General features: G+C 40.0%; 54 protein-coding genes and 3 pseudogenes (1 of these 57 running past the window's edge). 34 read left to right on the plus strand and 23 right to left on the minus strand.

Annotated features, from left to right (window positions below):
* The 4 genes from thrS to rplT form a co-directional block, all read left to right on the plus strand.
* Positions 1-1,923: threonine--tRNA ligase (gene thrS, locus QT327_RS10765; RefSeq protein ID WP_289552876.1), on the plus strand; the 1,923-nt coding region annotated here is incomplete at its 5' end.
* A gap of 14 nt (positions 1,924-1,937) precedes the next feature.
* Positions 1,938-2,507 carry a translation initiation factor IF-3 gene (gene infC / locus QT327_RS10770; RefSeq protein WP_013666230.1) on the plus strand — a complete coding sequence of 190 codons (570 nt, stop codon included), beginning with the start codon at positions 1,938-1,940 and terminating at the stop codon, positions 2,505-2,507.
* An 83-nt stretch (positions 2,508-2,590) separates the two neighbouring features.
* Complete coding sequence (rpmI, locus tag QT327_RS10775; RefSeq protein WP_013666231.1) at positions 2,591-2,791, plus strand: 50S ribosomal protein L35; 201 nt, start codon at positions 2,591-2,593, stop codon at positions 2,789-2,791.
* A gap of 102 nt (positions 2,792-2,893) precedes the next feature.
* Entirely contained in the window at positions 2,894-3,238 is a 345-nt protein-coding gene (gene rplT / locus QT327_RS10780) for a 50S ribosomal protein L20 (RefSeq protein WP_130857328.1), read from the plus strand.
* A gap of 67 nt (positions 3,239-3,305) precedes the next feature.
* Here rplT and QT327_RS10785 read toward each other — a convergent pair whose 3' ends face one another.
* The 9 genes and pseudogenes from QT327_RS10785 to QT327_RS10820 all read right to left on the minus strand — a co-directional run bounded on the left by QT327_RS10785 (position 3,306) and on the right by QT327_RS10820 (position 10,968).
* On the minus strand, positions 3,306-3,656 hold the full coding sequence (locus tag QT327_RS10785; protein ID WP_289552878.1) for a hydroxymethylglutaryl-CoA lyase-like TIM-barrel protein: 351 nt from the start codon (positions 3,654-3,656) through the stop codon (positions 3,306-3,308).
* Positions 3,656-4,165, minus strand: coding sequence for a beta/alpha barrel domain-containing protein (locus QT327_RS10790; protein WP_289552879.1), 510 nt, complete (start codon positions 4,163-4,165; stop codon positions 3,656-3,658). The genes QT327_RS10785 and QT327_RS10790 overlap by 1 nt, the downstream gene beginning before the upstream one ends.
* Positions 4,166-4,242: 77 nt before the next feature.
* On the minus strand, positions 4,243-4,563 hold the full coding sequence (locus QT327_RS10795) for a 2Fe-2S iron-sulfur cluster-binding protein (RefSeq protein ID WP_130857330.1): 321 nt from the start codon (positions 4,561-4,563) through the stop codon (positions 4,243-4,245).
* 137 nt (positions 4,564-4,700) lie between these two features.
* Positions 4,701-5,705 (minus strand): NAD(P)/FAD-dependent oxidoreductase, encoded by a 1,005-nt coding sequence (locus QT327_RS10800; RefSeq protein ID WP_149105640.1) that lies wholly within the window; start codon positions 5,703-5,705, stop codon positions 4,701-4,703.
* Between the two features lie 18 nt (positions 5,706-5,723).
* A complete protein-coding gene (locus tag QT327_RS10805) occupies positions 5,724-6,140 on the minus strand; it encodes a MarR family winged helix-turn-helix transcriptional regulator (RefSeq protein WP_246860279.1) in 417 nt (138 codons plus the stop codon).
* Between the two features lie 174 nt (positions 6,141-6,314).
* Positions 6,315-9,349, minus strand: a pseudogene (gene secDF, locus QT327_RS10810) (protein translocase subunit SecDF).
* Positions 9,350-9,638: 289 nt separating this feature from the next.
* A complete protein-coding gene (locus QT327_RS10815) occupies positions 9,639-9,989 on the minus strand; it encodes a dihydrofolate reductase (RefSeq protein WP_502910547.1) in 351 nt (116 codons plus the stop codon).
* A complete protein-coding gene (locus tag QT327_RS28515; protein WP_502910530.1) occupies positions 9,908-10,135 on the minus strand; it encodes a dihydrofolate reductase in 228 nt (75 codons plus the stop codon). The genes QT327_RS10815 and QT327_RS28515 overlap by 82 nt, the downstream gene beginning before the upstream one ends.
* Before the next feature lie 11 nt (positions 10,136-10,146).
* On the minus strand, positions 10,147-10,968 hold the full coding sequence (locus tag QT327_RS10820) for a thymidylate synthase (protein ID WP_013666239.1): 822 nt from the start codon (positions 10,966-10,968) through the stop codon (positions 10,147-10,149).
* A gap of 377 nt (positions 10,969-11,345) precedes the next feature.
* Here QT327_RS10820 and QT327_RS10825 point away from each other — a divergent pair, with 377 nt between their 5' ends.
* The 10 genes and pseudogenes from QT327_RS10825 (at position 11,346) to QT327_RS10870 (ending at position 20,764) form a co-directional block, all read left to right on the plus strand.
* Entirely contained in the window at positions 11,346-12,950 is a 1,605-nt protein-coding gene (locus QT327_RS10825) for an immunoglobulin domain-containing protein (RefSeq protein WP_289552881.1), read from the plus strand.
* A gap of 149 nt (positions 12,951-13,099) precedes the next feature.
* A complete protein-coding gene (locus QT327_RS10830; RefSeq protein WP_157622243.1) occupies positions 13,100-13,771 on the plus strand; it encodes a hypothetical protein in 672 nt (223 codons plus the stop codon).
* Positions 13,772-13,800: 29 nt separating this feature from the next.
* Complete coding sequence (locus QT327_RS10835; RefSeq protein WP_289552883.1) at positions 13,801-14,745, plus strand: T9SS type B sorting domain-containing protein; 945 nt, start codon at positions 13,801-13,803, stop codon at positions 14,743-14,745.
* 185 nt (positions 14,746-14,930) lie between these two features.
* Entirely contained in the window at positions 14,931-15,755 is an 825-nt protein-coding gene (gene ispE, locus QT327_RS10840) for a 4-(cytidine 5'-diphospho)-2-C-methyl-D-erythritol kinase (RefSeq protein WP_289552884.1), read from the plus strand.
* Between the two features lie 138 nt (positions 15,756-15,893).
* Complete coding sequence (locus tag QT327_RS10845; RefSeq protein ID WP_130857338.1) at positions 15,894-17,030, plus strand: sugar phosphate isomerase/epimerase family protein; 1,137 nt, start codon at positions 15,894-15,896, stop codon at positions 17,028-17,030.
* Between the two features lie 57 nt (positions 17,031-17,087).
* The gene (locus QT327_RS10850) at positions 17,088-17,465 is read left to right on the plus strand and encodes a hypothetical protein (RefSeq protein ID WP_130857339.1); all 378 of its coding nucleotides are present in this window, start codon (positions 17,088-17,090) and stop codon (positions 17,463-17,465) included.
* 79 nt (positions 17,466-17,544) lie between these two features.
* Positions 17,545-18,204 carry a heme exporter protein CcmB gene (locus tag QT327_RS10855; RefSeq protein ID WP_289552885.1) on the plus strand — a complete coding sequence of 220 codons (660 nt, stop codon included), beginning with the start codon at positions 17,545-17,547 and terminating at the stop codon, positions 18,202-18,204.
* A gap of 17 nt (positions 18,205-18,221) precedes the next feature.
* Complete coding sequence (gene ccsA, locus QT327_RS10860; protein WP_502910548.1) at positions 18,222-18,890, plus strand: cytochrome c biogenesis protein CcsA; 669 nt, start codon at positions 18,222-18,224, stop codon at positions 18,888-18,890.
* Positions 18,891-19,057: 167 nt separating this feature from the next.
* Complete coding sequence (locus QT327_RS10865; protein ID WP_013666248.1) at positions 19,058-19,282, plus strand: CcmD family protein; 225 nt, start codon at positions 19,058-19,060, stop codon at positions 19,280-19,282.
* 49 nt (positions 19,283-19,331) lie between these two features.
* Positions 19,332-20,764 (plus strand): annotated as a pseudogene (locus tag QT327_RS10870) (Glu/Leu/Phe/Val family dehydrogenase).
* A gap of 94 nt (positions 20,765-20,858) precedes the next feature.
* Here QT327_RS10870 and lon read toward each other — a convergent pair.
* Positions 20,859-23,315, minus strand: a complete 2,457-nt coding sequence (gene lon / locus QT327_RS10875; RefSeq protein ID WP_013666250.1) for an endopeptidase La — start codon at positions 23,313-23,315, stop codon at positions 20,859-20,861.
* A gap of 374 nt (positions 23,316-23,689) precedes the next feature.
* On the opposite strand from lon, the gene QT327_RS10880 reads away from it, so the two are divergent.
* Positions 23,690-24,361 (plus strand): tetratricopeptide repeat protein, encoded by a 672-nt coding sequence (locus QT327_RS10880; protein ID WP_013666251.1) that lies wholly within the window; start codon positions 23,690-23,692, stop codon positions 24,359-24,361.
* Positions 24,362-24,423: 62 nt separating this feature from the next.
* On the opposite strand, the gene QT327_RS10885 is transcribed toward QT327_RS10880, so the two are convergent.
* On the minus strand, positions 24,424-24,966 hold the full coding sequence (locus QT327_RS10885; RefSeq protein ID WP_289552886.1) for a hypothetical protein: 543 nt from the start codon (positions 24,964-24,966) through the stop codon (positions 24,424-24,426).
* A 114-nt stretch (positions 24,967-25,080) separates the two neighbouring features.
* A complete protein-coding gene (gene gpmI / locus QT327_RS10890) occupies positions 25,081-26,601 on the minus strand; it encodes a 2,3-bisphosphoglycerate-independent phosphoglycerate mutase (protein WP_289552887.1) in 1,521 nt (506 codons plus the stop codon).
* A 220-nt stretch (positions 26,602-26,821) separates the two neighbouring features.
* Here gpmI and QT327_RS10895 point away from each other — a divergent pair, with 220 nt between their 5' ends.
* From QT327_RS10895 to QT327_RS10910, 4 genes and pseudogenes are all read left to right on the plus strand, one after another.
* A complete protein-coding gene (locus QT327_RS10895) occupies positions 26,822-27,226 on the plus strand; it encodes a DUF4783 domain-containing protein (protein ID WP_289552889.1) in 405 nt (134 codons plus the stop codon).
* Between the two features lie 98 nt (positions 27,227-27,324).
* Positions 27,325-28,185, plus strand: a complete 861-nt coding sequence (gene nadC / locus QT327_RS10900; protein ID WP_289552891.1) for a carboxylating nicotinate-nucleotide diphosphorylase — start codon at positions 27,325-27,327, stop codon at positions 28,183-28,185.
* Between the two features lie 51 nt (positions 28,186-28,236).
* Positions 28,237-28,883, plus strand: a pseudogene (gene plsY, locus QT327_RS10905) (glycerol-3-phosphate 1-O-acyltransferase PlsY).
* A gap of 52 nt (positions 28,884-28,935) precedes the next feature.
* Positions 28,936-29,742 carry a M48 family metallopeptidase gene (locus QT327_RS10910; protein ID WP_013666257.1) on the plus strand — a complete coding sequence of 269 codons (807 nt, stop codon included), beginning with the start codon at positions 28,936-28,938 and terminating at the stop codon, positions 29,740-29,742.
* A 61-nt stretch (positions 29,743-29,803) separates the two neighbouring features.
* Here QT327_RS10910 and QT327_RS10915 read toward each other — a convergent pair whose 3' ends face one another.
* The 4 genes from QT327_RS10915 to QT327_RS10930 form a co-directional block, all read right to left on the minus strand.
* Positions 29,804-31,087: an anthranilate synthase component I family protein gene (locus QT327_RS10915; protein WP_289552893.1), complete on the minus strand. Its 1,284-nt coding sequence runs from the start codon at positions 31,085-31,087 to the stop codon at positions 29,804-29,806.
* A 5-nt stretch (positions 31,088-31,092) separates the two neighbouring features.
* Entirely contained in the window at positions 31,093-32,367 is a 1,275-nt protein-coding gene (locus tag QT327_RS10920; protein ID WP_289554425.1) for an adenylosuccinate synthase, read from the minus strand.
* Between the two features lie 185 nt (positions 32,368-32,552).
* The gene (locus QT327_RS10925) at positions 32,553-33,053 is read right to left on the minus strand and encodes a Fur family transcriptional regulator (protein WP_013666260.1); all 501 of its coding nucleotides are present in this window, start codon (positions 33,051-33,053) and stop codon (positions 32,553-32,555) included.
* A gap of 186 nt (positions 33,054-33,239) precedes the next feature.
* On the minus strand, positions 33,240-35,453 hold the full coding sequence (locus QT327_RS10930) for a RelA/SpoT family protein (RefSeq protein WP_013666261.1): 2,214 nt from the start codon (positions 35,451-35,453) through the stop codon (positions 33,240-33,242).
* Between the two features lie 148 nt (positions 35,454-35,601).
* Here QT327_RS10930 and QT327_RS10935 point away from each other — a divergent pair, with 148 nt between their 5' ends.
* The 4 genes from QT327_RS10935 (at position 35,602) to QT327_RS10950 (ending at position 38,918) form a co-directional block, all read left to right on the plus strand.
* Positions 35,602-36,240: a DUF4294 domain-containing protein gene (locus QT327_RS10935; protein ID WP_013666262.1), complete on the plus strand. Its 639-nt coding sequence runs from the start codon at positions 35,602-35,604 to the stop codon at positions 36,238-36,240.
* On the plus strand, positions 36,240-36,725 hold the full coding sequence (locus tag QT327_RS10940) for a glutathione peroxidase (protein WP_289552894.1): 486 nt from the start codon (positions 36,240-36,242) through the stop codon (positions 36,723-36,725). The genes QT327_RS10935 and QT327_RS10940 overlap by 1 nt, the downstream gene beginning before the upstream one ends.
* 34 nt (positions 36,726-36,759) lie before the next feature.
* Positions 36,760-37,482, plus strand: a complete 723-nt coding sequence (gene bshB1, locus QT327_RS10945; protein ID WP_013666264.1) for a bacillithiol biosynthesis deacetylase BshB1 — start codon at positions 36,760-36,762, stop codon at positions 37,480-37,482.
* 77 nt (positions 37,483-37,559) lie between these two features.
* On the plus strand, positions 37,560-38,918 hold the full coding sequence (locus QT327_RS10950) for an acyl-CoA dehydrogenase family protein (protein ID WP_289552895.1): 1,359 nt from the start codon (positions 37,560-37,562) through the stop codon (positions 38,916-38,918).
* Between the two features lie 18 nt (positions 38,919-38,936).
* On the opposite strand, the gene QT327_RS10955 is transcribed toward QT327_RS10950, so the two are convergent.
* Positions 38,937-39,974: an acyl-CoA reductase gene (locus QT327_RS10955; protein ID WP_289552897.1), complete on the minus strand. Its 1,038-nt coding sequence runs from the start codon at positions 39,972-39,974 to the stop codon at positions 38,937-38,939.
* 137 nt (positions 39,975-40,111) lie between these two features.
* Here QT327_RS10955 and QT327_RS10960 point away from each other — a divergent pair, with 137 nt between their 5' ends.
* Positions 40,112-40,465 (plus strand): 4Fe-4S dicluster domain-containing protein, encoded by a 354-nt coding sequence (locus tag QT327_RS10960; RefSeq protein WP_013666267.1) that lies wholly within the window; start codon positions 40,112-40,114, stop codon positions 40,463-40,465.
* 59 nt (positions 40,466-40,524) lie between these two features.
* Here QT327_RS10960 and QT327_RS10965 read toward each other — a convergent pair whose 3' ends face one another.
* The gene (locus tag QT327_RS10965; RefSeq protein WP_013666268.1) at positions 40,525-41,016 is read right to left on the minus strand and encodes a universal stress protein; all 492 of its coding nucleotides are present in this window, start codon (positions 41,014-41,016) and stop codon (positions 40,525-40,527) included.
* A 127-nt stretch (positions 41,017-41,143) separates the two neighbouring features.
* On the opposite strand from QT327_RS10965, the gene QT327_RS10970 reads away from it, so the two are divergent.
* On the plus strand, positions 41,144-41,929 hold the full coding sequence (locus QT327_RS10970; RefSeq protein WP_289552898.1) for a C40 family peptidase: 786 nt from the start codon (positions 41,144-41,146) through the stop codon (positions 41,927-41,929).
* Between the two features lie 30 nt (positions 41,930-41,959).
* Here QT327_RS10970 and QT327_RS10975 read toward each other — a convergent pair whose 3' ends face one another.
* The 3 genes from QT327_RS10975 to QT327_RS10985 form a co-directional block, all read right to left on the minus strand.
* On the minus strand, positions 41,960-43,351 hold the full coding sequence (locus tag QT327_RS10975) for an arginine decarboxylase (RefSeq protein WP_013666270.1): 1,392 nt from the start codon (positions 43,349-43,351) through the stop codon (positions 41,960-41,962).
* A gap of 102 nt (positions 43,352-43,453) precedes the next feature.
* Positions 43,454-44,377 carry a citrulline utilization hydrolase CtlX gene (ctlX, locus tag QT327_RS10980; protein ID WP_289552899.1) on the minus strand — a complete coding sequence of 308 codons (924 nt, stop codon included), beginning with the start codon at positions 44,375-44,377 and terminating at the stop codon, positions 43,454-43,456.
* A gap of 11 nt (positions 44,378-44,388) precedes the next feature.
* Positions 44,389-45,819 carry an arginine deiminase family protein gene (locus tag QT327_RS10985; protein ID WP_289552900.1) on the minus strand — a complete coding sequence of 477 codons (1,431 nt, stop codon included), beginning with the start codon at positions 45,817-45,819 and terminating at the stop codon, positions 44,389-44,391.
* Positions 45,820-45,978: 159 nt separating this feature from the next.
* On the opposite strand from QT327_RS10985, the gene argS reads away from it, so the two are divergent.
* The 8 genes from argS to mnhG all read left to right on the plus strand — a co-directional run bounded on the left by argS (position 45,979) and on the right by mnhG (position 53,646).
* Complete coding sequence (argS, locus tag QT327_RS10990) at positions 45,979-47,748, plus strand: arginine--tRNA ligase (RefSeq protein ID WP_289552901.1); 1,770 nt, start codon at positions 45,979-45,981, stop codon at positions 47,746-47,748.
* Positions 47,749-47,819: 71 nt separating this feature from the next.
* Positions 47,820-50,114, plus strand: a complete 2,295-nt coding sequence (gene mbhE / locus QT327_RS10995) for a hydrogen gas-evolving membrane-bound hydrogenase subunit E (protein ID WP_289552902.1) — start codon at positions 47,820-47,822, stop codon at positions 50,112-50,114.
* Positions 50,111-50,518 carry an MnhB domain-containing protein gene (locus tag QT327_RS11000; RefSeq protein WP_013666275.1) on the plus strand — a complete coding sequence of 136 codons (408 nt, stop codon included), beginning with the start codon at positions 50,111-50,113 and terminating at the stop codon, positions 50,516-50,518. Before mbhE ends, QT327_RS11000 begins: the two co-directional genes overlap by 4 nt.
* Positions 50,519-50,522: 4 nt before the next feature.
* Positions 50,523-50,876, plus strand: coding sequence for an NADH-quinone oxidoreductase subunit K (locus QT327_RS11005; RefSeq protein WP_289552903.1), 354 nt, complete (start codon positions 50,523-50,525; stop codon positions 50,874-50,876).
* Positions 50,866-52,392, plus strand: a complete 1,527-nt coding sequence (locus tag QT327_RS11010; RefSeq protein WP_130857351.1) for a proton-conducting transporter transmembrane domain-containing protein — start codon at positions 50,866-50,868, stop codon at positions 52,390-52,392. Before QT327_RS11005 ends, QT327_RS11010 begins: the two co-directional genes overlap by 11 nt.
* A 47-nt stretch (positions 52,393-52,439) precedes the next feature.
* On the plus strand, positions 52,440-53,021 hold the full coding sequence (locus tag QT327_RS11015) for a Na+/H+ antiporter subunit E (RefSeq protein ID WP_289552904.1): 582 nt from the start codon (positions 52,440-52,442) through the stop codon (positions 53,019-53,021).
* On the plus strand, positions 53,018-53,287 hold the full coding sequence (locus QT327_RS11020; protein ID WP_130857353.1) for an MrpF/PhaF family protein: 270 nt from the start codon (positions 53,018-53,020) through the stop codon (positions 53,285-53,287). The genes QT327_RS11015 and QT327_RS11020 overlap by 4 nt, the downstream gene beginning before the upstream one ends.
* A complete protein-coding gene (mnhG, locus tag QT327_RS11025) occupies positions 53,287-53,646 on the plus strand; it encodes a monovalent cation/H(+) antiporter subunit G (RefSeq protein WP_013666280.1) in 360 nt (119 codons plus the stop codon). Before QT327_RS11020 ends, mnhG begins: the two co-directional genes overlap by 1 nt.
* Positions 53,647-53,651: 5 nt before the next feature.
* Here mnhG and QT327_RS11030 read toward each other — a convergent pair whose 3' ends face one another.
* Positions 53,652-54,494: an MBL fold metallo-hydrolase gene (locus QT327_RS11030; protein ID WP_289552905.1), complete on the minus strand. Its 843-nt coding sequence runs from the start codon at positions 54,492-54,494 to the stop codon at positions 53,652-53,654.
* A gap of 354 nt (positions 54,495-54,848) precedes the next feature.
* On the opposite strand from QT327_RS11030, the gene pckA reads away from it, so the two are divergent.
* The gene (gene pckA / locus QT327_RS11035; protein ID WP_130857356.1) at positions 54,849-56,459 is read left to right on the plus strand and encodes a phosphoenolpyruvate carboxykinase (ATP); all 1,611 of its coding nucleotides are present in this window, start codon (positions 54,849-54,851) and stop codon (positions 56,457-56,459) included.
* A gap of 88 nt (positions 56,460-56,547) precedes the next feature.
* Here pckA and QT327_RS11040 read toward each other — a convergent pair whose 3' ends face one another.
* Positions 56,548-57,671: the final stretch of a S9 family peptidase gene (locus QT327_RS11040; RefSeq protein ID WP_130857357.1), read on the minus strand. The gene runs 1,693 nt beyond the window's last position; 1,124 of the gene's 2,817 nt are visible here — the last part of the coding sequence; its start codon lies off the right edge, out of view; it ends in the stop codon at positions 56,548-56,550.

The raw sequence follows: 57,671 nt of genomic DNA on the forward strand, positions 1-57,671 counted from the left end.
ATTAAAATCACACTTCCTGATGGTTCCATTCGCGAGTACGAGAGGGGAATCACTTCTTTGCAAATTGCCCAATCAATTTCTGAGGGCTTAGCCCGTAACGTTTTAGCTGCCGAAGTTGACGGACAGGTATGGGATGCGACCAGACCTATTGAAAAAGATGCATCTGTAAGATTGCTGACTTGGAATGACAAAGACGGCAAATCGACATTTTGGCATTCTTCTGCCCACTTAATGGCAGAAGCGTTGGAGGCGCTATATCCCGGGACTAAATTTGGTATTGGACCAGCTATCGAAACCGGCTTTTATTACGATGTCGATTTTGGTGATCGGCCTTTTTCTTCGGACGATTTTAAAAAAATTGAGGATAAGATGTTGGAATTGGCACGTACGAAATCTGATTACGTGCGGCAGCAAGTATCCAAATCAGATGCGCTAGCGTATTTTACCGAAAAAGGCGATGAATATAAGTTGGATTTGATAAAGGATTTAGCGGACGGATCCATAACCTTTTATACCCAGGGCAATTTTACAGACCTCTGTAGAGGGCCACACATCCCAAATACAGGTTTTATAAAAGCCATCAAACTAACCAATGTGGCAGGAGCCTATTGGCGTGGTGATGAAAGCAGAAAACAGTTAACTAGGATTTACGGCGTTACTTTCCCTAAGGCAAGCGAATTAGCCGATTATCTTCATATGATTGAAGAAGCTAAGAAAAGGGACCACCGGAAATTGGGCAAAGAATTGGAATTGTTCGCGTTCTCAGAAAGAGTAGGCATGGGCTTACCTCTGTGGCTTCCCAAGGGAGCCGCATTGCGCCAGAAACTGGTTGACTTTCTGCAACGTGCACAAATGAAGGCAGGATATGAACCGGTTGTAACACCGCACATTGGTCATAAAAACCTGTATGTTACCTCTGGCCACTACGAAAAGTATGGAGCAGATTCTTTTCAGCCGATTCGTACACCGCAAGAAGGAGAGGAGTTTCTACTGAAACCCATGAACTGTCCGCACCATTGCGAGATTTACAAAACAAAACCCCGATCATACAAAGATCTTCCGGTACGTTTTGCTGAATTTGGTACCGTATATCGTTATGAGCAGAGCGGAGAATTACATGGGTTAACTCGTGTAAGAGGTTTTACGCAGGATGATGCGCACCTGTTTTGTCGTCCGGATCAAGTAAAAGACGAATTCAAAAAAGTTATTGATCTTGTCCTTTATGTATTCAAAGCTTTAGGCTTTGATGATTATACCGCACAGATATCACTAAGAGATCCTGAAAATAAGGGAAAATACATTGGCAGTGAAGAAAATTGGCTACTTGCTGAAGCGGCTATCGTAGAAGCTGCTGAAGAGAAAGGGCTTAAAACCGTGACCGAGTTAGGGGAAGCGGCCTTTTACGGCCCGAAATTGGATTTTATGGTCAAAGACGCATTGGGGCGTAAATGGCAACTTGGTACAATCCAGGTCGATTATAATTTGCCGGAACGGTTCGAGTTAGAATACACAGGCAGTGATAATCAGAAACATCGGCCGGTAATGATTCATCGCGCACCCTTTGGCTCGCTAGAACGTTTTGTCGCCGTTTTAATCGAGCATTGCGCCGGTGAGTTTCCGCTATGGCTTACCCCGGAACAGTTTATCATATTGCCTGTTTCTGAAAAATATGAAGAATATGCAAAAAAACTTTTGGAATCGTTAAATAATACCGATATTCGCGGGTTGATTGATTTGCGAGACGAAAAAGTAGGCAGAAAGATACGGGATGCGGAAGTCAAGAAAATACCTTACATGCTCATCGTAGGCGAAAAAGAGGTTGAAAATGGCACGATTTCTGTTCGAAAACATGGCGAAGGCGATCTTGGTAGCATGACTATAGAAGCCTTTAGTAAGCAATTAATTGAAGAAATAACAGTTTAAATTAAGGAAAAAATTTGTCATTAGGAAAACCAGGAATGAGGGGGCCGCGTCCTCCTTTTAAAAAGAAAGAACCCGACCATAGAATTAATCAGCACATTAGAGCTGCGGAAGTACGCTTAGTTGGCGAAAATGTGGAGCAAGGGGTTTACCCGATTAAACAGGCTTTAGCCATAGCAGACGAGTTGGAGCTTGATTTGGTGGAGATTTCCCCAAATGCAAATCCTCCTGTATGTAAGGTTGTCGATTATAGTAAATTTGTTTACGAACAAAAGAAGAAGCTGAAGGAAATTAAGGCCAATGCTAAACAGACGGTCATTAAAGAAATCCGTTTCGGCCCGAATACGAATGAGCACGATTTCGAGTTCAAACTTAAGCATGCCATTAAGTTCTTGGAAGCTGGAGAAAAGGTACGCGCTTACGTACATTTTAAAGGTAGAGCTATTGTATATAAGGACCGTGGTGAAATTCTTTTGCTGAAATTTGCACAGGCTTTGGAGGAAATTGGCAAAGTGGAATTACTGCCTAAACTAGAGGGAAAGCGGATGTTTATCACTGTTGCCCCAAAAAATCCGAAAACAAAATAACCCCAAGGGTAGAGAGTCGCCGGGCTTTGCGCCGGGAGACCTATTAACAAGAGACTAATAGATAGATAATAACAGATAAGATTATGCCAAAAGTGAAAACCAATTCCAGCGCTAAGAAACGTTTTAGCCTGACTGGAACCGGTAAGATTAAGAGAAAACATGCATACAAAAGCCATATCTTAACCAAGATGAGCACTAAACGTAAACGTAATTTAACACGTTCCGGTTTAGTATCAGATGCAGATTTAGGCAATGTAAAACGTATGCTTGGGATCGGTAAATAGTAATTATTTTAACAAAATTTTTAACCGGGTATTGGGTTGTAAGTCTATTGACTGAATACTTAAGAAAACATAGCGCCTTATACCAAACTAAATTTATTTATTATGCCACGTTCGGTTAACGCAGTAGCTTCGAGAAGAAGAAGAAAGAAGATCCTTAAATTAGCAAAAGGCTATTATGGATCACGTAGCAAGGTGTATACCATTGCTAAAAATACGGTAGAAAAAGGTTTGCAATATGCTTATCGCGACCGTAAAACCAAAAAAAGAGAATTTAGAGCATTATGGATTCAACGTATCAATGCAGGTGCTCGTCAACATGGGATTTCTTATTCTCAGTTGATAGGTAAGTTAAGTGCTAAGAATATCGGTTTAAATCGTAAGGTTTTAGCGGATTTAGCGTTAAACAATCCTGATGCTTTCAAAGCAGTAGTTGATGCAGTTAAATAAATATTAACTTATCACAATCTATTAGTTAAAAGGAGGTCTTGACCTCCTTTTTTATTGATTTATTATTTCAATTACTACGACCGTGAAAGATTTGACTGCTATAGTGTTGAGCTTTTAAAAGTGCTGTTTGATCAACCTGGCTGTTGATATTTCGCTCTTGTAAAAAGGATAACAATACCTCCGTTGCAATATTTCCTGTCAATTTGTCACTTGCCATCGGACATCCACCATAACCTCCTATAGCCGTATCAAAACGTTGGCATCCACTATTATAAGCAGCCTGTATTTTCGCTAACATAGTTTGTGGCGTGCTATGTAAGTGAACTCCCAGATCAATATGAGGAAAATGCTTATTTAGATTTTGATAAAGCATGTGAATACTTTCCGGAGTGGACACACCAATAGTATCGGCAAGCATCAAATGTTTGACTCCCTTTTTACTAATAACTCTGCATAAATAGTAACGATTTCGGGAGACCAAGGATCACCGTATGGATTGCCGAATGCCATTGATAAGTAAATCAATGGTTCTTTGCCAAACTCTTTACAGATCGTTATTATCTCTTCCACATTTGCGAGAGACTGTTGAATACTCGTGTTGGTGTTGCGTTGCTGAAAAGTTTCAGAAACAGAAAATGGAAAGCCAAGAAAGCTTATCTGAGAAAAGGCACTGGCTTCCTTGGCTCCTCTAACATTCGCAACAATGGCGAGTAATTTAGTGCTGCTATCTGAAAGGTTTAATTGTGATAAAACGGCCGCGGTGTCCTGTAGTTGAGGTATTGCTTTTGGAGAGACAAAGCTACCGAAATCCAGGCGGTCAAACCCTACTTTTAACAATAGATTTAAATAGGCGACTTTATGGAGTGTTGGGATAAATTCTTTAATTCCTTGCATCGCGTCCCGTGGACATTCGGTGATTTTGACCATAATTTAGCTCGTTTAGTTATACAAAAATACTAAACATATGTCGAGGTGAAGTTTTTGGGACTTATTTCAATGGATTCTTAGTCCAACGACCCCTTGATTTTTATGTGAAGGCCATCCAATTGCTCATTTAATCGAATTTGGCAGGCTAGTCTACTGTTTTCATCAGCATCAGGAAGTGTATCCAACATATTCAATTCATCATCAGATGCTTCATGAAGTTGTTCCATTCCGGACAATACTTCTACGTGGCAGGTAGCACACAATGCCATACCTCCACAGGTGGCTAGTATATTGTATTCTGAGGCCTTTAGCACTTCCATTAGGCTCAAATTAATATCCTCGGGAATTTCTATAGTTTCCACCGAACCAGTTCTATCTTCTACAGTTATATGAATCATTGTTAATTGTTTGTTTTAGTTGTTTGTTATTCCCTATTGGTTATTGGTTATTAGTTATTAGTTATTAGTTATTAGTTGTTGTTATTCGCTTTGTTTTTTTTGCTGTGGTACTATTTGAGTTAACCCATTAACCAAAACTAAAATGCGTGAATACCGTTGACCGTCGTATATTTAAAGCTCAACTTTTGATCAGGGTACACGTATTTGAAAGCACTTTGCGCCATTAAAGCAGCTTCATGATAACCGCATAGGATCAGTTTTAGTTTGCCCGGATACGTGTTAATATCGCCAATAGCATATATGCGTTCTATACTGGTAGAATAATCAGTCGTATTCACTTCTATGGCCGACCTATCGATTGCCAAGCCCCATTGAGCGATTGGTCCTAATTTTGGACTTAAACCAAAAAGTGGTATAAGTGCATCTGTTTCTAAAGAAATCTCTTCCTTTTGTTTGTTAATCATGGCAACTTTTGTTAAGTGGCCCCTTCCTTCTACCCGAATTAAATTGTGTGATAATAACAAGTTGATCTTACCACTGTTAGCAAGATTGAAAACCTTTTCCGCTGAATCGGGTGCACCTCTAAAACTTTCGCTCCGATGCACGAGCGTGACTTTTTCTGCAATTTCACTTAAAAATATAGTCCAATCCAAAGCTGAATCACCTCCGCCGGCAATAACAACCTTTCTATCTCTAAATTGCTCCGGATTTTTAATCATATAATAGATGCCTTTGCCTTCAAAGTCGGCCAAACCTTCTATTTCAGGTTTACGCGGTTCAAAAGAACCCAACCCTCCCGCAATTACTACCACTTGCGCATGGATGTTGGTCCCCTCATTGCCTTTGACCATATAGGAGCCATCGTGTTGTTTTTCAAGTGCTTCCACACGTTCTCCCAAAGTAAAACTTGGATGAAAAGGAGCGATTTGCTCCATCTGTTTATCGATAAGCTCTTGCGCATTGATGGCGGGATAACCGGGAATGTCGTAAATGGGTTTATGTGGATAAATTTCAGCCAGCTGTCCACCAACCTGAGGTAAGGCATCTATCAGGTGGCAACGCATTTTCAATAAACCTGCCTCAAAAACGGCAAACAAACCAACAGGTCCTGCACCTATTATACATATATCTGTAGTAATCATATCTGTTAATTTTAAGGGCTACTTGAGCTCTAAGTTATTATAAATGCTATTTAATATCCGCTCTAGCTGTCGAAAATCATCTTCGTTAAGGTTTTCCCATGCTTTAGTTCGTATTTCTTTAATTTGCGGCGATAATTCTTCCACTTTCGAAATCCCTTTATCTGTTAGATGCACGATAAAACTTCTTCTGTCATTTGGATGAACTTTACGTTCTGCCAATTCCTTCTTTGCTAAGAGATCAACGATGCGGGTCAAAGTGGGTTGATCTTTACCACAACGTTCTGCTAATTCTTTCTGTGTCAGATCTGCATATTCATAGAGATTTTTTAAAACCATCCATTGATCTAAAGTTATATCGAAGCCTTTATTGCTGAACGTTGCCTGTGCATATTGCTTTACCCGGCGCGCTGTACGATCGAGTAAAAATGAATACATGTTGTATGGTTCTTTTTGCATAACAATATTTAGTGTGACAAATATATTGTGTTAAATTAAAATTAAAAAGTAAAAAATCGAAAATGACGTAGGAGTGAGGGAGGTAGGGATGGTAGCAAAAAAAAAGGGAGGTGTTTAATAAAAACACCTCCCTTTTTTTATAATACAGCTGGCTTATGCTTTCGCTGGCTTTAAGTTTCCTCGCTCTGTCGAAGCGATTTCTTTTGTGTTTTTTTCTTCACCGTCTCCCTGCAAATCGGCAAAGACCGGAGATGCTATAAAGATAGACGAATAAGTTCCAAAAATAATACCAATCAAGATAGCAAAGGAGAAACCGCGAATTACTTCACCGCCGAACACAAATAGCACTGCCAAAACAAATATTACCGTTAAAGAAGTAATGATGGTGCGGCTAAGCGTTTTATTAATCGCCGTATTTACTACATGAGAGATCGGCTCGTTTTTAGCACGATGTTCACGTAAGTATTCACGGATACGGTCGAACACTACTACCGTGTCGTTGATAGAATAAGCGAGCACCGTTAGAACAGCAGCAATAAAGTGTTGATCCAAGTCCAACGAAAATGGAAGAATACCATCAAAGAGCGAAAAGATTCCCAAAGGATAATCGCATCATGAGCAAGCGAAATGGCGGCAGCTATACTGTATTGCCACTTGCGGAATCGAATAAGAATGTATAGCGCAATTACGATAATTGAGAAAATCACCGAATAAATAGCGGATACCTTAATGTCATTCGCTATTGTAGGACCGACCTTTTGCGAACTCACAATTTGGTAAGGGTTATTCTGCACTTTTGCAAGTCCTTCGTTCAACTTATCTAAAACCTGCTTATCGGCGGCATCATCTGTCTGGTCAATCAGGTAAGGTGTTGTTACGCGTAATTGATTATCACCACCGAATGTTTTTACCTCGCTTGTTACATTGAAGGTACCGTTTACATGATCACGAACTTCTTCTAAGTTTACCGCCTTCTCGTATTTAACGGTATAAGTCCGTCCACCGGAGAAATCAACACCTAAACTAAAGCCTTTAGTGAAAATTGAAATTAAGCTGATAATTGTTAAAGCAATTGAAATTGCATAGAATTTCTTGCGGTTCTTTATAAAGCCGAAGTTAACGTTTTTCAATGTGTGATCACTCCATGGATAAGAAACGGAAATTTTCATATCCTTCTTGATCATCCATTCGAAAATGATACGCGTAATGAAGATGGCTGTAAATAAAGAAGTGATAATACCGATCAATAAAGTGGTCGCAAAGCCTAAGATTGGACCGGTTCCAAAGATATATAGAATAAGACCGACTAGGAAAGTAGTTATCTGTGAGTCTAAGATAGAAGGCATTGCGTGTTTATAACCATCGGAAATTGCCTGTCTAACGCCCTTACCTAATGCGTACTCTTCACGGATACGCTCGTAGATAAGAACGTTCGCGTCTACGGCAGTTCCCATAGTCAATACGATACCTGCGATACCGGGAAGCGTTAGTACTGCCCCCAACGAGGCAAGGATTCCCATGATGAAAAATACGTTGAAGATTACGGCAATGTTAGCAACTAAGCCAGCGCGGTTGTAATAGAAAATCATAAAGATAAGTACTACTACTAAGCCGATAACAGACGAATTGATACCAGCATCAATTGCCGCTTGTCCTAAGGTAGGGCCAACAATAGCTTCTTCCACGATTTTAGCTGGGGCCGGTAAACGTCCTGCTTTCAAAACATTGGCTAAGTCCTGTGTGTCTTCGAAGGTGAAGTTTCCGGTAATGGAAGAAACACCATTAGGAATTTCATCCTGTACGGTAGGTGCCGAATAAACTGTATTGTCTAATACAATCGCGATTGCTTTTTTTGGATTTGCTGCGGCTGCTGCTGCACTGATTTTTCTCCACTCACGAGCGCCCTCGCTGTTCATCACCATTTCTACTTGCGGATTATTGGTGCGCTGGTCAACATCGGCGCGTGCATCTGCAATCACGTTTCCGGTAAGTACCGGACCGGCATTCAGCCCCGTTGGTTTCACTGCAAAAAGCTGAAACATCTTCGTTTCTTTAGAAACGGGTTTCACACTCCACAATAATTTTACATTACCTGGTATAATCGCTTTTATTTCAGCACTATTAAAATAAGAATTAACCAAAGCGGTGTCTTTCTGTAACACATAGCCAATTACAGGTCCTTGACCCAACATTTGTTGCCCTTGTGGGCCCTGGCCGATATTTGGACTCAATACAGCGAATAAAGGGTTTTGGTTTTTCGCTTGCTCTAAAGCTACTGTACTGCTGTCTTTTTTGGTCGAATCGCTTCCTGCTGCCTTATTGCCGCCTAATGAAGCCAAACGACCCCCTGTAGTATCCTTCGCACTTGTGTCAGCCGCAGTCACCGAAGAATTAGACTTAGTGTCTACTTTTAATGTTGACGCCAATGTTCGGTTAATGTTCTCTAATAATGGGAAAATTTCGGAGTTGTCATAAGTTTCCCAGAATTCCAATTTCGCAGATCCTTGTAAAAGTTTACGTACGCGATCTTCATCGCTTACACCGGGGAGCTCGATTAAAATTCTATTCGTGCCTTGCTGCCTTTGAATATTAGGAGAAGTAACCCCAAACTTATCAATACGTGTACGTAAAATATTAAAAGAACGGTCAATTGCGCTACCGGACTCTTTTTGCAAGAAAGCCAAGATATCGCCGTCACTTGAATTGGAGGTGATGTTATTAACGGCATTGTCTTTATTAGCAAAAAAAGTAGCTAATTTTCCATTTGGATTTAACTTTTTAAACTCTTCTCCAAATAAGCTGACAAAGTCTTTTTGACTGTCTTTGCTCCGAGCTTCGGCGTTGTCCAAAGCCTTTTTAAAATTCTCGTCTTTTGGATTGTCCGCTAAATTACTGATCAATTCCTTCAGAGAGATTTCCATTGTAACATTCATCCCGCCCTTTAAATCCAATCCCAATGCCAATTCACGCTCTTTGCAGTATTGGTAAGAGAACTTGGCAAAACCGAGGTTATATACATCTACGGTAGCCATTGAATCTAAATAAGCCCGTTCCTTTACGGGGTCACCTTTTGCATAAGCAACTGCGTCGCGCTCAACCTTGCGGGTTACAAAAGTAAATGAAAGTGAATACAGGCACGCAATCGATATCAGTATTACAAAAAAGTTAATTAGGCCTTTACCTTGCATCTTTGTTTAGTGTTGTAATTTATGTAATAATTGTTGTATACATTCCCATCTGTTAACCCTGATCCTCATTGACTGATGAAAGACCGGTAAACACCTTTTTAATATGCTATTCTTTTTTGCATATAATAAGGCAATTTACCTAAGTTTTCTTAAGAACGGCAAAGCTATGAAATTTTTAAATAAACAAAGGGTTTATTGCGAGAAAATTGTTTGCTGCTTAACTCTTAGCATTTAGCTATTAGGAGTTAGAGAAAAAGGGCGGTAATCTCTTCTTGAAAGAGGGCTAAAACTAGTTTTTGACTTTAGAATATAGATAAAAACTGTAATCGTACGGATTCTTTTCATCACTTTCATGATGTTCGACTTCCTCCAATTGCCATTCTTCATCATTTATTTCAGGAAAAAAAGTGTCCGCGTCTTGAAAATCGTGATTAATCCGAGTAAGGTAAATCCTATCGGTTAGCGACATCGCCTGCTCATATATTTGAGCTCCACCTACGATGAATATCTCTTCCTTTTCATGTTCGCATGCAGCCAAGGCTTCTTCAAGTGAGTTTACTACTTCGATATTGTTAGCCTGGAAGTTTGCTTGACGAGTGATAACAATATTACGCGCTTGGGAAGGGCTTCCCCGACAGATTCGAAGGTTTTTCTTCCCATGATGACGGTATGGCCTGACGTAGTTTTACGGAAAAACTTTAAATCAGCGGGCATGTGCCAAAGAAGCTCATTATTTTTTCCGATTGCGTTATTTTTTGATGCTGCAACAATAATGGATGTAATCATGGTTCAATTGGTTAAACCGCCACTTCTGCCTTAATATGCGGATGGGGGTCATAATCTACTAATGTAAAATCTTCATACCTAAAGTCAAAGATACTTTTTATCTCAGGATTAATCTTCAACTTGGGTAGACTTTTAGGGGTACGGGTTAATTGTAGTGTTGCTTGCTCTAGGTGGTTACTATAAAGGTGTGCGTCACCTAAAGTATGTATAAAGTCGGCCGCTTCCATATCACAAACTTGTGCTACCATCATAGTCAATAAGGCATAGGAGGCGATATTAAAAGGTACGCCCAAAAATATATCTGCGCTGCGTTGATAAAGCTGACAGGATAACTGTGCTTTGGTTTGACCCTTTTCCTTATTAGGTGGAGCAACATAGAATTGAAAAAATGCATGGCAAGGAGGCAATGCCATTTTTTCAATTTCTGCAACATTCCAGGCTGAAACAATGATTCGACGCGAATCGGGGTTATTTTTCAGTTGATGAATAACTTGCGCAATTTGATCAATATGCTTGCCGTCAGGAGTAGGCCAAGAGCGCCATTGTGAGCCGTACACCGGGCCGAGGTTGCCATTTTCATCTGCCCATTCATCCCAGATGCTCACTTTATTTTCTTTCAAATAGGAAATATTAGTCTCGCCTTTCAAAAACCAAATCAGCTCATGAATAATGGACCGAAGATGAAGTTTTTTGGTGGTAACCAAAGGAAAGCCTTCTTGCAGATTGAAACGCATTTGATAACCAAATACACTTCGTGTTCCCGTTCCGGTACGGTCCTGTTTATCGACACCATGCTCATATACATGGCGCATTAAATCGAGATATTGCTGCATTGTTTTATATGAAATGTTATGGCGGTAAAGATAGGGATTTTTTGTTTCAATTAGCTATTGGCTGTCAGCTTTCAGCAATCGGCCAGTGTGCCATTGTTGCTTAAGGCTTTAGGCTATAAGGAATAAGCTTTAAGCTTGCCTCCCTAACCCACTGCCTAGAACTCCGCTCAGTGTGCCCCTGCTGCTGTCACTGCCACTATTTCCCTATTTAACTATTTCCCTACTCAACTATTCAACTAAATCACAAATCCTGCACAAACTGAACGACCTAAGTGAAAAGTCTTTTTACGTCTTTTGTCACACGTAGGAGACATTGCCTTAAAGAAACTTAAACCGATTTTTAGAATTTTCAACTTAAACAAACGCCTATAGCCCACATGTACTCAATCCTTTTCCGTTCCTCGATTTTTAAAGCACTTGCTTTGTGTTTACTCTTGTTATTTGGAGTAAGAGGGGAGGGGTATGGGCAAAGGGTGTATGCGGATGCTCAAAGGAATGGAACTACTGGAACGGTTGGAAGCGGATCCGTCACAAATCCTACATTTTCGATTGATGCAAGTAACTTGTCAAATTTCACACGATTGTCGGCTTCGTCAGCAGTACTTGCTTCTGGTGGAGCTTGGCAACAATTGATTTTTGATAGGACGTTTGCAGGGAACACGACTATTTATATTAAACTTAACGTAGCGAGCTCATTATTAGGAGGAAGTGTTACTCTTAAAACTTACAGTGGAAGTACAGCAAACACTGATGGAAATGAAGTTGCGTCATCATCAAATTCTTTTACTGCTATTGACGGAACGACTTATTTGGCGGTTACTGGAAATATATCGTTTAACGCTGTTCGCGTTACCTTGAGCGCACCTGCACTTCTTGGGTCCAGCACCGCAGATATTTACTATGCGTTTTATGAACCTGTTAATAAACGTTGCGCTGATGTTTTGGGTGTTTCAGTAGGAGGTACTGGAATTTCTTTAGGGGGAGGGGTAAGTAACCCACTTAACGCAGTTGACAACAACTTAACAACATATTCTTCATTGACTGGAGGGCTCTTGGGGCTGGGTTATACAATTACACAAACTGCCTACTTTTCGAATTTATCAAACCCAGGGGATGCCGCGACCATCACATTCTCTCTTCCACCCTCCCTTTTACAACTGAGTCTTTTTAACAATGTAACAATTAATCTATATAACGGAAACACACTTGTCAATACAGGAACGATTGGTAGTCTGTTGTCGCTAGATCTTTTGGGGTTGCTTCGTTCCGGACAGCGATATACAGTGTCTTTATCGTCAACTCCTGTTTTCGATAGAATTGAAATCGCTATTGCAACCGGCGTATCTTTACTTACAGATTTTCGGATTCATGAAATCCAACGCACTCCGGCAAAACCAACTGTACCGATTGCTTATCCGCAGGTGCAGGCTGTATGTTATGGGCAGACAGCGACTTTAACTGCTGCGCCAACAAGCTCAGGTAGTGTTTTAAGGTGGTATAACCAAGTAAATGATGGTACATTAATACAAGAAGGTAGTCCGTATATTACGCCTCCAATAACGGTTGCAGAAGGCGATACAGCCTTTTTTTATGTAGCTGCCACTTGGAATAGTGCTTGTCCTGCAGAATCAGAGCGGGTAAAGGTTGCCGTAGTAGCTAATTCCTTGCCAAGCATTACATTATCTCCCCTAGCCAGCATGTGTCAAGGCGAGACAAGTGTGTCTATAGCCTATACTACCACCACTAATAGTCCAACAAGCTATAGTATCACTTGGACTGATTCGCCGACAGATTTTATCAATGTGGTTAATCAAATGCTGACACCCAATAGTATCAATTTGAGCGTTCCTGGAAGCGCAGCTATTGGAACGTATTCGGGTATACTGAAAGTAAAAAGCGCTAACGGATGTGTAAGTTCAGAAATAAGTTTCTCTGTTGAAATACACCCTAAACCATCACCACCACATATAACAGCAAACTAAATAAACATCAAATAAAATTAAATAAATAGAGTTATGAAAAAAGCGATTTTTTTGCAAAGTTAAGCGTCATCGTAGGCCTTATCTGTGGATTACCATTATTATCTATTGCAGACGTTAACATTTATATCTGTAGCACAGCGTCTGCAACGTTGAACTACGTCGGTGGCCATACGTTGGTGGCGGGCGATCGTGTCATATGGCAGGAATTTGATGGAGCCGATAATCCTATTGGAGCTGGCCCTGTTGAATTGACTTACACGTCTTCACTGACCGATGTTGCTTTGACTTTGAGTGCAGCAAGTGATATTACGACTTTGGGATCGCACTTTTATAAGGCATACGTGCTATCTGCTAACCCTGCAAACTGTAGTGGTGATCTTTCTGATGAAGTCGAAATTTATAGATTACCTGATTTGATTCTAGATTTAACACCTTTAATTTCTTCATATTGTGCTGAAGCTTCGGGTACCACAGCAGAATCAGTCATTACAGCCTCGACAACCACCCAAGAGAGTCACGTGTTACCTACTGATGTATTATTAGCTTATAATTGGAGCGCCACCAAAGACGGCATTGCCGTCACTCCTATTAGTAGTATAGGCACCGCCCAAACTAATAATACAGGGGGACTGTCCTTAACAAATACCTTTACCATGAACGCCACTGGAGTTGGCGAATATTCTTTCTCGGCTACGGTAGCCTATCCAAGTCAATCAGCAAGTGGAATCACTATTAAGGGGGGGTGTTCTGCCAATTCTAACACACCAGCTGTAGTTACGGTAACTCCGAAACCAGGTAAACCGACTATTACAGTGGATTAGTCGGGGATCTTAATAAGGTACTTTTTTGCATGAAAAAAGCATTTCTCATATTGCTGTTATTTGTCGACCTAGCCTTTAACAGTCATGGGCAAAGCCGGCCTACCGCGCACTTGGTGCAAGGTGGGTCGGTAACGCTCCATGCACATGCCGAAGGGGCTCTAAGCTTTCTTTGGTTTAAGGACAATGAGCCGATCAATGGATTTTATGAGGAAAAATTAGTCGTTCAGGAAGCGGGTATTTATACGGTTATTGCACTTAATGGTGGTTGTGAATCGGAAATATCCGATCCTGTGGAAGTGATTATTGAACCGCATGGACCGGATAAACAGGTCGATATGCAGATCGCTAAATCGGCATCTCGTTCCGTTGCTTTATTAGGATCTACCATTGATTATCAATTGGTGATTGTTAATAAGGGGCCGCATACAGCGACGGATCTAAGCGTGCGGGATATACTGCCTCCTTCACTGGAATTTAATGAAATCCTTGGTCCTTACAGCGGAGCTGTTTCCTATTCGCCTTCGACGCACGAACTAACCTGGAAACCGGATAGTTTATCCCCAGGGAAAAGTGCAGAACTTCGTATCCGTACGCAAACGAAACGGGAAGGAACGGTGGAAAATTATGCGGAAGTGGAGGCCACACAACCGGATCCCGATATCGGTAATAATGCAGCTACTGCTTCAACTAATGTGGTGGCACTTCGTATACCGAACGCTTTCTCTCCAAATGGAGACGGTCTGAATGATGTGTTCGAAATTACCGGTTTGGAGCTCTTCGAAGAAAATGAGCTTTTTATTTTTAACCGCTGGGGTGCCGAAGTTTATCAAATGAAAAATTACCGTAATACCTGGAATGGTGGAACGCTGAATGAAGGTACCTATTATTATGTCCTCCGCATCAAAATGGAAACCGGTAAAATGGAAACCTTTAAGGGCTATGTTACCCTTATTAAACAACGACGTTTTTTTTAGTGTATTTGTTAGGTAGTTAAGTCGTTGAATAGTTGACGGTAAATTAATTAGCCAATGTTATAATTAGCCAATGTGGTAATGGTTGGGGCCTATGCGAGCTTAAAGCTTATAGCCTACTGCTTATAGCCTATGGCCTACAGCTAATAAAATTTGCAATCCCCCTTTTTTATTGTTAATTCTGTGGCATGATTACATTTGCAAATGCCAAGATAAATATAGGTTTGCAGGTGCTGGACAGAAGACCTGATGGCTACCACAATTTGGAAACTGTTTTTTATCCTGTTAAACTATTTGATATTTTAGAAATAGTGCCTTCCCCCTCATTGAAATTGGAGGTTTCGGGTATCGGTATACCTAATAACGATGAGGATAACCTTTGTATTCGTGCCTATAGAGCACTTGCCGTGGATTTTGATTTAGAACCTGTTTGTATCTATTTACACAAACAAATACCCATTGGAGCTGGTTTAGGGGGAGGCTCAGCGGATGCCGCTTTCTTGATTAAATTGCTGTCCCGGTATTTTCGACTGAATTTAAGTATCGAACAGATGGAGTCCTATGCCAGCGCATTGGGTGCCGATTGTAGCTTTTTTATCAGAAATAAGCCTGTTTTTGCGACTGGGATTGGCGATGTGTTTACCGAAATATCAATTGATTTATCAGCATACAAACTTGTTTTGGTTAAGCCTCCTATTCATGTTTCTACAGGAGAAGCCTATGGAAGTGTACGCTCCTCAAGGGAAAGTAAAAACCTTCGTGAACGAATTACATTGCCAGTCGAACAATGGAAAGAGCACCTTTTCAATGATTTTGAAACGGGAATCTTTCATCGATACCCGGAAATAAGAGGGATAAAATCCATGCTATACGAAAGAGGCGCGATATACGCTGCCATGAGCGGATCGGGTTCCACTGTTTATGGTCTTTTTAGAGAGGAGCTTGATCTAAAGGAATTGAAAGCTTGGTGTGAAGTGTATTGGATGGATGGTGGTGAGCGGAGGAGTAGTTGAGTCGTGAAGTAGTTAAGTTGTTGAGTCGTGTTTTGTTGGGTTGGAAAATCACTACTAACAGGTTCACTTTTCACAAAATAAAATCGATCGCCAGCCGACTAGCGACAATTTGTATAAAATATTTAATAATATATCAAGATGAACAATTTAAATAACCCGATATGGTTGATGAGCTCTGCTTTTGACAAGCTCGGTATAGATGAACTCATTGAAAAAGCAGTGACCGTTGGTGCACAGGGAATCGACCTATGCGTATTCAGAAAAGATGGCACTCGAAAGGACCACACAGCCACGCACCTTGAATACGAGACCTTTGATTTAGACGCAGCAAAGAATCTCATCGATAAATTCAATGCGGCAGGTCTACAACTTTCACTGGGTGCTTTTGAAAATATGATTGGCGGCGATCCTACAGAGCGGGTAAAGAACCAGAATCACCTATTAAAGTTGATCCGGATAGCCTATTTACTAGGTGGAAATGCCAACAATGTTAAAGTGGGAACATTTGTTGGCTATAACCATGAATTAGGAGTGCAGAAAAATGGTTTCCAAAAAAATCTTGACGAATATAAACGCGTTTTTGAACCAATTGTTCGTTATGCAGAAAGCCTAGGTGTAACAATTTTATATGAAAATTGCCCGATGGAAGGATGGCGTTCGGCAGCCTATACCTCCACTTACAATAATTTACCGGGGGTATTAGCGGCTCGTAAATTAATGTATACCTTAATCCCGAGTAAAGCGCACGGCGAAATTTACGACCCTTCTCATGATATTTGGCAACATACCGACCCGGTTGATGTTATTGCAGCGAGCGATATTACGCGTATTCACAGAATACATGTAAAGACAACTAGAAACCTCTTAACGAAAGGGCGGATCGAATGGGGCGGCATGTATCCTATGCACCAGGTGGAGGCTTCTTTGGCAACCAGAGCGGGAGTATCACAGCCGGTAAGTGATTGGGATCGCCATCATTACGAAGCGATGCTTCCAGGTTTTGGCGGTACAGACCATATGGATTGGCGGGCATTTGTTGATATATTACGCGAAAAGGGCTTCGAGGGACCTTTCGAAATTGAAAATGAAGCAAAGAATTCCAAAGATACCGGTAATCTCGCTGCCACCATACAGGGATACGAAGCGGCTATCCGTTTCCTGAGTCCCATGTTATGGAACTTAGGTAATAAAGGATACCAGTTTCAAAGCGGGGAGCCTTTACATGAACCAACTGCTCAAAAGGATATACCGGTTAAAACAATAAACGATTTGTAGGCACTTCAAACTTTTTTTTTATCAAGTTGTTGTTGGGATATGACTATGAAAGAAGAAATGAAAGAAAAAAAAGGAAGCAAAACAGCTAAGTTCGTTGCTTTTGCATTAGCAGGATTAGCTGCCGGAGCGGCAGTTTACTATTTGTTTGGGACAACGGAAGGTCGTAAAACGCTAAACAAGGCCGTAGATGGCGTAAATGGATTAAGTAAAACATTGAAAGCCCAGGCTGAAGAAGGTTTGCATCGGGCTTCCCACCTGGCAAATCGCGCAAAGGAAGAATATCAACGAGTATTAACAATGGCGGACGACGCTCGACATGATGCGATGGAGAAAGCTGATAAGTATAAAGAAGAGGCGAAGAAATTAACAAAGAAGGGCTTAAAATATGCCGAGGGATTGAGTCACGAAGCTCGGTCGAAAGTGGATAAAGCATAATAGTTGTGAGTTGAGCGATGAGCTTTTTAAGATTCGCTAACAACTAATAACTGACAACTAAATAGTATCTTTGCCCGAAATGAATCTATTCAGGCAAGTAAATGTACTTCTGCAAAAGGAAATCAGATTAGAATGGCGATCTAAATACGCACTAAATGGTATCCTGCTTTATGTGGTTTCGACTGTATTTGTTTGTTATCAGGCGTTTAAATCAGTTCATCCGGTTATCTGGAATGCACTTTTTTGGATCATATTACTTTTTACAGCTATCAATGCTATAGCTAAAAGTTTTACCCAAGAAAGCAAAGGAAGACACCTCTACTATTATACTTTGGTAAGTGCTCAAGCGGTGATTTTATCAAAAATCATTTATAATATGCTATTAATGCTACTGCTAGCAGCGGTAGCATTTTTTTCTTATAGTATCATATTTAAAAATGAAATAGGAGATCCCTCCCTTTATTTCATTACGATTTTGATCGGAAGTATCAGTTTCGGTACCACGCTTACCATGGTTTCGGGTATAAGCGCAAAAGCAGGAAGTAATGGTACGTTGATGGCTATTCTTAGTTTTCCTGTTTTAATTCCCGTTATTATTGTGTTGATTAAATTGTCGAAAAATGCCATGGATGGCTTGGAAAGAAGTGTCAGCTATGATGAGATTGGGGTGCTATTGGCTATAAACTTAATCGTCATTACGGTATCTTTATTGTTATTTCCTTACATTTGGAAAGACTAAACAACGCTTGTATTCAAATATATATATTCAACATGAAGGCTTATTGGTGGAAAATTTTAGGAGCAGTACTTGTATTTTACTCGGTTGTTGCTGGTTTTTTGATTCCGGTGCCTAAGCTGCCCATTCTCCACGAAACGATCCGTAATACTTATTTTCATATTCCAATGTGGTTTGCGATGATATTACTCTATCTCATCTCGGTTATCTACAGTATTAAATACCTCTCATCCGGAAAGGTTAAGCATGACCTGTTAGCCGTTGAAAGCGTGAATGTGGGAATTGTGTTTTGCGGATTTGGCTTGATCACCGGTATGTTTTGGGCAAATGTTACTTGGGGCGAACCCTGGCCGAATGATCCAAAATTAAATGGAAGCGCAATAGCGACCTTAATGTACCTGGCCTACCTGGTGTTGAGAAATGCATTAGATGAGGAACAGAAGCGCGCAAAGATTTCGGCGATTTACAATATTTTCGCCTTTCCTGTTATGATCGTGTTGCTTTTTATCCTTCCACGTCTTACCGATTCATTACATCCGGGGAATGGGGGGAACCCCGCCTTTAGTAATTTAGATATGGATGGTACGATGCGTGCGGTTTTCTACCCCGCTGTTTTGGGCTGGATGCTTATTGGTCTATGGATTACCTCGTTAAGGTATCGTTACCGTTTAATTGAACACGAGGCGTAATACAAATGAGCTTTTCTTGATGAAACATGACAAAATTCTGATGTATTGTGCTCGACGAGAAGGTTTTTTATGTTTTATGGACGCCGGTAAAAAGCGTTTAAAAGTATACGGAATATAGGATTTTGATATTTTTATTTAAAATAAAATAATAATTTGTATTAAAAGATATGAAGAAGCTAATTCTTTTGTTTCTATTAGGGTTGACATCCTTTTTTCATAGTTTTGCACAGTCGTCAAACGACGTAGAGATGGCTGATGTTATGCGGAGCTCGGGCAAGATTTATGTAGTGGTTGCGGTGGTTTGTGTGATATTTTTCGGATTTATTATATATCTCTTCACGATTGATCGTAAAATTAGCCGATTGGAAAATAAGAAAAATAAAATAGGCTAGCACGTTTAGGTGCTTCTTAAGGGAGAAACCAATTATTAATTATTACATTATGGCTACAAGTAAGTCACAGGGAGAGTTTAGTTTCTTTAACGATGTTTGCGAATTCTTTGATCATGCCGCTCAATTTACCAACCATGATAGAGGCTTGTTGGATCAGATTAAAGCCTGTAACAGTGTTTATCGTTTCCGCTTTCCGATCCGTAGAGCGAATGGTAAATTGGAAGTTATTGATGCCTGGCGCGTAGAACATTCTCATCATAAATCTCCTACCAAAGGAGGGATTCGTTACAGTGATATGGTGAACGAAGATGAAGTGATGGCGCTCGCGGCGTTAATGACTTATAAATGCGCAATTGTTAACGTGCCTTTTGGAGGAGCGAAAGGGGGAATTTGCATCAATCCGAGAGACTATTCGGTACCCGAGTTAGAAACAATCACCAGGCGATACACGGTAGAATTAGTAAAGAAGAATTTTATCGGACCTGCTATTGATGTACCGGCACCGGATTATGGTACCGGCGAACGTGAAATGAGCTGGATTGCCGATACTTATTTAACCATGAATCCCGGGCAGCTGGACGCACTGGGAAGTGTTACCGGTAAACCTCTTTCCCTGAGCGGTATTGACGGTAGAAAAGCGGCAACCGGTAGAGGTGTTGCCATTGCGATTCGGGAATGTGTGGATGTAGCGGAGGATATGAAGGCGCTGGGTTTAACGCCGGGCATAGCCGGTAAACGAGTTATTGTGCAGGGACTTGGTAATGTAGGATATAACACAGCGAAGGTGTTGGAGGAGTACGGTGCTATTATTGTTGGAATATGTGAGTACGACGGTGCCTTGTATAATGAAGATGGATTGGACGTTGACGCCATATTAGAGCATAGAAGGAATACTGGTACAGTTTTGGGCTACAAAAAAGCGAAGAAGGAGTTTGCTAATCCAAGCGAAGGTCTTGAACAAGCTTGTGACATATTAGTGCCGGCTGCTTTAGAAAAGCAGATTACCGAAGATAACATCGGCAAAATTAAAGCAAAAATAATTGCTGAAGGGGCTAATGGCCCTACCACGCCTAAAGCGGAAGAAATATTTACAAAAAACGGTGGCATTATTATTCCCGATATGTACTGCAATGCAGGGGGAGTGACCGTTTCCTACTTTGAATGGTTGAAGAACCTTTCGCATGTTGCTTTGGACGTATGGATAAACGTTATGAAGAAACCGCTAATAGAAATATTGTAAATATGGTAGAGGCTGTTACAGGCGTTACACTAACAGCGGATCAACGAAGTGTGATTGTAAAAGGTGCATCTGAGCTGGAGTTGGTAAACTCAGGTCTTGAAGATACCATGATCCGGTCATACCATGAAATAAGAAGAATACGAAATGCGAACAATAAAATTGATACTTTACGGACAGCTGCTTTTGTAAGTTCGATTGATAAAATCGCTACCTCGTACCTTAATATGGGAATTTGGCCGTAGAAAGTAAAAATTAAAAAGTAAAAAAAGCTATCGGATATTGAATTCGATAGCTTTTTTGCTGTATAGAATTTTGACTTTTGACTTTTGACTTCTCTTATCTATTAATACTAAAATCCAAAGGTTTTTTTACTTTCTCTTTCAAGAGAGCGAGATCTACCACCTCCTTCATTTCGTTAACATAATGAAAGTTCAGATCCTTTATATAATCTTCTTTAATTTCCAGGATGTCCTTTCTGTTAGATTTGCAAAGTATAATATCTTTAATATTAGCTCTCTTAGCAGCTAAAATCTTTTCCTTGATACCTCCAACCGGTAAGACCTTTCCGCGCAAGGTAATTTCACCGGTCATCGCTAAGTTGGCGCGCACCTTGCGTTGCGTAAAGGACGAAGCCAAAGCAGTGAGCATGGTTATGCCCGCAGAAGGACCGTCTTTGGGAGTCGCTCCGGCAGGTACGTGAATATGCACGTCCCATTTATCAAATAGATCAAAGTCTATTTTAAAATCTGCCGCATGTGCTCGTAGATAAGCCATCGCTATGCCTGCTGACTCCTTCATTACGTCTCCGAGATTTCCAGTCAGTGTAAGTTTTCCCTTACCGGGGCTCAGACTTGATTCGATGAAAAGAATATCGCCGCCTACCTGAGTCCATGCTAGTCCTGTTACAACGCCTGCTACATCGTTACTTTCGTATAAATCCTTGTCATAAATAGGAGCACCTAAAATATCAACAACTTCCTGCTGACTGATGCTAGGGCCTATAGGCGTTTCCATAACAATATTGGTTGCCGCACCGCGCACCAGAGCGCCTATTTTTTTCTCAAGGCCGCGCACGCCGGACTCACGGGTATATTCATCTATTACCTTTTCTATTACACTACCTTTCAAAGAAATATCCTTTGCCGTTAGGCCATGCTGTTCACGTTGTTTAGGTAAAAGGTGTTTTTTTGCGATCTCAATCTTTTCTTCAATTGTGTAACCATTTACCTCAATGATTTCCATTCTATCTAATAAAGCTGGCTGAACAGTACTTAAAGAGTTAGCAGTAGCAATAAACATAACATTGGAAAGATCAAAGTCCATCTCTACATAATGATCGTAAAAAGCGCTGTTCTGTTCCGGATCCAAGACTTCCAATAGTGCCGAAGAGGGATCGCCTCGAAAATCATTTCCGACTTTATCGATTTCATCCAAGACGAAAACGGGATTTGAAGTGCCGGCTTTTTTAAGTGATTGGATTACTCGGCCCGGCATTGCTCCTATGTAGGTTTTTCGATGCCCTCTGATTTCTGCTTCATCACGAACACCCCCCAACGCCATTCTAACGTATTTTCGGTTTAAGGCCTTAGCAATAGATTTCCCTAATGAAGTTTTACCAACGCCGGGAGGGCCCACGAGGCACAGGATTGGCGCTTTCATGTCTCTTTTAAGCTTCAAGACGGCTAAGTACTCAATAATACGTCTTTTTACTTTTTCTAACCCGTAATGATCTTTATCTAAAATCTTCTCGGCACGTTTTAAATCGAAGTTGTCTTTACTGAACTCATTCCAAGGTAAATCGATCAGGAGCTCGAGATAGTTGAGCTGAACGGAATAATCGGCCGCTGCTGGATTGATCCTGCTTAATTTATCCAATTCTTTTTTGAAATGGGTTGCGACTTCTCTACTCCACTTTTTCTCCAGGGATTTTTTCCTTAACTCCTCGATTTCCAAATCAGGCGTTGAGCCACCCAGTTCTTCTTGAATCGTTTTTAATTGTTGATTCAAAAAATAATCACGTTGCTGTTTGTCGAGGTCAACCCGAACTTTGTTTTGGATCTGATTTTTTAGTTCTAACAATTGTAATTCGGCGGTAAGCTGTTCAAGCACTTTATTTGCCCGATCCTTAACATCCTTCATTTCCAATAGTTGCTGCTTTAATGTTAAATCAGCATTCATATTGGAAGAGATAAAATTGATTAGAAAAGAAGAGCTTTCAATATTTTTAATGGCTATTCCTGTTTCGCTTGGTATGTTCGGCGAGATGTTGATGATTTGTAAAGCTAATTCCTTAATAGAAGAAATTAGTGCATTGAATTCTTTTTCCTTCTTCGCTTTTTCCTCTATAAAACGCTCGATGGAAGCTTTGATATACGGTTCCGATTGTATTTCCTCTTTGAGTCTAAAACGTTGCTTACCTTGAATGATCACTGTCGTGTTACCATCAGGCATCTGCAGCATTTTTATGATCATAGCCACAGTTCCAACCGTGTGCAATTGATCGAATGAAGGGTCTTCAATTGACATATCCCTTTGGGCAACTACACCAATGGCGCGATCACCTTTATAGGCTTCTTTTATTAGTTTGATGGATTTGTCTCGCCCTACGGTTATCGGTATAACCACTCCCGGAAATAATACCGTGTTTCTTAAAGGTAATATGGATAGAACTTCGGGTAACTCTTCACTACTCATATCGTCCTCATCTTGCTGTGTAAATAGTGGAAAAAATTCCGTGTCCTCATTTATGATTGGTAATGCTTGGTTAAAATCAAATAGATCAAACTTGCTCATTTGTATGTTTTATATTTATGTTGTAACAGGTTTTGGGTCAAAATGACAGTCTGCCTGCTTATTTTATTCTGTAAACAACTGAATAGGTATTGTTGCAAGCGCTATGCCAATATCTATTTATGCAATCTTTTTTAGCATTTGTGTCATATTTTCAGGTTATGCCCTTTGTTATCTTTTATAAATGCAATGATACTACAATAAAATTTAAAAGCCTGTAAATGAATAATATTTAATGCGATACAATAAAATACACATTTTTTAGTTTATTTTTGTGTCGAAATGGCAATGAGATTGCTATCTTAGAGAGGGATAAACCTTTAGGCTTTATGCAAGGTGTCATAATAGCCTCCCAAGGAATAAAAGAAATTTAATTAATGAACATTAGACGCTATCAATTTATGAATTTTGGTAAATCAATGAAACAGTTGGTGTTACTGGGAGTTTTTATTTTTTCCGTAAGCGCTGTAGCCGCTCAGTCACAATCGTCATCCAGTAATCCCTACGTTCGTTTGGGAAATAAGGCGATTATGGATGGGGATTTTAAAGCGGCAGTAAATGCTTTAGAAAAAGTGAAAAATCCGGATACACTTGTTACTTACATGTTGGGATATTCGCAGATCAGATGTGCTGATTATAATAAGGCCATTACTTCTTTTACAAAACTTCTTAGCCAGAGCCCAAATAACTTTTCAGCTTATTATTGGAGAGGCAAAGCACGGAACACCTTAGCTGTTCAAAGTGAGAGTAAATTGAATGAAACTGAGCGCAGCAAAATGTTACAAGCAAGTATCGATGATTTTACCAATGCTATAAGACTTAATCCGGATGATTTGTCTTATTACCAAAGTAGAGGAATGGCCTATCGCGACTTAGGGATATTACAAGGAACTAATTCTACCGCTGTTTACGACAAAGATCAAGCTGCTGAAGCTTATCAAAAAAGTATAGACGATTTACAGCACGTGTTGAGCGCAAATGCTAAAAGAGAAGATTTAGCAAAAGAAATTAAGAAGGTGAAGATTTACAAGAGTAACCTGTCTAAATAGCTAATTAACAGGCTTTAAAAGGCCTTAGCACAACAGTGCTAAGGCCTTTTGCTTTTTGGTAATTATAAGATTCTTCCGGTAATGATATAATTGTTGCGACCTATTATTCGGATAGACTGTTCTTTCTCTATCTCATAAAGGGAATCTGGAAAATAATCAAGTCGTTCAGACGATTCATACAGCCAATTTTTTTCTCCGTTGAGGATTTGAATGTGTCTAACCGTACCTTTAGGATCCTTGTAAATGGTTATTTGCTTTGTTCGAAGCCGGGGCGCCTTCGCACGGTAACTTAACTTTCCGTCTGCCGAATCGATCCGATAACTTTGCAGCCAATCCGGCTTGTTGATATCAGATGAGGAAAAGAGCTCAAATTCTCTTTGCCAGTCGCCTAGCCTTAGCTTCTTTTGTTCGCGCTGCTCATTTTTACCTACGGTTTTAAGGATCAAAGGATTTTTTTTCTGCAAAAATTGTGCTTCTTGCTTAAAATAGGAAATCAAGTCGAAGTAGGGGGGATGAGTGACCTTCATTTCTCCATTGTCCGACGAACAAGATATGCCCATAAAGAGCGCAAGCATAGGTAGTGTGAGGGAAGGGAAATATTTCATGCGAAAGATAAACACCTGAGATTCTCCAATACAGGCGCGAAGTTAATAAAAAATTGCACAGCTGAGGTCACTGCTTTCGCTCTTTCATCGCTCGTCTGTGCAATTTTAGTTTTATTAGGAAACGAGTACTTCACCCGTCATCTTTTGAGGAACCGAAATATTTAACAGCGTCAGGATAGTCGGAGCTATATCACCCAATTTACCATCTTTTATGTGCCGGTAATCTTTGTCAATTAGAATACAAGGTACTAAGTTGGTTGTATGTGCGGTATTAGGTGAACCATCTTCATTTATCATATATTCTGAATTTCCATGGTCAGCAATGATTATAAAAGAATAACCTTCTTGTAAACCTTTTTCCACTACTTGTTTGGTGCAATTATCCACCGTTTCAACAGCTTTTACAACCGCACTAAAGACACCCGTATGGCCAACCATATCGGGGTTTGCAAAGTTTAAGCAAACGAAATCCGGATGATTGCTTTCTATTTCTTTACAAATAGCGTCCGCAATACCTTGTGCACTCATCTCCGGTTGCAAATCGTAGGTTGCTACTTTTGGAGAAGGGATCAATATTCTTGATTCACCAACAAACTCCGTTTCTCTGCCGCCTGAAAAAAAGAAAGTTACGTGCGGATACTTTTCTGTTTCGGCTATACGTACTTGCGTCTTACCATTTTTTTCCAGTACTTCTCCCAAAGTTTCGGTAATATCGTCTTTTTGAAAGATCACCTCCACATTTTTAAAGGTCTCATCATACGACGTCATTGTAATATACTTTAAATTCAAAGGCGTCATATTGTACTCAGGAAAGGCCTTTTGAGTTAGCGCTATCGTAATTTCACGCCCACGATCTGTTCGGAAATTAAAACAGATAACTACATCTCCCTCTTGAATAGTTGCTAATGGTTTGCCTGTTTCATCGACTTTGACAATTGGCTTTACAAACTCGTCAGTCACGCCGTCCGCATAAGAAGCATGAATTGCATCAATCAGATTTTTGCTTGCCGTTCCCTGTCCGTGAACCAGGAGATCATAGGCTTCTTTCACCCTTTCCCATCGGTTATCTCTATCCATTGCATAATAACGCCCGATTGCAGAGGCAAGCTTTGCCCGGCGACCTGCCAAATACTTTTCTAATTCGGCAATATAATTTACACCCGAGTGTGGATCGGTATCTCTACCGTCTAAAAAGGCGTGGATAAAGACATTTTCCGTTAAGCCTGCGTTTTCAGCTGCATCACATAAACCGCGAAGATGTTTGGTATGTGCGTGAACTCCGCCGTCAGAAACCAAGCCGATAAAATGTACCGATTTGCCTTCAGTGTTGGCGTAGGCAAATGCCTGTTGAAGAATAGTATTTTGATTTAGTTCGCCGTCTTCTACCGCTTTATGAATACGGCCAAGCTCTTGATATACAATACGGCCAGCACCTAAGTTCATATGTCCTACTTCTGAATTTCCCATCTGTCCGTTCGGTAAACCAACAGCTTCACCGGACGCCTCCAGTTTGGAGTGCGGGTATGAACTTAATAAATGATCTAAAAAGGGTGTATTGGCGGCTTTTACCGCATTGGAATCATCATTCTTGCCGTAACCAAGACCGTCAAGAATTATGAGCATTGCTTTCTTCATTTTTGCTATTCTTTTATTTTGTTTTCTCTTTTCACAAACCTAATACAAAAAATGATCCTTTGCTCAATTTTTTTTAAATATTGGTAAATAGGTGTGCCTTGACAAAAAAATAGACAAAATGGCATGCTTTTAGCTGCAATATGCAGCAGAAAGTATCGTGCTATAAAATGTACATAATTGCAAGTGTTAACATAATTGAGCTAAATTCTTATCTGTCGGGATGATGAAAAGTGCGTGTATTATATTGCTTCTTTTTTTTACCAACCTAAAGTCTCATGTTGTTTATTCCCGTATAGACGATTTGATTGATAATATTACAAATTGCTTTAGAACCGGGAACAGTAAGGAGTTATCCTTTTATTTGTCCAGTACGGTAAGTCTTTCTTTATTGGAAGAAAGTAACACCTATTCAAAAAACCAGGCTGAAATATTACTCCACAATTTTTTTGACAGACATATATTTAGAAGTGGAAAAATTCTTCATAGAATGGAAACAAATGCCAGCAACCGTTATGCTGTCGTTGAATTGATCTCCTCCACCGAGAAGTTTAGGGTTTCCCTGTCTCTCAAAAATTTCAACTCCAAATTTTTAATTACGGACATACGTATTGATGTGGTAAAATAATATCGAAACAAATTCATCATTGCATAGGACAGTCAAAGAGCGTTATAAAACTTTTTCTATTCACGAAATTTTCACTAGGTTTGGAGCCGATTTACAATATGAGCACAATAGATAAGAAACAACTTAGTGACTTTATAAAGCAGGCGCTGCAGGAGGATGTTGGCGATGGCGATCATACTTCTTTGTCTACCATTCCGTCCGGAAAGCAGGGAATTGCCAAGTTAATAATTAAGGAAGACGGGATTTTAGCAGGGGTAGAGGTAGCTGTTGCTATTTTCCGCGAAGTAGATCCCTCCTTGCAAATCACCATTCAACAGAACGATGGTGGTGAAGTTGCCGTTGGTGATATTGTCTTATTCGTAGCAGGCAGTATTCATTCCATTTTAATAGCAGAACGTTTAGTACTTAATGTGATGCAGCGGATGAGCGGTATTGCAACAACAACTCATAAGGTTGTGAAGCTGTTGGAAGGCACAGAGACAAAAGTGCTTGATACACGAAAAACGACACCGGGAATTCGCTTTTTAGAGAAAGAGGCGGTGCGTATAGGCGGAGGCGTTAATCACCGTTTTGGCCTATATGATATGATATTGATCAAAGACAATCATGTGGACTATGCAGGGGGAATTGCCGCTGCTTTATCGGCTGCACATGAATATAAACGATCTTTGAAAAAAGCAATCCAGATAGAGATTGAGGTCCGAAATTTGGAGGAACTTCAAGCTGTACTTGATTTTGGTCGTGTTGATCGGATCTTATTGGATAATTTTGATTTCAAAACGTTAAAGCGTGCGGTGAATTTAGTTGACGGAAGGTTTATAACAGAGGCATCTGGAGGCATCACCCTTGAAAATGCTAAACAATTTGCGGATTGCGGCGTTAACTATATTTCTATAGGCGCTTTAACGCATTCCGTTAAGAGCCTTGATATGAGTTTGAAAGCTCAGATTGTTAACTAAAGTTAAGATTTTTTACTAATAAGATTTTCCTTTTTAGTATCATTGTACCCGATGACATCGATTAATGCCATTATTGCACTTCTGGTTGCGTATTTTTTGGATCCATACCAACAGCCGTTTGGCTCGGACAATCTTTTTATGGCGTAGATGTAAGGGAATATGGCAGCGGAAACGCAGGAGCTACTAATACGTTCAGGGTCCTAGGTGCCAAAGCCGGCGTTGCTGTTATGATTATCGATATTCTGAAGGGGTGGACTGCAACAAATTTAGCTTACTTTATCGGTGTTTCCATTACCGGACCTACAAGTTCTGTACTCTTTATTAATTACCAACTTGCGTTAGGGGTAATCGCCGTTATGGGACACTTATTCCCTCTGTTTGCCGGATTTCGGGGCGGGAAAGGGGTTGCGACATTATTTGGAATGGTACTGGCCGTGCATTTACAAGCAGCTTTATTATGTGTAGGTGTTTTTATCTGTGTGCTGATGCTTACCCGTTACGTTTCCTTGGGATCTATTTTAGCTGGTTTTACTTTTCCTTTTAGCATCGTTTTTGTTTTTCAAACACCCTATAAGTCGTTGTTATTATATGGTATGTGTATTTGCGCGCTTATACTTGTTACACACCAAAAGAATATTGAGCGACTACTGAAAGGCAAGGAATCAAAAATCACATTGTTTAAAAAGAAGAATACGTAAAGTCGTCATATCGGCACAACAATTGCTGTGTTTTTCAAATATAATCATCATTATGAATTGGAATAAAACTAAATTATTTGGTTCATTACTTTTACTCGTTTTTTTTGCAGCATGTTCTACCGTACCCTTAACGGGAAGAAAGCAATTAAGTTTGGTAGACGATAAAACGATGCAACAACAGGCGACGCTTGCTTATCGCGAGCTTTTAAGCGACCCGAAAACCAAAGTTATAAAAGGTACAGCTAATGCACAATTGGTACAGAATGTGGGCCGTAAAATAGCACGGGCCGTAGAAACTTACTTACAACAGCAGGGATATGCTGATCAATACCAGTTTAGTTGGGAGTTTAACTTAATTGACGACAAACAAGTGAATGCTTGGTGTATGCCGGGCGGTAAAGTAGCTGTATACACAGGAATTTTACCGGTTACGGAAAACGAAGCCGGTTTAGCTACTGTCATGGGGCACGAAATTGCGCATGCAATTGCAAGGCACTCATCTGAACGGGCCTCTAATGTGATGGCTGCCCAAGGTATTGGCGTCGGGGTGGGATTAGCGACATCCAAAAAATCTCAATTAACACAAGTCCTTGTCAGCCAGTTATATGGTGTAGGTAGCCAAGTGGCATTACTAAAATACTCGAGAAATCAAGAGAGCGAAGCCGATCGAATGGGATTAACCTTTATGGCGATGGCAGGATATAATCCGAATGAAGCGACGGCGTTTTGGCAACGAATGTCTTCCCGGGCAGGCGGACAGAAACCTCCTGAATTTTTAAGTACACACCCTAGTGATCAAAGGCGTATTGCTGATATTCAAAGACTGATTCCGGAAGCGATGCGGTATTATAAAAAGTAAGGTGTCTTAGCTTGCGGGAGGGATGAAGAGACGACGGATGCGGCCATGTTTATGATTAAGGTTAAATTTGAGTACCTAACAATTCCTGGATAGCCCGCGCTTTTAGCAGGCACTCTTCGTATTCGGTCAAGGCATCTGCTCCGGCAGTTATTGCCCCGCCAACGTGGAAGGAAAGCCTTTTCTTATGAGCATTGTATAAAAGGGAACGAATTACGACGTTGAAGTCATAATCTCCATCAGGCGCAAAGTAACCAATACTGCCAGCATATAGGCCTCTTCGACTAGACTCATACCTGTCTATTAATCGCATCGCGCTCACTTTGGGAGCACCCGTCATTGAACCGGCGGGAAATGTATTCCGAATACCGGTTGTATTCTCTAATTTTTCTCTCCCCACTGCAGTGATCGTAGAAATAAGTTGATGTACCTGTTTAAAACTATAAACGCCCATCAGCTCCTTTACTTTGACAGAAGCCGGTTCAGCACTTCTCGTTAAATCATTTCGTACCAAATCTACGATCATGATATTTTCACTGATTTCTTTTCCATCAGTTTTAAGTTTGTTGATTAATGCAATGTCTTCCTCCTCCGTTTTTCCACGAGGTGCCGTTCCCTTAATAGGCTGCGAGATTAACAAGCGGTTTCTTTTCGCCAGAAACCTTTCCGGAGAAGCCGATATAATGTGATGCTCCCCCGTTTTGAAATAAGCAGAGAAAGGGGTGGGGGATAGTTCGCTCAATTGAAGAAAAGCCTCTATTGGTGTAAGGACAACATCTTCGGCAAAAAATTCCTGACAAAGATTCACCTCGTAAATATCTCCTTGATGAATATGCCGCAGTAATTTTTGGAATACATTTATGTAATTCTCCTTAGACATTTTAGCCTGTACAGTTCCTGTGAAAACAAAAGAAGGCGGAACGAATAGGGTATTTACGATCCCATTATAAATCTCGGATGGTGTTTCGCTTTGGATTATAACTGTATTGCCTTTAATATGTAGCAAATGTTTCGGTACGAAAAAATAGGCGTTAGGCGTTTCCTGTTCATTTGGGTGGGCGGTATGTAGGGCCTCTATTTCGTTTTTCAGATCATAGGCTAAAAATCCGGGAACCCATTGCGCGGGATGATCCTTGATGAATGCCTGCAAAGCTTGAAAGCTATCTGCGTGACCATCTTTGAAGTCATGTAATACATCTGCGGCGATCAGTGCGTCAAATTTACTATAGGCGTCATCATGCTCGCCCTGGCTGACCAAACAGCAGGCTGTATTAAATAAAGAAGCCCATTGAAGGGCTTTCTTTGTAAAGTTAACAATATCATCGATCTGATATTCTGTGGATGTCATCTCGGTTAATCCAAAATAAGCGTTTGCATTCTATCAGGGCCTACTGATAAATATTTTATTTTGACACCTAATTGTTTTTCCAGATATTGAATATATTCCTTTAATGCTGTAGGGATTTGACCAACCGAAGTGATACCGGTAATATCCTCATTCCACCCTTTTAGGGTTTCATAAACAGGTTCAGGTTTTAACGTATTGATGTCATATGGCATGTAATCGATCTTTTCTCCATTATGTATATAGCGCGTACATACATTCACTTCTTCAAATCCACTTAATACGTCGGCCTTGGTCATCACCAATTCAGTTACACCATTCAGCTGGATCGCGTAGCGTAATGCGGGAAGGTCAATCCAGCCTGTCCGACGAGATCTACCTGTTGTGGCTCCAAATTCATGTCCGATTTGACGCAACTTTTCGCCGGTTTCATTTTCCAGCTCCGTAGGGAAGGGGCCACCACCCACCCGCGTGCAATAGGCTTTGAAAATTCCAATGACCTGACCAATATTTTTTGGCGCAACACCTAGACCGGTGCAAGCCCCGGCAGTTGTAGTATTAGAAGACGTAACGAAAGGATAGGAACCAAAATCAATATCCAATAGTGTCCCTTGAGCTCCTTCTGCCAATACCGTTTTACCATCCTTTAGATAATTATTGACCAATTGATCACTATCAACATGAGGAATAGCTTTCAGGTATTCAATAGCCTCAAAGAAAGCTTGTTCTCTTTCGTCAAAGTTGGGAATCTCACCATAATGTGAAAGGATACTTTTGTGTTTTTCGACGAGCTTTTGGTAGCGTTCTTCAAAATCGGGTAAGGTAGTATCACCCACACGTATGCCATTGCGCCCGGTTTTATCCATGTAAGTTGGTCCAATCCCTTTTAAGGTGGATCCAATTTTTCCAGCTCCCATTTTACTTTCGGAAGCGGCATCGAGTAATTGATGCGTAGGCAATATAAGGTGTGCCCTACGAGCAATCACCAATTTTCCTTCTGCAAGCGGATCGAACCCGCTTTTTTTTAAATTTTCAAGCTCTCTTTTGAGAATAATGGGATCGATAACGACGCCATTACCGATTAGATTTAACGTGTTTTTATTGAATATGCCGGAGGGAATGGTGTTCAGTACGTATTTTTGCCCGTCAAATTCCAGTGTATGTCCGGCATTCGGTCCGCCTTGAAAACGGGCAATTAAATCATACTGTGGCGTTAGGACGTCCACAATTTTACCCTTACCTTCGTCGCCCCATTGTAGGCCCAAAAGCACATCGACTTTCATCATGATTTGTTATTGTATGTCGTTTAATTAATAATTTATAGGAGAAACAAAAAAAAGGTGCTCAAAAAGAGTGTTATCTTCGAGCTAATAAAGCGTTTAATTAATAGCTCACTTCTTTGATAACAGACAGCAATTGAAATGCTTCTTTTTGAACACCTCGAAATATTGTATTATACAGTACATTGCTAAACTGAAACAACCTCTTTATTTCGGCTTTGGTTTGCTTCGGTTTTAGGGCAGCTTTCGTTACACTCACTGCAAACCCCATATAGATTTAATGAGTGATGCTTGATGTCAAACTTTAAAAGCTCTCCCATCATGCTTTGTATCTGATGAATTCTGGGGTCGCAGAATTCAACAACTTTACCGCATTCGATACAGATAATATGATCGTGTTGCTTATACCCATATGATTTTTCAAATTGGGCCATATTTTTACCGAATTGGTGTTTCGTCACCAGGTCGCAAGATACCAAAAGCTCCAATGTATTGTAAACGGTAGCTCTGCTCACTCGGTATTTTTTATTTTTCATGTGGATATACAGGGATTCCACATCAAAATGGTCGTTTCTTGAGTATATCTCTTCCAAGATGGCAAAGCGCTCAGGAGTTTTGCGCAAGCTTTTATTTTCGAGGTATGCCTCGAAAATCTTTCTGACCATACTTGTTGTTTCTGCTGTAGACATAATAATCCTTAATTATGTACAAACTTAGCTAAATTGCTTGTTATATGCAAATAACCCAAAAGTATATAAGAACTTCGCGGTTATCCTTGACATTCAGTTTATAAAGCTAGCATGTGAGCTCGTAGCCGGGAGCTATTAGGTGCTTAGTTACCAGGTGTCAGTTGTCGGTCATTTAACCCATTACCGTTATCCCTCTGAATCAAAACGTGTAATACCCGTAATGCCTTTAATCTGCTTTAGTTTTTTGATCAAGCTATCTAAGTGCTCCGTATTATTTACATACACCATGATCGATCCTTCAAAAATACCTTGATTACTGGTGATTGTAATCGATCGAATGTTGATTTTAAAATCTTGGGAAATAACCGTAGTAATCCGGTTAACCAATCCGACATCATCAATACCTACAATGCGTAAACCGGTAAGGAACGCTAATTCCTGTTGAGAGGTCCATTTGGCTTTCACGATGCGGTAACCGTAATTGGCCATTAATTTAGACGCGTTGGGGCAATTCGTGCGGTGAATTTTTATACCATCGTTAACCGTTACAAAACCGAATACATCATCTCCTGGAATAGGATTACAGCAAGCCGAAAGTGTATAATCGAGTTTCTGAAAATCATCGCCAATCAATAAGGTTTCTTTATCCTTTTTGTCTACTTTTCTAAGTAAGCCGTCAACATGTTGTTCGATTTTAGTACTGGCTCCGCTTGAAGTATCCACGGACTTTTCAGCCGTTGCAAATTCCTTCAGTTGTTTTAGGTCAATTTCACCTTTAGCTACTTTATAGAACAATTCCTGTGTAGATGGCAGCTTTAAAAACGAGCTTAATTTATTGAGATTATCGGTGTTATAGGTAATCTTAATCGATTTAAGTTTCCTTTCCAGGATTTCCTTTCCATCTTCCGCTATGCGCCGCTTTTCTTCTTTTAATGCAGATTTTATTTTTGACTTAGCCTTTGCCGTAACAACAAAATTCAGCCAATCTTCCTTGGGTGTTTGTTTATTGGAGGTGATAATCTCCACTTGATCACCATTGGAAAGCTTGTGTGAAAGGGGTACCAGTTTATGATTTACTTTCGCTCCAATACAACTTGCGCCTAAATCGGAATGTATTTCAAAAGCAAAGTCGAGAGCGGTAGCGTCTAAAGGAAGCTGAATAAGGGCCCCTTTCGGGGTAAAAATGAATATTTCATCTGAAAAGAGATTCATTTTGAAGTCATCAACAAAGTCCAAGGCATTGGATTCAGGGTTACTCAAAATATCTCTTACTTTCTGTATCCATTGATCAAGACCACTATCGGAGTTTGATTCTTTATACTTCCAATGTGCAGCAAAGCCTTTTTCTGCAATTTCATTCATCCGTTTGGTGCGGATCTGTACTTCAACCCATTGACCTTTGGGTCCCATAACGGTGGTATGCAAAGATTCATAACCGTTTGCTTTAGGTGAAGAGATCCAGTCACGCAATCGATCAGGATTAGGTCTGTATAGATCCGTGACAATGGAATAGGCTTTCCAACATTCTGCCTTTTCCATTTCCTGTGTTGTGTCAATAATAACACGGATTGCAAATAAGTCGTATACCTCCTCAAAAGGTATAGATTTTTTCCGCATCTTATTCCAAATAGAATGAATGGATTTAGGACGGCCAAAAACACTGGCTCTAATTCCCTGCTCCGTCAATATTTCCTGAATAGGGCCAATAAATTCCTGTATATAACGTTCACGTTCCGCTTTCTTCTCATTTAATTTTCTTGCAATGAACTTGTATGTATCAGGATCTGTATATTTCATGGAAAGATCTTCCAGTTCCGATTTAATAGCATACAAACCTAAACGATGGGCAAGAGGTGCATATAGATAGCTTGTTTCAGAAGCGATTTTCAGCTGCTTATCACGGGCCATGAATTCCATGGTTCGCATATTGTGCAGTCGGTCCGCTAATTTAATTAGAATCACCCGTACATCATCGGCAAGGGTAAGGAGCATCTTCCTGAAATTCTCTGCCTGTATAGAGCTATTCGGATCAAAGATTCCTGAGATTTTGGTTAAGCCATCAATAATTTTAGCTACTTTTTTGCCGAATTTGTTTTCAATTTCATCTAAAGTAATATCGGTATCTTCCACCACGTCGTGTAATAAAGCACAAACGATGGAAGTAGTACCCAGCCCAATCTCCTCTGCCGCAATTTGGGCAACAGCGATTGGATGGTAAATGTAGGGCTCTCCGGATTTCCTGCGCATATCTTTATGGTTTTCCAAGGCCATATCAAATGCCCTCCGGATCATCTGCTTGTCACCCTTTTGCAAGGTGGGCTTACAAGCTCGCAATAACGCCCGATACCGTTTTAAGATCTCTTTTTTCTCAGCCTCTAAATCAATCACTAATTCCTTCATGGTCCTCAATTTCGTAAATATCTATTCTATATGCAAAAAATTTATTTCCTACCTTTGAGATTGTAAATGTCTCGGAAGGTTTAATAAAAATTGTATTAGTCGTCAATTTTTATTTAACTTTATTGGAAGTTTAGTAAGAGCTAAATCTATGAAATTTTTACGTTTAATGTTAATTTATTTACTGCTTTTTTTTGGTAGAGAGGGCTTGGCACAGCAGGTTAATAAAGATAGTTTAGCTAATACTTCTAACAATGCCTCAAATATCACGCCAATTATGTTGCCAACAACCATTGTTGACGGTGAACGGATACCTTGGATTTTATTGAGGGAGGTCGTGATTACCGATTATCGGATTTTTAAAACACCGGCAGACAGAGCTCGATATAATCGCTTAAAGTATAATGTCTTAAAAGTACTTCCGTATGCCAAATTTGCAGAAGACCGTTATGATAAATTACAGCGCGATCTAGCGGTAACGCCCAAAAAAAAGGATCAAAAAAGGCTTATCAAAGATTGCGAGAAAGAGATTAAAGCGATGTTTAACCGAGAGATAAAAAACATGTCGGTATCTCAAGGGGAAATATTAATAAAACTTATCAATAGACAAACGGGTAATTCCAGCTACGAGCTAGTGAAAGAGCTAAGGGGTGGAGTATCTGCTTTTTTTTATCAGTCTGTGGCGAAAATATTTGGTCATAATTTAAAGAATACCTATGACCCTGACGAAGACCGCGAAATAGAAACTATTATCCGGAACTACGCCAACAACAATCGTTACTTCTATTAATGGATGCTATATACCAATTTTGTGCAATGAAGCCTGATGGCTCCGTGGTTGATTTTAACATTTATCAAGGCAAGGTTTTATTAGTCGTAAATACAGCCAGTGCTTGTGGCTTTACGCCCCAATATCAACAATTGGAAAAGCTTTATGAACGCTATAAAGATCGAGGCTTTGAAATATTGGCCTTTCCTTCAAATGACTTCGGAAGTCAGGAGCGTTTGAGTGGTATGGCATTGCAGCATTATTGTAGTATTGAGCAAAAGTTAAGTTTTTCAGTTTATGATCGTATCAAAGTGAAGGGCCATGATGCCCATCCATTGTACAAGTTTCTTGGCGATAAATTGTTGAATGGCCGAATCAATAGCAAGCCGCTGTGGAACTTTCATAAATATCTAATCGATAGAGAGGGGCGTGTTGTTGACTATTTTTATAGTTTCACGCAGCCCTTATCGAGACGCTTGATTCGGAAAATAGAACGGTTTCTGTAATAAATGCACATTAGGTAATATAAAATAATAACACGTGAAATTAGATATATTAGTAATTACTGTACATCCCGATGATGCAGAGCTGGGATGTTCGGGTACTATTTTAAAGCATGTTGCACTAGGAAAAAGGGTGGGTATAGTTGATCTGACGCGAGGCGAATTAGGTACAAGAGGCACCGTTGAGAGCAGAGCGAAGGAAGCTGCGGATTCAAGTATTATACTTGGACTGAGTGCTAGAGAGAATTTGGGCCTGCGAGATGGTTTTTTCAAAAATGAAGAGTATGAGCAACTTGAACTCATAAAAGCCATTAGAAAATATCAACCTGAGATTATCATTGGAAATGCTTTATATGACAGGCACCCTGATCATGGGAGAGCGGGTGAATTAATAACAGATGCTTGCTTTTTATCGGGACTGCGACGAATCGAAACAAAGGTAGATGAAACCTATCAGGAACCTCATCGTCCGAGGCTTCTATTGCAGCTCATCCAAGATCATTATATTAAGCCGGATATTGTTGTAGATGTGAGTGATTATTGGGATCAGAAGATTGAAAGTATTCGTGCTTTCAAATCGCAGTTTTTTAATGAAGATTATGCTGTTGAAGAGCCGCAAACCTATATATCTAATCCGGACTTCTTAAATATAATCGAAGCCCGGGCTAGAGAATATGGCAAGTATATCGGAGCTAAATACGCCGAGGGTTTTACTTGTAAGAGATTATTAGGCGTAGATAACCTCTTTAATCTGCGGTAAGCTTTATGAATGGAAGAAAGTGAGGTGTTAAACACTTTCTTCTTTATTTTGTTATCATATTCTAAAAACCTGAAAATATGTCAAATACGTTCACTAAAATAAAAGAAGCCTTTCGTTTGCTCAAGCATATTGATTTTGATCAGTTATCAAAAATCTCCCAAAAAGTTGACCTCGTTAAAGTGATGGATGGTTTTTCAAAATTAGATGACAATCAGTTGAAGGGACTTTTGAAAATGATGGACGGCGACGGGAAAAAGAAAGAGCTACCTCCGATTAATGGGGATTTTTATGAGCTAAGCGACCGATTAAGTGCAGAAGATCGTGCTTTGCAACTCCGAATACGCCAATTTATGGAACAAGAAGTAAAACCCTTGGTGAATAAATACTGGTTGCATGACGAGTTCCCATTTGAGCTGATTCCTAAATTTGGCGAACTTGGTTTGGCGGGCATTACTTATAACGGTTATGGTTGTCCGAATAAATCATTTTTAATGGAGGGTGTATTGGCCATGGAAATGGCTCGGGTAGATGCTTCCATAGCAACTTTTTTCGGGGTTCAGAGCGGCTTGGCAATGGGATCGATTTATTTGTGTGGCTCTGAAGAGCAAAAGCGAGCGTGGTTGCCGCAGATGAATAAAATGCAGAAAATAGGTGCGTTCGGCTTAACAGAGCCGGAAGTTGGTTCAGGTGCCGCCGGTGGTTTAACGACAACCTGTAAGCGAACGGTGGAGGGATGGGTGTTGAACGGGCAGAAGAAATGGATTGGAAATGCAACTTTTGCTGATCTTATTGTTATATGGGCGCGCGATTTGGATGATGGCCAGGTGAAGGGCTTTATTTTGAAAAAAGATACACCAGGCTTTTCCGTCGAAAAAATAAAAGGGAAAATGGCATTAAGAATTGTCCAAAATGGGCTAATCACTTTAAAGGACTGTGTAATTGAAGAAAAAGACCGTTTACCTCACGCTAATTCTTTTAAAGATACGGCCAATGTATTGCGTATGACCCGTGCAGGGGTGGCTTGGATGGCGGTTGGATGTGCACGTGGAGCTTATGAGAGCGCGCTCGATTACACCCGGAAAAGAAAGCAGTTTGGCAAGCCGATAGCTTCTTTTCAATTAATACAAAATCATTTAGTGGAGATGCTTTCTAATTTAACAGCTATGCAAACGCTGGTTTTTCGCCTTTCTGAGCTACAGGATGCCGGGCAATTAAAGGATGAGCACGCCTCCTTGGCAAAGGTTTTTTGCTCGTTACGAACACGTGACATCGTAGGACAGGCCCGAGAAGTGATGGGCGGGAACGGTATCCTTTTGGAGCATGATGTGGCTCGTTTCGTTGCCGATGCTGAAGCGATCTACTCATATGAAGGAACCAAAGAAATTAACTCCCTTATTGTTGGGAGGGCGATTACCGGAATGAGCGCGTTCGTATAGTGCTTTATTTTTTCATCCCTATTTGTTGCTCAATAAAAAAGCTAAAGTATTAACACCATCAGCATAATCGTCCAATGCAGGCTCCTGACTTTTACCTAAAGAAAAGGATGGCGCAATGGTGGTCAATTTTCTGTTAGTTACAATACATTGGATTTCTTCATTTCTTTCATTTAATTGTGCGGTTAAACTTTCTATATCATTATAGTGTTCGTAATAAGCTACAGCTAATGGAGATGCTAAGCGTTGATCCTCTTTAAGCAACAGGAAGCCATTATCGTAATGCTTGTCGCCATTTACCAAATAAATTGACTTATTATAGTCGTAGTTGTTATGGTATTTATGATGATTGATAACCGTACTAAAGGTTTCGATAGCCTCAAAGAAGTAACTGATTTCATAATTTTTAGGAAAATAAAGTTTAGAAACATTTCTACACCCTAAGCCGTAATAGTCGAAGAGGTCGTAGCCGATATTTGACAGTTCGGCTTTTGTTTCATCACCCCAAATAACAGCTACGCTATTTCTGTTTTTTCTAATAATGTGAGGTACATTCTTGAAATAGTATTCGAAATAGCGAGCGGTATTATTACTTCCTGTTGCAATAATCATGTCAAAACGCTGAAGTCTGTCTACCAAACTAATGTGTTGTTTAAATGCCGGTTCAAATTCAATTAACTTGTCCAATAGATGTGGAATCAAGTACTTATCGTCAGAAGACAGTTTTATTTGAACTTTAAAACCTGCTATTAACGCTGTTAATATATCATGAAAGCCTACCAAAGGTATATTCCCTGCGAGAACCAGTCCCACCGTTTTTCCGGACATGGGATCGATGTCAGGCAAGTAAGGTTGTATCCAGTCGGCTAAGACCGGTTTAACCAGCGTTTTGGCAATAGCATGGAGTGCCTTTTTTGTATTAGCCGGTGTAAACCAACTGTTATGATATCCTGCTTGTTCGATGATTGCGTGTAAGCTATCTGACGCCGTTTCCATATAGTTGCCCAGTGCAGAAAAGGCGGCGATGCGTTGATGGCTTGTCAAATTGTGATTCTTCAAAGTGGAAAAACTTTTTAAATGTTATATTTGCAATAAAAATACTACCATGTTTGACAAAAAACTACTAAATTTGTAGATTATTGTTGAAAAAGTAATATTTGCAAAAATAAAGTATAAACGGATTTTTTAAGAAGATAATGGCAATTAAAATTACTGATGAGTGTATTAACTGCGGAGCTTGTGAACCGGAATGCCCTAATAATGCGATATACGATGCAGGTATGGCATGGCGTTTTTCCGATGGTACCGAGCTGCACGGAGTAATTGATTTTGGAGATGGGACCACATTGGATGCTGATGAAGCTCAGGAAGCTTTATCAGATGAAATCTATTATATAGTATCAGATAAGTGTACGGAATGTGTGGGTTTTCATGATGAGCCGCAATGTGCGGCTGTGTGTCCGGTAGATTGTTGTGTAGATGACGAGGATGTTCGTGAAACCCAGGAAGAATTACTGGCTAAAAAGGCTTGGTTGCACGCCGAAGGCTAGTGACAAGCGAAGAAGAGCAGGTAACCATTTGTTAGCTGCTCTTCCTCATAAATGAGTTCTTAATGATCGTCGTCCTTATAAGGAACGATCACTACAGGGCAAATCGCGTGTCTTGCCACTCCTTCAGAGACACTTCCTGAGATAAAATGATCGAATCCTGTTCTTCCATGAGTCCCGAGCACTATTAAGTCTGCCTGCCACTCATTAGCGGCTTCCAATATCTCCTTTCTCGGTTGACCCAACTTACTAATTTTTGTCACATGCTGTTCGCCATTCGGCCAAAGCGAGGCTAATCTATTTAATAAATCTGTTGATGCTTGCTCTTGCACCTCGTTAATTTCAGGTATATAAACCGGGTTGACACCCATGATTGGATCGACAGCCCCATAAGTACTGCTTGTTGGCGGATCGATGACATGTACCAGGGCTACCTCACCGTTGAAAGCTTGGGCTAAGTGATAACCATAGCGAACCGCTTTTTCAGAGTATTTACTGTCTTCAACAGCGATTAAAATACGCTGTGTCCTTATTGTTAATGATGAATCTATCATAATCGCTTTGTGTTGTTAACATATAACATTTGAGATAGATGAAAGTTTTGGTGTTTATGTGTGCAAAACCGATTGTATTGTAAAGGCATTTTATCTAAGTTTGCATATACAATGATTTGTGTGTACCATGGTGTATGGAATTTGTAATTTACCCGTCATACCGGTACGGGCTGAAGGCGGCAATAAAAGCGAAATTGTTTCTCAATTACTGTTTGGTGAAGTCTTTGAAGTTTTAGAAAAAAAAGACGAGTACCTATATGTTAAAATGGGATACGATGATTACGAAGGGTGGATTGACGGGAGGCAGCAAGTTTCGCTGTCAGCGAAAGACTTTAACGCTATACAAAATGAAGAACAGCCGATAGCAGACTTATCTACCCATGCGATGCTACTAAAGTTGGGTAAGGAGGAAAGCCTTCACTTGTTGCCTGGCAGCACGTTGCCTTTTTTGGACAACGATAGCTTCCGTATTAATGATACTGATTACCTCTTTCTGGGGCTATCTCGATTACCCGATTTGGAAGATTTTGAACAAGAAGCAGAAGATGTGCTTAGATTTTATCTGAACGCACCTTATCTTTGGGGCGGCAGATCCGTCTTTGGAATTGATTGTTCAGGATATGTCCAATTATTTTATAAGCATTTTGGTGTTCGCCTAAAAAGAGATGCCTGGCAGCAGGCAGAACAAGGAAAGACTGTCGACTTCCTTCAGGAAGGAAGATTAGGAGATCTGGCTTTTTTTGATAATGACGAAGGAAAGATTATCCACGTAGGGATATTATTAAATGAGTCTGAGATTATCCACGCATCCGGAAGAGTAAAAATTGATCAGATTGATAATACCGGGATATTTTCAAGAGAATCAAACAAGTATACACATCGACTCAGAATTGTTAAAAGAATTATAAATTAGCCGGCTTATTTTCCAGCTAATTTATAATGATTAATGATAACCTAATATTTTTAGTACTTGCTTAGAGTTTTGTTCTTCTCCAAAGACTTCAAAATTGAACGTTTCATCACGATTGCGACGAATGATCACATGTTTGGGAGAAGGGAGCAAACAATGATGTATCCCGCCGTAACCGCTTAATACCTCTTGGTAAGCACCTGTATGAAAGAAGCCCAAATATTGTACTTTTCGGGTTCTTGGCATAAACACATTATTCATATGTGCTTCCTGATTATAATAGTCCTGTCCGTCACAAGTAATACCACCTAAATTGACGCGTTCGTATTCCGAATCCCAATTATTGATCGGCAAAAGAATGTATTTCTGATTTAATGCCCAAACATCAGGCAAGTTTGTAATGAAAGAACCATCGAGCATCAGCCATTTTTCGCGGTCATTTTGCTGCTTTCTTCCTAACACTTTATAAAGGATGCCTGAGGCTTCGGCCACCGTATACTTGCCAAATTCAGTGATGATATCCGGCTCCATTACCTCATGCAATGCGCATATTTCTTTGATCCGATTAACGATTTCGTTAACCATGTATTCATAATCAAAGTCGTGTACCAATGAATCTTTAAAAGGCATACCGCCTCCAATATCTAAGGTATCTAAATCGGGATTTATTTTCTTAAACTTGCAGTAAAGTGTTACATACTTTTCGAGCTCGTTCCAATAATAAGGCGTGTCAGAAATACCGGAATTGATAAAGAAATGCAACAACTTGACTTTGAAATTCGGGTTATGAACAATTTTATTGTTGTAAAAATCAAGAATGTCCTCCATCCGGACTCCCAATCTAGACGTATAAAATTGCGAGTCGGGCTGTTCTTCGGCTGCAATTCGGATACCAAGGTTACAAGGCTCGTCTAATTCAACTTCGTCATCATAAAGGTTGAACTCCTCCTTGTTGTCCAACACGGGTATGATGTTTTTAAACCCATCGTGCAACATATCTACAATATATTGCTTATACTGGAAAGTTTTAAAACCGTTGCAAATCACTGTAATATCTTTCGATACAACTCCCTTTTTTTCCAAGGCATCGATCATCGGCATATCGAAAGCAGAAGATGTTTCCAGGTGAATGTCATTTTTAAGGGCTTCTTCCACAACGTGTCTAAAATGCGAGCTCTTTGTACAATAGCAATACTTATAAGATCCTCGATAGTTGTTTTTCAGAATAGCAGTTTGAAAGAGAATTTTCGCCTGTTGGATTTTTTTACTGATAATGGGAAGGTAGGTAAACCTTAGAGGGGTACCATATGTCTCTATCATTTCCATCAAGTTTAAATCATGAAAATAGAGCTCATCATCAATGATGTCAAATCCGTCTTGCGGAAAACCAACACTTAGGTCAAGAAATTCCTGATAGCTTTGCATTTATCTTAGTTAAAATTTTTGCAAAAATGTAATTTTAAATCGATATATAGCATCAGATTTTTATAAAATTGATGTCAAGAAAATAAGAAGTCTATTAGCTTGTTAAATAAGGCTTTTTTTAGGAGGTAAAAATATTTCGGCCATCATGCATCGAGCGCTTCCCCCACCATTCTTTTCAATCACATCAAGGGGGGAATAAAGCAACTGTGCATATTTTTCCAGACATTTCAACTGTTTTTTATTCAGTGACAAATAAGCTTGTTCAGACATGATTAACAGTGACTCATTGTATTTGTTTTTTATTTGCAGCATATTACCTGCGAAATGCTCCATTTGGTCGAGCGATATGCCAATAATTTCTTTCTCCGTCTGTGCCAAGCTTTTTATCACCTGAGCCCTTTGATCAAGCGATTTTATCGCTTCTTCACAAACTACTGCGAAGTTATTGCCTATACACATCATAACATTGGTATGGTAGATAGCGAAGCCGTGTTTATCCACGGCATCGAATATTAATGGCATGTAATGCATTTGTTTGCAAAATTCATATAAAGCGTCCGTCGAACTTCTTGGAGATGCGCACATATATGCAATATGATGATGCCGATCAAGTACCATGCTGCCCGTGCCCTCAAGAAAGAGGTGCTTATGCTCAAAGTGTGTGAGGTCAATCGTATTCTTTATTTCATAAATATTCGAAAGCATGTCAATAATATCCTGTCTTCTTTCTTTTCTGCGGTTCTCGGCGAACATTGGATAAAGTATAACAGAGCCATCTTCGTGAAAAGATATCCAATTGTTTGGAAAGATGGAGTCGGGCGTAAATGTTTCCCGTGTATCTTCAATTACCTGTACGTCCACACCGTTTTTCTCCAATAAGGAAACCATTCTTTCAAATTGAGCTAAGGCAAGCGTATGTACATCAGCGTTTGGTGTAGCTTGCTGAAACTTGTTGTTTACGGCCGTTTCTTCATTATAATTGAAGTTTACGGGTCTAATCATCATAATCTGGCTGGTAAGGCTCATAGGAAAGTGTTTTAGTGGATGTCATCTCGTAGCAAAGGCAGGCTCATGCAATGAAAGCCGCCGCGGGCCCTTGACAATTCCGCCGAAGGTAAGAGGATAAGCGTGTTTTCTATCTGATTAATATGGAGGATATCAAGTTCCAACTCTTCTATGACTTTGGCAACCTCCTTAACCTGAAAACCTTTCTCTAAAAAGGCTTGAATAGTTTTATCATTTCGGTCGTAACCTAATACCACACCTTCCTTCAAAGCAAGTAAATTACAAGAGTCTGTCCATTGTTCGCGCGCGTCAAAAGGGAAGACGTTGTTTCCACTATAGATAAATTGCGTTTTTTCCGTACTGTTTAAGTCGTTTCTACTTATATCATCCAAAAGTTCTTCCAATGATGGAAAACGTCTTGTTTTCAGGGTTTTATCGCTATAAAACTGAATGATTTCCGCTGTTTGCTGTTCAGGTTCCGTAAAGAAATCGAGTGGCTCTTCGTCCTTACTTGGGGTAGGTTTAGCCACGGATGCCAGAACAGCCCATACATTACGTTTTACTTGTGTGAAAATCGTATCAATATGCATAAAGTCGCGTTTTGCAGGGATCTTAATGACCGTTACCTTTTCTACTACTTTATGTTTAAAAAACAACTTAATAGCTTCATTGGCACCATGTGGAGATGTCCGTTCGCTACAGCCAATAAGGACGTGATTAGAACTAACCACCATTACATCGCCGCCCTCCAATGTGGCGCGCTTTTCTTCGTCTTCACCGGGACGAAGAAAATGTTGTATAGGGTCGGGAATTTCAAGGATAGTCTCCTGAAAGTCTTTAAATATAGAATGGTTGAAGAATATATACCGCATGATCATGCTTTCACGGCCCCGCGCTTTTTTGGCGGGCTTATTGAGCAAAATAAAACGGTTAATAACGATGCCTAGATCACGGGTGAAGATAAGATTGGGGATGGGAGCAAAAATCATATGTTCGTCGTCTAGTGATCCGGACAGAATAATTTTGGCTAATTTAATAGGGTCTTTTTTTGACAAGAGTTGCTGCAATCGGTAATTACAGCCTTCGATGGCGCAGACTGCTGCGACAAGATTAGTTCTAACATTGTGATCTTCCAATATGTCTGCCAACAGTGATTGTACTTCAATCACTTTGTCGGAGCGATGGAATGCTTTCGCATCCGGTTTAAAGAATGCACGGTCTTGTTCCGGTGTATCAATATGTTTTAGCTTTCCTTTTATTTTTTGAGCGTCTAAAAAGTACAATAATAACTTTATATAATAGTCGTATTCTCCTTTTCGTAAAGTGTTTAAATGGACAATGTCTTCAAAAAGCCAGTCTTGGGCTTTAGAGGGCACGACTTGTCCCAATCCACTGTCGGGACTATGAACAAGTAATTTGCGAAGCGTGCCAATTTCTGAATTGACGTTAATGAGCGGTTTCATGTGTGGTTTATATTACTAGGTATTATAGTTTGACCCGGTGGGTGTTCATAACCGATAGACTCCAAAATGCATCAGCATATCGGGATATGCTATGCATTGCTGCAAATTAGCGTTTATTTTTTAAATATAAAATTCCGATATTTTCTCTAAGTTTGGCGCATGAATTTTATTGCATCATTAACATTTCAAGCTATAAAAGATTTATATCAAGTAAAAGTTGATGAAAAATCAGTTAACTTACAGGAAACCAGAAAAGAATTTGAAGGACAAGTCACTATTGTAACCTTTCCATTCACCAAATATTCTAAAAAGTCACCCGAGCAGACAGGAAGCGAAATCGGTGATTACTTGGTTGCCCACGCCGCTGAAATAGCTTCATATAACGTGATCAAGGGATTCTTGAATTTAAGTTTGACGGATAGTTTTTGGCTTCAGCTTCTGGATACAGAAATTTCAAAACCGGATTTTGGAGAAATTCCGAAAAACGGAAAACGTGTAATGGTAGAGTATTCTTCGCCAAACACAAATAAGCCGCTTCATTTAGGGCATGTGCGTAATAACTTACTTGGTTTTTCGGTTGCAGCCATTCTTGAGGCGGCCGGCTATGAGGTTATAAAGACTAATTTGGTTAATGATCGGGGTATTCACATCTGCAAGTCGATGCTTGCCTGGGAGAAGTACGGCAAAGGAGAAACACCTGAATCGGCCGGACTAAAGGGTGACAAGTTGGTTGGCAATTATTATGTGCTTTTTGACAAGGAATACAAAAAGGAAGTGGATTTGCTGAAGGCGGCGGGAAAAAGTGAAGAAGAGGCAAAGAGAGAAGCTCCCTTAATGTTGCAAGCACAAGAGATGCTTCGTCAATGGGAAGCCGGAGATGATGAAGTAATAGATTTGTGGAAACGAATGAACAGCTGGGTTTATGATGGGTTTGAAGAAACCTATGAAAAGATGGGGATAACATTTGATAAAGTTTATTATGAATCGAACACATACCTTTTAGGAAAAGATATTATCGAAGAGGGTTTATCTAAAGGTGTATTTTTTAGAAAAGAAGATAATTCTGTTTGGATTGATTTAACGGCCGATGGCCTTGATCAAAAACTTGTTTTGCGTGGAGATGGTACCTCCGTTTACATTACACAGGATCTGGGTACCGCTCAGTTAAAATACGATGATTATCGTATGGACAACTCCATTTATGTGGTTGGCAACGAGCAAGATTATCATTTTAAAGTGCTCTTTTTGATTTTGAAGAAGCTAGGTAAATCGTGGGCCGAAGGTCTTTATCATCTTTCGTATGGCATGGTAGATTTGCCTTCAGGAAAGATGAAGTCGAGAGAAGGGACCGTGGTGGACGCTGATGATTTAATGGCGGAAATGATTGATACGGCGAAGCTAAGGACTGAAGAGCTGGGAAAAGTGGATGATTTCTCGGAGGAGGAGAAGGGGGGGCTGTATGAAATGATTGGTTTGGGTGCCTTGAAGTACTTTCTTCTAAAGGTGGAGCCAAAAAAGCGCTTGCTATTTGATCCCAATGAGTCCATCGATTTTCAGGGGCACACCGGACCTTTTATTCAATATACACATGCACGTATAAAATCGGTTTTAACAAAGGGCAACTATGGAACTACTCCTTTTAGCGTGCAGCCAATGAGTTTGGAAGCATCTGAGCGGGACTTGATTAAAGAATTAGCGAAATTTACGGACATTGTTAAAGGCGCTGCGGCGGATTATAGCCCTGCAGTGATAGCCAATTATGTCTATGAAGTTGCCAAACTTTATAATAAATTCTATCACGAGGTGTCTATCCTAAAAGCGGAAGAGAAGAGCTTAAAAGAATTTAGGCTCAACCTATCAGCAGCAACGGCAACCGTCATACAAAAAGCGATGAGGTTACTTGGAATTCAGGTCCCCGAGCGTATGTAGGGACTAATTTGTGTTTAGGGACTAACAAAATGGCTTGTCTGCTGTTGTTATGTTAGTCCCTTATATACAATATGGCCCTAATTTTATCATTAATCATTGTTTTAAGCTTTATATTCTTATTCTTTTATAAGTATCAGCCTGCAATTCCGGGTGCTTTAGGTACATTAGGTGTCTTTGGTGTATTTATTTACCTGTGCACGTATATCCAACCTGTAATTCAAGGAGAGAAAGTAATTGAGGCAGTTTCTTGGGTGCCTGAATTAAAGGTTGATATAGGTTTTTACTTGGATGGCCTAAGCTTATTCTTTGCTTTACTCATCAGCCTTTTTGGTGCTTTTATTCTTTTGTATTCCATTGAGTATATGAAAGGGAAGCCCAAAGCCAATCGTTTCTTCTTTTATCTATTCATATTCCTGGCATCGATGCTAGGGCTGGTTCTCGCAGATCACGTTATTCTACTTTATGTTTTTTGGGAGATGACGAGTATATCGTCTTATTTTTTAATTAGTTATAATAATCATAAAAAAAAAGCAAGAAGAGCCGCTTTACAAGCCTTACTGATTACCAATTTAGGTGGTCTTGCTCTATTTGTCGGGTTGTTACTACTCGGTCATCAATGCGGAAGTTTTCATTTATCGGCGATTATCCAAAATGGACAGACTTTGGCAGGAATGAGTACGATCATACTGCTTATTCTAATAGGGTGTTTTACTAAGTCGGCCCAATTTCCCTTTCATTTTTGGCTCCCTAATGCCATGGCAGCGCCGAGCCCTGTTAGTGCATATCTTCATTCGGCGACCATGGTTAAGGCTGGGGTTTTTCTTGTAATGCGTCTGAATCCGGTTTTTTCAACCGATATCATGTGGCAAGTCAGTTTGCTGGCCATTGGATCAATTACTATGGTATTGGGAGCGATCAAGGCAGTGAAAGCCTTTGACCTAAAAAGCATCTTGGCATCTATAACCATCAGTACCCTTGGGGTATTGATGGCCTTGATTGGTGTTGGTAGTGACTTAGCCTTGCAAGGGGCTTTACTTTACCTGGCAGTACATGCACTTTACAAAGCCGCTTTATTCCTCGTTGCCGGCAACGTAGATAGGCAAACGGGAACAAGAGATTTGAGAAAGCTGTCCGGTTTATATCGAAATATGCCTTTTACCACATGTGCTGCCTTGTTGGCCGGCTTAGCTTTCGCCGGTTTGCCACCGGTCTTGGGTTTTGTTGTAAAGGAGAAGCTATATGAAGCTTTATTGGGAGGTGAAGAGTATCTGTATTGGTTTCTGATCGTTTTTATTATTACAAATGCGATTTATTTTATGTTAGCAGTGAAATTAACCTATGATCTTTTTTTCGGTAAGTCGGTTTTATCGCAAGCTGTTAAAGAAGTATCTGTTATAATGTGGGGTCCTCCTGTTTTCCTGTCGCTGATGGGACTCTTGTTTGGTATAGGGGGCGCTCATTTTGAGTCGTTTTTTACAGTTGCCGCTGAGACAACCATGAACAAGCGTGGCGCTCGGGAAATCGATTTGTCATTATGGCACGGATTTAATACCGCTTTTATATTGAGTGGTATAACCTGGTTAATAGGATTGGCCTTTTATGTAGGAGAGAGCAAGTTTAGGAGATTGGCGGAGATAACAAAATTGTTTTCTTTGGATCATGCATACCGATCTATTTTACATCATTTGCAATCCTTCACCTATGTAGTAACTCGTTTTTTTCAGCATGGCTTTTTGACGCGGTATTTAAAGGTGATATTCGTTGTCCCTATTGTCATGCTGAGTTGGATCTACATGGAGGGGAAACTTTTTTCGGAAATTCATTTCGACAATTGGAAAAGTTCATTCTCAGAGGTTTATGCCTTTTTTCCTTTACTTCTTATTTTTACAGGCACGTTGTTTATTTTAAGAACCTCTTCCCGTTTGCGTATCCTGGTTTGTTTGAGCCTCGTGGGATATGGAATCGCTTTATTTTATGCTGTTTTTAGTGCTCCTGATGTCTCCATGACGCAATTTTTAGTTGAGACGATCACGTTGGTGATTTTTACGATCGTATTGAACCGAATGCCGAAAAGTGCCAGCTTTCCCTTAGAGCCAAGAAAAGTATTGATTGCGGGTGTTTCCATTGCTTTTGGCATTATCATAACATGTATACTCATCAGCGTACAGCAATACCCGTTAAATCCTGCACTTAAAGATTTTTATATTCAGCATAGTGTTCCCAGAGGCCATGGAGAAAATGTTGTAAATGTCATGCTGGTTGATTTTAGGGCTTTTGATACGTTTGGAGAAATGGTTGTATTGAGTATGACTGCGCTTGGTGTTGTTGCACTAATTAATTTAAAATCGAAGGAGGACAAGTTATGAAGACTGCGATATTGCAAGCTGCCGTTAAAGTACTTATGCCCATCTTTCTCGTGTATTCGCTATATCTTCTATTCCGAGGGCATGACAGTCCGGGAGGTGGCTTTATTGCGGCTTTGGTATTATCGATCGGATTAATTTTTCATATGATTGCTTTTGGCGTGCCGGAAACGCAACAAACCTATAAGATTGATACAATGATTTTAACGGGAATAGGGTTGTTGCTTAGCTTTTCGTCCGCCATTTTGTCAATGATTTTCGGTGAAGGTTTTTTTTATGCGCTATGGAGCGATATCACTGTAAAGGGGATAGGCACAATAAGTTCAGTTCTTTTATTTGATATTGGCGTTTATATGGCTGTCACCGGGGCGATATTAAAAATTGCTTTTGCCATTTTTAACAGATAGGTTTATGATCATAGGAATCTCAGTTTTGACGGGTTTTTTATTTGCGGCCGGAGTTTACCTGTTATTACACAAAAGTTTTATGAAACTGATTGCCGGGGTTATTTTGTTTGGGAATGCCTGTAATCTGTTTTTATTAATTACCGGCAGTTTGGTAGACAGCCATCCTGCATTTGTTTCAGGAAATGATGGAGCGGTGCCCTTAGATAATATGGCGGATCCGGTTCCTCAAGCTTTTATTCTAACGGCTATTGTTATTAGCCTAGGTGTTCAGGCATTTGTAATCGTTTTACTTAAAAGAATCTACCAAACCAGTCATACCAATAATTTAGATGCTTTAACAGATACGGATGATGTTTAATGTCAATTCAATTTACCTTACGATAACGCCGCTCTTAATTTTTATGTTGGGTGGAATATTATGCTTGTTGTTTTATAAGCGTGTCAACATTCAACGGGCGGTTGTTTTGATTTCGACGGTGATTGCACTAATCAGCGGCGTAAAATTGGTAAAGGTATTGGCCCGTGAGGAGTTTTTAACCATGCAAGTTGGTGGTTGGGAGGCTCCGTTTGGTATCACACTCTTTGTCGATCGTTTTGCAGGACTAATGATCGCTATGACTGCTTTACTCGCCGTTAGTGCATCACTCTTTTCCTTTTCCGATTCCGTAATGCCTACGAGAAAAAAGCAAATCGGTTTTTACCCCGCTTTTATGTTTATGTTGGCAGGTATATCAGGGGCTTTTTTAACGGGCGATTTGTTCAATCTATATGTTTGGTTCGAGGTTATGTTGATATCATCGTTCGTGCTTATTACACTAGGTAGTAAAAAGGATCAATTACAAGGAGGAATTAAATATGTAATCATCAATTTTATTGCTTCATCGTTCTTGTTGTTAGCTATCGGTATACTCTATGGTACAACCGGTAATACCAACCTTGCAGCCTTAGCAGAAAGCTTACGGGACCCTGCTCTTCAAACTGTGACGCAATTAGCAGCGGTTTTGTTATTAGCAAGCTTTGGGATTAAGGCAGCGCTGTTTCCTTTTTATTTTTGGTTACCGGCTTCTTATCACACGTCGCCTATCGCTGTTATGGCTATTGTAGCGGGTTTACTAACGAAAGTAGGCGTTTATACGATGATCCGAACGTTTACTTTATTGTTTCCTCTACAACAATATCATTATTTGCAGGTTTTTATACTTATTATTTCTAGTCTTACTATGTTGATGGGCGTGTTCGGAGCTATTGCTCAGCGTGATATAAGAAAAGTGCTGGCTTATAATTTAATAAGCAAAATTGGATTTATAGTTTATGGTTTAGCGGTATATACACCGGCCGCAGTTGCCGGGGCTATTTTTTACACACTGCATCATATGCTGGTTAAGACCAACCTTTTTTTTGTGGTTGGTATCATAGGAAAGGCCAGAGGTTCTTATCGCGTGAAAGATATTAATGGTTTATACGATCACTTCCCGCGCTTGTCTTTTCTTTTTTTTGTACTCGCACTAACCTTGGTAGGTATACCGCCATTTTCGGGTTTTTGGGGTAAGTTTATGTTAGTGGATGCCGGCCTCTCTGTATACGATTATCGTTCTGTCGCACTGCTATTAATAGTCAGTTTATTAACCTTATACTCGATGATGCGTATCTGGGGAAAATGTTTTTTAACGAAATTCGATACGCGATTGGAACAATTGATCACAGAACGTGTTTTTATGAAAGAATATTACCAAGTATATATCGCAAGCGTTTTTCTGTTTCTTGTAACGCTATGGATCAGTTTCAGTCCATCATGGCTGATTGAGTATACACAAAGAGCTGCCGAGCAGGTACTGACACCGAGTGGCTATATTAACGCGGTTATGCAGCGATAAATGAATTTTTAATCTGAGTACGCATTCATACTTTGCTAAGAGAAATTATGTTCATTTTATTTATTATACATTTATTGGCAAGCTTTTACGCAAGTTATTGGATACTTGAGAAAATAACCTTTGTTCCGGAAACGGCGGGTGGCGCCTTGTTAGCTTTTCTTTTTTCTTATACCGTTTTTTGGGGACTGTTATCCGTTTTTCAACGGCGCTATTTTAAACTGGTAATCCAGCTAATGTATCTTTTAAAATACTTCATTAAAGAATTTATTCGTTCCAATGTGCGTTTAACAAAAGAGATTATTACGCCAAGGATCAATTTACGACCAGCGGTAGTAAAGGTACCTTTATCGCTTCATTCCGATATGGAAATAATGATTCTCACTAATATTTCAAATCTCACGCCCGGCACTTTGATCGTTGGAATTTCGGACGATAAGCGTTATTTTTTTGTGCACACCATTTATCTGGAGGGAGGGTCGTTGCCAAGCTTCAAGCAATATATGCAGGAAGGATTTGAAAAGAGACTGCTTCAGATTGCAGCCCTTTCGAAAGGCGTTAACACGATCCAAACGTCAGGAAAGGGCGACAATGAAGTCATGAAGAAAATAAACAAAACGAAGAAGCAATGACTATTTTTTCATATATTTTGTTGTTTTGTGTCTGCTTACTTGCTCTTTCAGTTTTACTCGCTTTATATAGATTTATTGTAGGGCCGAGTATAGCAGACCGATTATCTGCTCTCGATTTAATATCTGCCTATTTAATCGGGTTACTGGTCTTATATGTAATGTTTACGGACAAACTCATTTTTTTTGACGTTGCCTTGGTTTTTTCCCTGATCGCATTTTTAGGGGCCATATCATTCGCCTATTATCTTGTAAACCAAAGAAAGTAATGAACAATTTAACCTTAATTATCAGCGCCATTTTAGCCGCACTTGGTTCTTTTACCATGTTCGTTTCGGCAATCGGTTTATTACGGTTGCCCGATTTTTATAGTAGACTGTCCGCTGTTACGAAAAACTCAACTTTAGGCGTGCTCTTGATTATCGCTGCGGCTGTATTTTATTTCAATAACATTGAGGTACTATTAAAAGGGCTCGGCATCATGTTTTTCATATGCCTAACCTCACCAACTGCTGCTTATGTAATAGCGAAAGCGGCTATCCATATAAATGTTCCATTCTGGTATAAAACGAATCTAAAAGACTTTCAGGATGATCGTAAAAAGGAAAATTTAAATGACAACCATTAAAAAGTTCATCGCCAAATGTCTTGCAATTTAAAGGTTTTATCGAGCCTTAATCCTTTTTCTGTTTGTTTAAGTGTACAGCATTCAATCAACGGATCGTGTTCTAAAAACAGAATATAGTTATTTACAAAGGCTTCTTCTAGTATCGTTTTTTTCTCTTCCAGTGTTTTTAAGGGAAACATGTCATATGACATGATATAAGGCAACGGAATATGTCCAATGGAAGGCAATAAATCAGCCATATAGAGAATGGTTTTTCCATTATAGTTAATTTGTGGTAACATCATGGCTTCCGTATGGCCATAGGTGAATCGAATTTGGATTTCTTTTGTGAAAAAAGTTTTTTCATTTTCTTCGATAAATTGTAGTTTGCCGCTGTCCTGAAGAGGCAAAATATTTTCCTTTAAAAACGACGCTCGTTCTCTATCGTTGGGATAAATTGCCCATTGCCAGTGTTTTTGGTTTGTCCAGTAAGTAGCGTTTTCAAAGGCCGGGATTAATCTATCAGCTCGTCTTTCGACAGCGCCTCCGACATGATCAAAATGAAGATGAGTTAGCAGTACGTCGGTAATATCACTTTTTTGAAATCCGTATTTTGCCAATGAGTCATCGAGTTTGCTCCCATGCGGTTGATAATGACCAAAGAACTTGGCATCTTGCTTATCACCTAAACCTGTATCTATCAAGATTAACCGGTCACCGGTTTCTATCAATAAAAGTCGAGCAGCCCAAGTACACAAATTGTTTTCATCCGGTGGATTAGTACGTTGCCATATACTTTTCGGTACTACTCCGAACATAGCTCCACCATCCAATTTAAATAGTCCAGCTTCGATGGTATATAGATTCATGATCTTTCAACTTGTTTCTTTAATTGCTGAATATAATAAAAAAAATTAAATGAAAAGTTAAAAGCATGTTTTGGTGTATTTGGTTCATATGGCATTATTTGTTTTAATGACATTTATTGTTGTATAATTTTTAGGATTTATTAAATACATTGTTTGTTTAGCTGATATTTTTAATAAAATGATAAAAAAAATAAATAGGTGTTCTTTTTGTATAAGTGCTTATGTATTAAGGAGCTATAGTACTTGAATTGAAAGTGTATTTTGTACAATGTGTTGATTATTAGCTATTTTTGAATTTTTTTAATCTTTTTTAATGCTTAGTTTTGACCTGGAATTTCAACAAAACAAATTTATATGAACTCTACTATTTCTGAACCACTAGATTTAGGGAATCAAAAATTTTATCCGAAAGGAAAAATATTTTATCAATTATCTGTTCCTGCTTTAGTTGAACATGCTATATTGAATCGCGAAGGTGTGCTGACAGAATGCGGTGCTCTGGTTGCGGACACGGGGAAATTTACAGGTAGATCACCTAAAGACCGTTACATTGTGCATGATGATAAAACGAAGAGCACCGTTTGGTGGGGAGATATCAATCAACCGTTGGAGGCGAAGTATTACGGGCAGTTATTAACTAAAATGATGCATTATATGAAGGACATCGACCTTTACGTGCGCGACGGATATGTCTGCGCAGAGAAAAACCATCGTTTAACACTGCGAGTGATTACGGAGTCGGCTTACCAGAATATTTTTGCTCACCATTTGTTTATGCGGCCATCTCGAAATGAACCATTATCATCCATTAACTGGACCATCTTGGCAATTCCCGGTTTTGAAGCAATTCCACTGGTGGATGGTGTAAGAAGTGCGAATTTTGTTATTATTAATTTTACGGAGCAAGTGGTGCTCATCGGTGGAACAGGTTATACCGGAGAAATTAAAAAAAGTATCTTTTCAGTCCTAAATTATTTGCTGCCAACAGAAAAGGGTATTTTGTCTATGCATTGTTCGGCAAATGTAGGTAAGGAAAGAGGCGACACTGCCTTGTTTTTTGGTTTATCAGGAACCGGTAAAACAACCTTGTCTGCTGATGAGGCGCGAATGTTAGTCGGAGATGATGAACATGGATGGAGTGAAGAGGGGGTGTTCAACTTTGAGGGTGGCTGTTATGCCAAATGTGTTGGACTTGCCGAAGAAAAAGAACCACAAATTTTTAATGCCATAAGATTTGGCACATTGCTGGAGAATGTTTGCATGCTAGGGGAGTCGCGCATACCCGATTATAACAACATTAGCAAAACGGAAAATACGCGGGCGGCTTATCCGGTTCATTTTATTAAAGGGGCCGTTGAACCGGCAATAGCTGAACACCCAAAACATATATTCTTCCTCACGGCGGATGCCTTTGGCGTTTTGCCACCAATCTCGAAATTGAGCGTTGAGCAAGCGATGTATCACTTTATTTCCGGTTATACCGCTAAAGTGGCCGGTACTGAGTCTGGCATCATTGAACCAACCGCTACGTTTTCCGCCTGTTTTGGAAAGGCCTTTTTACCCCTACATCCTGCAAAATACGCAGCTATACTTGGCAAAAAACTAAAAACGCATCAAGTTCAAGTTTGGCTAGTTAATACGGGATGGATAGGAGGCGCCTATGGCGTCGGTAAACGTATTCCTTTGGTTCACACACGTAATTTGATTCAGGCAGCTCTACGGGGTGACTTGGATGAGGTTGATTACCAAACGCATTTGATTTTTGGACTTGCCTATCCAAGAAGCTGTCCGAATATACCGAGTGATATATTAAGCCCAAGAGACAGTTGGAGGGATAAGGAGGCTTATTTTGCTCAAGCCAATAAGTTAGCAGAAGCTTTTGCAGAAAATTTTAAACAGTATGAAGCAGAGATGGATATAAAGATTCTCGAAGCTGCCCCCAAGGTACAAATTGTTAGTTTATAAGAAAGTGGGGCGCTGTGTAATAGCGTCCCACCTTAACCTTACCTCTTGGAGAATGACTCGATGACGTTGGAGAGAGTTGCTGTTTAGCTTAATCGACCAGATCAAAGCCCCAATCAATACCCTTTAAGGTAGCAGGTATTCCCTTTTCCAACCAAACAGGTGCTGGTTTTCCTTTCAGGAAATGATCAAAAAACTGTTGTTCTCTGATTTGAATATCCTTTCTGTTTTGTCTTTTAACCAAATTATGTTCTTCTCCGTTATAATTAAGTAGCCAAACCGGTTTATTGAGACGGCGAAGCGCAGTGAACATTTCTATTCCCTGATACCATGGAACGGCACCGTCGTTATCATTAGCCATAATTACAACGGGGGTTTTAACGGCCTTAAGATGAAAGAGTGGCGAATTTTCTATGTAGAGATCATAACCCTCCCACAAATCTTTTCCTATGCGACTTTGCGTTTTTTCGTATTGAAATTGCCTGTTAAGGCCAGTAGACCATCGGATACCCCCATAAGCGGACGTCATATTAACTACAGGAGCGCCTGCCCAAGCTGCAGCGTACATATCGGTGCGTGTAATCAAATGCGCTACCTGATAACCACCCCAACTTTGTCCTTGTATTCCCAAATGCTTTTCATCTACCCAGGAGAATTTAGCCAGTTCTTTGACGCCGGAGTTAATATACTCCTCGGCGGATTTTCCGGGATGCCCAATTTCATAGCTAATATCCGGAGCAAACACTAGATACCCATTGCTCACAAAATAGCTTATATTTAGCCGTGAAGGAGTCGGAGCTGGAGGGATGTAGGTGTGTAAACCATCTGATAATTTCTCATAGAAATAGGTAATCATTGGGTATTTTTTCGCTTCGCTGAAATCTTCCGGTTTATATAGAATGCCGGTCGCTTCATGCCCCCCAGGCGTTGTCCACTTTACCAATTCGGCAGTGCCCCAATTGTATTGTTTTTGTTGCAGATTGATTGCACTTAACTTCGTTTCATTTTTAAATAGCGAAGCGGTCGCGTATAGATCGGGCGACTCTTCGTAATTTTCCTTCGTATAGATAATCAGTTTTTTATCGGTAGCCGCCAATATATTTTTATATGTGTAAGGAGCCATAATGAGCTCTTTTGGATCCCTTTTGTTGCGAGGGTTAGTTTCAAACCAGCCTCCATTTTTATTGATGTGATTGAAGGCACTTACCAAGAACG

It is taken from the genome of Olivibacter sp. 47 (assembly GCF_030372825.1).
Taxonomy (GTDB): domain Bacteria; phylum Bacteroidota; class Bacteroidia; order Sphingobacteriales; family Sphingobacteriaceae; genus Olivibacter; species Olivibacter oleidegradans.

Coding starts and splice junctions, on each gene's coding strand:
- QT327_RS10805 (WP_246860279.1), bottom strand. CDS start 6,140: ATGTATTCATTTTTACTCGATCGTACAGCGCGCCGGGTAAAGCAATAT.
- QT327_RS10975 (WP_013666270.1), bottom strand. CDS start 43,351: ATGCAAAGCTATCAGGAATTTCTTGACCTAAGTGTTGGTTTTCCGCAA.
- QT327_RS10795 (WP_130857330.1), bottom strand. CDS start 4,563: ATGATTCATATAACTGTAGAAGATAGAACTGGTTCGGTGGAAACTATA.
- QT327_RS10885 (WP_289552886.1), bottom strand. CDS start 24,966: ATGAAATATTTCCCTTCCCTCACACTACCTATGCTTGCGCTCTTTATG.
- QT327_RS10845 (WP_130857338.1), top strand. CDS start 15,894: ATGAACAATTTAAATAACCCGATATGGTTGATGAGCTCTGCTTTTGAC.
- QT327_RS11030 (WP_289552905.1), bottom strand. CDS start 54,494: ATGAATCTATATACCATCGAAGCTGGACTATTTAAATTGGATGGTGGA.
- mbhE (WP_289552902.1), top strand. CDS start 47,820: ATGGCCCTAATTTTATCATTAATCATTGTTTTAAGCTTTATATTCTTA.
- QT327_RS10865 (WP_013666248.1), top strand. CDS start 19,058: ATGAAGAAGCTAATTCTTTTGTTTCTATTAGGGTTGACATCCTTTTTT.
- rplT (WP_130857328.1), top strand. CDS start 2,894: ATGCCACGTTCGGTTAACGCAGTAGCTTCGAGAAGAAGAAGAAAGAAG.
- nadC (WP_289552891.1), top strand. CDS start 27,325: ATGAGCACAATAGATAAGAAACAACTTAGTGACTTTATAAAGCAGGCG.
- QT327_RS10940 (WP_289552894.1), top strand. CDS start 36,240: ATGGATGCTATATACCAATTTTGTGCAATGAAGCCTGATGGCTCCGTG.
- QT327_RS28515 (WP_502910530.1), bottom strand. CDS start 10,135: ATGATTACATCCATTATTGTTGCAGCATCAAAAAATAACGCAATCGGA.
- QT327_RS11000 (WP_013666275.1), top strand. CDS start 50,111: ATGAAGACTGCGATATTGCAAGCTGCCGTTAAAGTACTTATGCCCATC.
- QT327_RS10965 (WP_013666268.1), bottom strand. CDS start 41,016: ATGATAGATTCATCATTAACAATAAGGACACAGCGTATTTTAATCGCT.
- QT327_RS10925 (WP_013666260.1), bottom strand. CDS start 33,053: ATGTCTACAGCAGAAACAACAAGTATGGTCAGAAAGATTTTCGAGGCA.
- QT327_RS10785 (WP_289552878.1), bottom strand. CDS start 3,656: ATGCTTGCCGATACTATTGGTGTGTCCACTCCGGAAAGTATTCACATG.
- QT327_RS10930 (WP_013666261.1), bottom strand. CDS start 35,453: ATGAAGGAATTAGTGATTGATTTAGAGGCTGAGAAAAAAGAGATCTTA.
- QT327_RS10825 (WP_289552881.1), top strand. CDS start 11,346: ATGTACTCAATCCTTTTCCGTTCCTCGATTTTTAAAGCACTTGCTTTG.
- QT327_RS10935 (WP_013666262.1), top strand. CDS start 35,602: ATGAAATTTTTACGTTTAATGTTAATTTATTTACTGCTTTTTTTTGGT.
- rpmI (WP_013666231.1), top strand. CDS start 2,591: ATGCCAAAAGTGAAAACCAATTCCAGCGCTAAGAAACGTTTTAGCCTG.
- QT327_RS10850 (WP_130857339.1), top strand. CDS start 17,088: ATGAAAGAAAAAAAAGGAAGCAAAACAGCTAAGTTCGTTGCTTTTGCA.
- QT327_RS10855 (WP_289552885.1), top strand. CDS start 17,545: ATGAATCTATTCAGGCAAGTAAATGTACTTCTGCAAAAGGAAATCAGA.
- ctlX (WP_289552899.1), bottom strand. CDS start 44,377: ATGAGCCTTACCAGCCAGATTATGATGATTAGACCCGTAAACTTCAAT.
- QT327_RS10910 (WP_013666257.1), top strand. CDS start 28,936: ATGAATTGGAATAAAACTAAATTATTTGGTTCATTACTTTTACTCGTT.
- QT327_RS11020 (WP_130857353.1), top strand. CDS start 53,018: ATGACTATTTTTTCATATATTTTGTTGTTTTGTGTCTGCTTACTTGCT.
- QT327_RS10895 (WP_289552889.1), top strand. CDS start 26,822: ATGATGAAAAGTGCGTGTATTATATTGCTTCTTTTTTTTACCAACCTA.
- argS (WP_289552901.1), top strand. CDS start 45,979: ATGAATTTTATTGCATCATTAACATTTCAAGCTATAAAAGATTTATAT.
- QT327_RS10800 (WP_149105640.1), bottom strand. CDS start 5,705: ATGATTACTACAGATATATGTATAATAGGTGCAGGACCTGTTGGTTTG.
- QT327_RS10960 (WP_013666267.1), top strand. CDS start 40,112: ATGGCAATTAAAATTACTGATGAGTGTATTAACTGCGGAGCTTGTGAA.
- QT327_RS11015 (WP_289552904.1), top strand. CDS start 52,440: ATGTTCATTTTATTTATTATACATTTATTGGCAAGCTTTTACGCAAGT.
- lon (WP_013666250.1), bottom strand. CDS start 23,315: ATGAGCAAGTTTGATCTATTTGATTTTAACCAAGCATTACCAATCATA.
- pckA (WP_130857356.1), top strand. CDS start 54,849: ATGAACTCTACTATTTCTGAACCACTAGATTTAGGGAATCAAAAATTT.
- QT327_RS10790 (WP_289552879.1), bottom strand. CDS start 4,165: ATGGTCAAAATCACCGAATGTCCACGGGACGCGATGCAAGGAATTAAA.
- gpmI (WP_289552887.1), bottom strand. CDS start 26,601: ATGAAGAAAGCAATGCTCATAATTCTTGACGGTCTTGGTTACGGCAAG.
- QT327_RS11010 (WP_130857351.1), top strand. CDS start 50,866: ATGATGTTTAATGTCAATTCAATTTACCTTACGATAACGCCGCTCTTA.
- QT327_RS10915 (WP_289552893.1), bottom strand. CDS start 31,087: ATGACATCCACAGAATATCAGATCGATGATATTGTTAACTTTACAAAG.
- QT327_RS11005 (WP_289552903.1), top strand. CDS start 50,523: ATGATCATAGGAATCTCAGTTTTGACGGGTTTTTTATTTGCGGCCGGA.
- QT327_RS10820 (WP_013666239.1), bottom strand. CDS start 10,968: ATGCAGCAATATCTCGATTTAATGCGCCATGTATATGAGCATGGTGTC.
- mnhG (WP_013666280.1), top strand. CDS start 53,287: ATGAACAATTTAACCTTAATTATCAGCGCCATTTTAGCCGCACTTGGT.
- ispE (WP_289552884.1), top strand. CDS start 14,931: ATGATTACATTTGCAAATGCCAAGATAAATATAGGTTTGCAGGTGCTG.
- QT327_RS10970 (WP_289552898.1), top strand. CDS start 41,144: ATGGTGTATGGAATTTGTAATTTACCCGTCATACCGGTACGGGCTGAA.
- QT327_RS10950 (WP_289552895.1), top strand. CDS start 37,560: ATGTCAAATACGTTCACTAAAATAAAAGAAGCCTTTCGTTTGCTCAAG.
- QT327_RS10835 (WP_289552883.1), top strand. CDS start 13,801: ATGAAAAAAGCATTTCTCATATTGCTGTTATTTGTCGACCTAGCCTTT.
- QT327_RS10920 (WP_289554425.1), bottom strand. CDS start 32,367: ATGAAAGTCGATGTGCTTTTGGGCCTACAATGGGGCGACGAAGGTAAG.
- QT327_RS10880 (WP_013666251.1), top strand. CDS start 23,690: ATGAACATTAGACGCTATCAATTTATGAATTTTGGTAAATCAATGAAA.
- QT327_RS10985 (WP_289552900.1), bottom strand. CDS start 45,819: ATGAAACCGCTCATTAACGTCAATTCAGAAATTGGCACGCTTCGCAAA.